Raw genomic sequence first — 47,672 nt, 5'->3', positions numbered from 1 at the left:
CGGCCGTTGCGTATTCGGGTACGGGCGTATGTCGATCACTCTGCCGGGACCGACGCGCGGCGTCGTCGGCGGCGGACAGCTGGGACGGATGATGGGCGAGGCGGTCGCGCGGCTCGGCGTCGAGGTCGTCGTGCTCGACCCGACGCCGGAGTGCCCGGCCGCCCCCGTCGCGAGCGACCAGGTCGTGGGCGACTTCGACGACCCCGACGCGGTCCACGAGCTGGCGAGCCGCGTCGACGCGCTGACCTTCGAGATCGAGCTGGCCGATCCGGAGCTGCTGGCCGAGGTGAGCTCGGAATACGACGTGCCGGTCCAGCCGGACCCCGCCACCCTCGAGACGATCCAGGACAAGCTGGTCCAGAAGGAGGCGCTCGCGGACGCGGGGATCCCCGTCCCGGAGTTCGTCGCGGTCGCGACCGCCGAAGGGCTCGAACGCGTCGTCGAGGAGTTCGGCGGCGTCATGCTGAAGGCCCGCGAGGGCGGCTACGACGGCCGCGGGAACGTCCCCGTGGAAGACCCCGCGGACGCCGCCGACGCGCTTGAGGAAGTCGGCGGGAACGCCATGGCCGAGGAGCTCCTCGACTTCGAGCGCGAGATCGCCGTGATGGGCCTGAAAGGCGCCGACGGCGAGACGCGGACCTACCCGGTCACGGAGACGCTCCACCGGGAGGAGATCCTCCGCGAGAGCGTGGCGCCCGCTCGCGCCGACGACGCGGTCGTCGCGGAGGCGGAGTCGGTCGCTCGCGACGTGCTCGAGTCCCTCGACGGCCGCGGCGTCTACGGGATCGAGCTGTTCGAGACCCGCGACGGGGAGGTGCTCGTCAACGAGATCGCCCCGCGCCCGCACAACTCCGGCCACTGGACGATCGAGGGCGCGCGCACCTCGCAGTTCGAGAACCACGTCCGGGCGGTGCTGGGGTGGCCGCTCGGCCCGACCGACCTCGTCGCGCCCGCGGTCACCGCGAACGCGCTCGGGGACGTGGACGAGACGGGACCGGCGACCTTCCGCGGCGCCGAATCGGTGTTCGCGGCGCCCGACGCCGACCTCCACTGGTACGGGAAGGACGACGTGCGCCCGCTCCGGAAGATGGGACACCTGACGGTGACGCCCGGCGACGAGGCGGACGGCGACCGCGACGCGCTCCTCTCGCGGGCGCGGGAACTCCGCGACGCGACGACGTTCCGAGGCGACTGACCTTCCGAGGCGACTGACCTTCCGAGGCGACTGACGCTTCGGGGGACCCGGCGGCTGCGCCGCATCCGGGGGTTCCTTGTAGCCCTCCCCCGAACCCTCGTCCATGCCAACGGTGCAGGACCTCATCCGGCGGCTCGAAGCGGAAGCGGAGGCCGACGCCGATCCCGAAACGACCCCCGACGTGGGGATCATCATGGGGTCGGACTCGGACCTCCCGACGATGGAAGGGGCGTACGACGCTCTCGACGAGCTCGGCTTCGCGGAGCAGACCGACTTCGACGAGGCGCCGAACGCCCGGTTCACCTACGAGAGCTACGTCGTCTCCGCCCACCGAACCCCCGAGCTGATGTACGTCTACGGGGAGACCGCCGCCGACCGCGGCCTCGACGTGATCGTCGCCGGGGCGGGCGGGAAGTCCGCCGACCTCCCGAACATGACCGCGTCGATCGCGTATCCGATCCCGGTCATCGGGGTGCCGGTACAGGAGAAGTCGGTGGACTCCGTGATCGGGATGCCGACCGGGGCGCCGATCGTCGCGGTCGACGCCGGGAAGTCGTTCAATGCCGGTCTGTCGGCTGCACAGGTGCTTGCCCGCGAGCACGACGCCGTCGAGGAGCGGCTGATCGCGTCCCACGAGGACCTCAAAGGCGGCGTCGCCGACGTCTCGGCCGACCTCCACGACCTCGGTATCGACGGGTTCCGCGCGCGGGACGTGGAGTAGCCTCCAACGGGTCTGCTGGAATAGCCTCTGACGGATCGTCTCGGCCGCGTCCGGACGACCGGGTCGACCGCGGAACCGAGTACGGGCGGATCGGATGTTGAGCGGTCTCGCGGTCGTCTGTGGCCTTCCTGCGGTGGTGTCCTGAAGACTCAACGCTTATGAGGGGGCGGTCCAAACCCCAGCACGTTACGGAGACCTATATGAGCGATTGGATAGCGATTGGCGCCTTGGCGGCCGTCGGCCTGCTCATCCCGATAGGGATGATGACCGTGTCGGCGTTGCTCCGTCCGAGCGTGCCTGAGACCGGTAAAAGCACCACCTACGAGTCCGGCGAGACCCCGACGGGCGGGACGAAGATCCGGTTCAACATCCAGTACTACATGGTCGCGCTGTTGTTCGTCGTGTTCGACATCGAGACCGTGTTACTGTTCCCCTGGGCCGTTATTTACCGCCCGGCGATCCAAGCCGGCGTGCCGATGACCGCTCTGCTGTGGCCGATGTTGGCCTTCGTCGGGATCCTCGCGATCGGACTCGTCTGGGCGTGGCGGTCGGGGGCGATCAGCTGGGCCCGCAGCCCCCGCGCGACCAGCAGAAAAACGGAGCGTGACCTCAACTAATGAGCAGCGACCAACCATTCATCACCGACGAATCGCAAGTCGTGACCGAGACGCGGGACGCCCGGATGACCGGGCAGGGAGACCGGTTCAACTCCCGGCTCCGCGAGGCGTTCGGCTCCTCGCCGTTCATCCTCACCAAGTTCGACAAGTTCCTGAACTGGTGTCGCGGCTCCTCGATGTTCATGCTGCAGTTCGGTATCGCCTGCTGCAGCATCGAGATGATGCACACCTACGCCGTGAAACACGACCTCGATCGGTTCGGGAGCGGGGTCCCCCGCGCGTCGCCGCGTCAGGCCGACGTGATGATCGTCCCGGGGACGATCGTCTCGAAGTTCGCGCCGCGGATGAAGCGCGTGTACGACCAGATGCCCGAGCCGAAGTTCGTCGTCGGCATGGGCTCGTGTACCATCTCCGGCGGCCCGTTCCAGGAGGGGTACAACGTCATCAAGGGCGCCGAGGAGGTCATCCCGATCGACATCCACGTCCCCGGCTGCCCGCCCCGTCCCGAGGCGCTCGTCTACGGCGTCGTGAAGCTGCAGGAGCGCGTCGCCAACGGCGAGGCCGCGCCCGTGACGGTCAAGCCGTACGAACTGGAGGAGTTCGCCGACCTCGAACGCGACGAGCTCGTCGACAAGCTCGCCGACCAGATAGACGACGACGAACTCGTCATGCGGTACAACTTCGCTGATTCACCATGAGCCTCGAACGACCGGACACCACCGACGACGCCGCGATCGAGCGCACCCCGGACGAGCTGGAGGCGCTCCTCGGCGACCTCGTCGTCAAACGCGACGACCACCTGAACGCGCCCGGCTTCGTCATCCGCCCGGACACCGTCCAGGAGACGCTCTCGATCCTGAAAGAGCAGGCGGGGTACGACCACCTCTCAGTGGTCTCCGCCCAGGAGTACGAGAATCGCTACGAGTCGATCTACCACTTAAAGAAGTTCGACGACCCGACTCAGGAGGTCAGCGTCGTCGTCCCCGCCGATAAGGACGACCCCGTCTCGGAGTCGGCCGAGCCCGTCTTCCGCACCGCCGACTGGCACGAGCGGGAGGCGTACGACCTGATCGGCGTCGAGTACGACGACCACCCCGATCTGCGCCGAATCCTCCTGCCGGAGACGTGGCAGGGCCACCCCCTGTCGATGGACTACGACAAGGACCGGCCCCAGATCGCCACGCTGCCGGAGCACGCGAACCCGCTGCAGGAGCACCACAAGGACGACGAGTCCGACACGATGTTCCTCAACATCGGGCCGCACCACCCGGCGACGCACGGGGTCCTCCACCTGAAGACGACGCTCGACGGCGAGCAGGTCGTCGACGTCGAGCCCGACATCGGCTACCTCCACCGCAGCGAGGAGCAGATGGCTCAATCCGGGACGTACCGCCACCAGATCATGCCGTACCCGGACCGCTGGGACTACATTTCGGCGGGGCTGCTCAACGAGTGGGCGTACGCCCGCGCGGCCGAGGACCTCGCCGATATCGAGGTACCGGAGTACGCGCAGGTCATCCGGACGATGGGCGCCGAGATGTGCCGTATCGCCGCGCACATGCTCGCGCTCGCCACGTTCGCGCTCGACGTGAACGGCGACTTCACGGCGACGTTCATGTACGCCATCAACGACCGCGAGCGCGTACAGGACCTGCTGGAGGACCTGACGGGCCAGCGGCTGATGTTCAACTACTTCCGCCTCGGCGGCGTCGTCTGGGACCTCCCGGAGCCGCGCGAGGAGTTCTTCTCGAAGACTCGCGACTTCCTCGACCAGCTGCCGGAGTCCGTCGAGGAGTACCACAACCTCGTCACCTCCAACGAGATCTTCCAGATGCGGACGATCGACACGGGAATTCTCCCGCCGGAGGTCGCGAAGGACTACGGCGCGACCGGTCCAGTCGCCCGCGGTTCGGGAGTCGACTACGACCTCCGCCGCGACGACCCGTACGGCTACTACGACGAACTCGACTGGGACGTCGTCACCGAAGACGGCTGCGACAACTTCAGCCGCCTGCTCGTGCGGATGCGCGAGGTCGAGGAGTCCGCGAAGATCATCGAGCAGTGCGTCGACCTGCTCGAGGACTGGCCCGAAGAGGAGCGGAACATCCAGGCGAACGTGCCCCGCACGCTCCGCCCGGACGACGACGCCGAGATCTACCGCGCGGTCGAGGGCGCGAAGGGCGAACTCGGCATCTACATCCGCTCCGACGGCACCGACAAGCCGGCCCGGTTCAAGATTCGGTCGCCGTGCTTCTCGAACCTCCAGACGCTACCGGAGATGGCCAACGGCGAGTACATTCCCGACGTCATCGCGGCGCTCGGTAGCCTTGACATCGTGCTCGGGGAGGTGGACCGCTGATGGGGACGGCACCCGCACAGCTGTTCCCCGAGTTCCTCGTCGAGACGTTCGGGCTGCCCGGCGTGCTCGGCGAAGTCGTCGCGGCGCTTATCGCGGCGGCCGTCGTCGGGAACATCGTCCTCGCGTTCACCGGCGTCGCCGGACCGTGGGCGAAACGGAAGATCACGGCGGCGTTTACCGACCGGATCGCGGTCAACCGGGTCGGTCCGTTCGGCCTCCTGATCATCCCGGCGTCCGCCGTCCAGCTGCTCGCGAAGGAGCTCATCGTCCCCGAGGGGGTCGACCGCCCCGCGTGGGACATCGCTCCGGTCATCCTCCCCGCGTCGGCGCTGCTCGGCTTCTCGGTGATCCCGATGGGACGGCTCGGGCCGATCAACTTCCACCTCGCCGACCCCGAAGTCGGGTTCGCGTTGGTGTTCGCGTTCGCCTCCATCGCCTCGGTCTCGCTGGTGATGGCCGGCTACGCGTCGAACAACAAGTACTCGCTGCTCGGCGGGCTCCGCGCGGTCGCGCAGAACCTCGCGTACGAGATCCCGCTCATCGTCACGGCGATGTCCGTCGTGCTCTTCGCGGGCACCCTCCAGATGAGCGGCATCGTCAGTGCGCAGACGACGACGCTGGTGACGATCGCCGGATTCGATATCCCGGCCTGGTACGCCTTCGTCAACCCGTTCGCGTTCGTGCTGTTCCTCACGGCGAACATGGCCGAGATCGGTCGGAACCCGTTCGACATCCCGGAGGCGCCGACTGAGATCGTCGCCGGCTACCAGACCGAGTACTCCTCCGCGTACTTCGTGCTCTTTTACCTCGGCGAGTTCGTGCACATCTTCCTCGGCGGCGCGATTCTCGCCGTGACGTTCCTCGGCGGCGCCTCCGGGCCGGGGCCAGAGAGCATCGGCTTCATCTGGTTCGTGGTGAAGATCTGGGGCTTCTTCCTGTTCACGCAGTGGGCCCGCTCCGCGCTGCCGCGCGTCCGTATCGACCAGCTGATCGAGATCGGCTGGAAGGGAATGTTAGTGCTGTCGTTCGCGAACCTGGTGCTCACGGCCGTAATCGTGGGGGTGATCGCGTAACATGATTGGACTCATGAAATCCATGGCGACGACGATGAAACACGCGCTGGACGGGTCGACGTTCACGGTGGAATACCCTGAGGACGCGCCCGAGGTGAGCCCGCGATTCCGCGGGGTCCACAAGTTCAGCCAGGAGCGGTGCATCTGGTGCCGCCAGTGCGAGAACGTCTGTCCGAACGACACGATCCAGATCGTGCAGGACGACCAGCGCAACGGGGAGCAGTACAATCTCCACATCGGGCAGTGCATCTACTGCCGGCTCTGCGAGGAGGTCTGCCCCGTTGACGCCATCCTGCTGACGCAGAACTTCGAGTTCACCGCGGACACGAAAGACGACTTCGTGTTCAACAAAGAACAGCTCAAGAACGTCCCGTGGTACAAGGGAATCGACCCGCTGGAGTCCCGGAACCCCGATCGCGGCGCGTGGATCGGGGAGGGCGACGGCGAGGTCGACTACCAGTAGCGGGCGCGTCTCGAAATCTTCAAAGGGGTTCTCATAGGAGACAAACACAATGGTTTATGCTACTATCGCGTTCGGGCTGTTCGCCGCGGTCACGCTGGCGTTCGGCCTCGGGGTCGTCCTGGCGCGCGACGTGTTCCACGCCGCGCTGCTTCTGGGCGGAGCCCTGACGAGCGTCGCGGTACACTACGTGATGTTACAGGCGGAGTTCATCGCCGCCATGCAGATCCTCGTCTACGTCGGCGGGGTTCTGATCTTAGTCACGTTCGGCGTGATGCTCACGCGATCAGACACGGAAACGGAGGTGAATAGCGCATGAGCGACGGCAACTCGAAGCGAGGCGGACGTCTCGTCCCCGCCGTGGCCGTCGGGCTCCTCTTCGCCACGATGGTGTTGACGGCGCTATCGGCCGATTTCGCGGCGGAGGGAGCCGGCTTCCCGGTCGACGCGTCCGTCGTTCACAACATCGGGTACGCCCTGTTTAACCTCGGCGCGTACGACGTCGCGACGATCCCCTCCGAGGGGTTCCTCGCCGCGTTCCTGATCGCCGCCGTGGCGCTCGACGTCGCCGTCGACGGGGCGGTGTACCTGGCGAAACGGGAGGAGAGCGGCTCGATCATCGCTGCCGTGGGGCAGGCGTTCACCGACGGGGGTGAGCGGCGATGACCGCCGTCGCCTCCTCGATCCCGCCGGAGTGGTACCTGCTGCTCGCGGCCGCCGTCTTCTGTATCGGCCTATTCGGCGTGCTCACGCGGCGTGACGCGCTGTATTTCCTGATGAGCGTCGAGCTCATGATGAACGCGGCGAACATCAACTTCGTCGCCTTCGCGCTGTACTACGGCGACCTCACGGGACAGGTGTTCGCGCTGTTCGTCATCGCGCTCGCCGCCGCGGAGGTCGCGATCGGTATCGGCATCATCCTCGTGCTGTACCGCAACTTCGGGGTCACAGACGTGACCGTTCCAACGGAGATGAGGTGGTAACATGATAGACGTGTTCTCATACGTTCCGGCGATCGTACTCCTGCCGTTCTTCTCGTTCCTGATCGCGCTCGGTGCCGGCAAGCACCTCCCGAAGGGAGGCGCCTTCGGCGGGATCACGGCCACGGCTGGCTCGTTCCTGCTCTCGCTGTGGGTGCTCGCGACGGTCGCGGGCGGCGACGCGGCGAACCGAACTCTCTACACGTGGGCGAGCGCCGGCGGGATCGGCCCGACGGATGTCGAGCTTTCCTTCGGCATTCTCGTCGACCCGCTGTCGGCGCTCATGCTCGTCATCGTGACGCTCGTCGCGCTGCTCGTGCACGTGTTCTCGCTCGGGTACATGAACGACGAGGGCGAGACGGGTCTCCCGCGCTACTACGCCGGACTCGGGCTGTTCACGGCGTCGATGCTCGGGTTCGTCGTCGCCGACAACCTGCTGATGGCGTTCATGTTCTTCGAGCTGGTCGGGCTCTGCTCGTACCTGCTCATCGGCTTCCACTTCCGGGAGCCCGGACCGCCGTCGGCGGCGAAGAAGGCGTTCCTCGTCACCCGCTTCGGTGACTACTTCTTCCTGATCGGCGTCGTCGCCGTCATCGGGACGTTCGGCACGGCGCAGTTCGCCGGGCCGGAGTCGTTCCCGGCACTCGCGGACGCGGCGCTCAACGGCTCCGGGTCGGTCGCGTGGACGCCCGGCGGACTCGACCTGATGACGTGGTTCACCGTCGTCGGCCTGCTCGTGCTTGGCGGGGTCGTCGGGAAGTCGGCGCAGTTCCCGCTGCACACGTGGCTGCCCGACGCGATGGAGGGTCCGACCCCCGTCTCCGCGCTGATCCACGCCGCGACGATGGTCGCAGCCGGTGTCTACCTCGTCGCGCGGATGTACGGCTTCTACGCGCTGACGCCGACGACGCTCGCGGTGATCGCCTTCATCGGCGGCTTCACCGCGCTGTTCGCGGCGACGATGGGGCTCGTCAAAGACGAGCTGAAGCAGGTGCTCGCGTACTCCACCATCTCGCAGTACGGCTACATGATGCTCGCGCTCGGCGCGGGCGGGTACGTGGCCGCGGTCTTCCACCTGACGACGCACGCGTTCTTCAAGGCCCTGCTGTTCTTGGGCGCGGGCGCGGTGATCATCGCGATGCATCACAACGAGGACATGTGGGACATGGGCGGGCTCAAATCGAAGATGCCCGTCACGTACTACACCTTCCTCGCCGGGTCGCTAGCGCTCGCGGGCATCTTCCCGTTCGCCGGCTTCTGGTCGAAAGACGAGATCCTCTACGAGGCGCTCGTTCACGCGCCCGGCGAACCGCTGCTGTTCGGCGGCTACCTGATGGGGCTGCTCGCCGTCCCCGTCACCGCCTTCTACACGTTCCGGATGGTGTTTCTGACGTTCCACGGCGAACCGCGCAGCGACACCGCGCGAGACCCCGAACCCGTTCGCTGGAACGTGAAGGGGCCGCTGACCGTGCTGGGCACGCTCGCGGTCGTCACCGGGTTTATCAACATGGTGCCGGTCCAGAAGGTCCTCGGACTGGAGGGGATCGACCTGCTCCACCTCTGGCTGGATAACCACTGGGGCGGTATCGAGGGGCTCTCCTCCCACCACTACGGCGACATCGGGCCGTACAGCAGCGAGTACATCGTCGGCGGCGAGGTCGCCACCGTGCTCGTCGGCGCGGCCGTCTCGCTCGGCTTAGCGCTGACCGGCCTGCTGGTGGCGTGGCGGCTCTACAACGTTCCGTCGCCGACGGAGCACACGGCGAAACTCGGCGGGATCAAAGACGTGCTGTACAACAACTACTACCTCGACGAACTGCAGGTATGGCTCGCGTATCGCACCGAGGACGTCGCCGGCGGTGCCGACACCTTCGATCAAGGTATCATCGACGGCGTCGTCAACGGCGTCTCCTCGGTGAGTCTCATCGGCGGTGACCGGGTCCGACAGCTTCAGAACGGCGTCGTCTCACAGTACGCCGCGCTGCTCACGCTGGGGCTGGTCGCGCTGATCGTAGTCCTCGGCGTCACCGGGGGGTGGTTCCTGTGATACTCGAAGCGCTCATCGCGGTCGCGTTCGCGAGCGCGCTCGTCGTCATGCTCTCGCCGAACGAGTGGGCGGGACGGCTCGCCTTCGCCCTGAGTCTGCTCCCGTTCGTCGGGTCGCTGTATCTCTGGTCCGGCTTCGACGGCTCCGGGAACGCTCTCACGGGCGGCGATATCGCCTACCAAACGCAGATCGAGTGGCTCGAAGTCGGCGGCCGCTCAGTCTCTTGGTTCGTCGGGTTGGACGGTATCAGCCTCCCGCTCGTCGTGTTGACGACGTTCCTCGTTCCGCTGGCGATCCTCAGCGCGTGGACGCCGATCGACTCGCGCCAGAGCCAGTTCTACGGGCTCATGCTGTTCATGGAGGCGAACCTCCTCGGCGTGTTCACGGCGCTAGACTTCTTCCTCTGGTTCGTCTTCTGGGAGGCCGTCCTCGTCCCGATGTACTTCCTCATCGGCGTCTGGGGCGGTCCCCGTCGGAAGTACGCCGCGATCAAGTTCTTCGTGTACACGAACGCGGCGTCGCTGCTGATGTTCATCGGCTTCATGTCGCTGACGTTCGCGCTCGGCGACTCCGTGAGCTCCTTTGCGCTCCCGGAGATCACGGGCGCGATAGCCGACGGCGGTCTCGGGACGTGGTTCGGCATCTCGCCGGACCGGATCGCGATGGTCGCGTTCCTCGCGATGTTCCTCGGGTTCGCGGTGAAGGTCCCGATCGTTCCGTTCCACACGTGGCTCCCGGACGCCCACGTCGAGGCGCCGACCCCGGTCTCGGTTCTTCTGGCGGGCGTCCTCCTGAAGATGGGGACGTACGCGCTGCTTCGATTCAACTTCACGATGCTCCCCGACCAAGCGTCCGCGCTCGCGATCCCGATCGCCGCGATCGCCGTGATCAGCGTCATTTACGGTGCGATGTTGGCGCTGGCACAGAAGGACCTCAAGCGCATCGTCGCGTACTCCTCCGTCTCGTCGATGGGGTACGTCATCCTCGGGCTCATCGTGTTCACCGAGTACGGCGTCGGTGGCGCGACGTTCCAGATGGTCGCGCACGGCCTCATCTCGGGGCTGATGTTCATGGCGGTCGGCGTCGTCTACAACGCGACGCACACGCGGATGGTCGGCGACATGGCCGGGATGGCCGACCGGATGCCGGTCACGGTCGGCATCCTCGTCGCCGGCGCCTTCGGTTACATGGGGCTGCCCCTAATGGCCGGCTTCGCCGGTGAGTTCTTCATCTTCGTGGGCTCGTTCGCCGCGCCGGCGCTCCCGTACGCGCCGGTGTTCACCGCACTCGCGATGTTCGGTATCGTTATCGTCGCCGGCTACCTGCTGTCGGCGATGCAGAGCACGCTGTTCGGGCCGTTCGAACTCGCGACCGACTACGAGATCGGTCCCGCCCCGTTCCACGATGTTGCCCCGCTCGCGGTGCTTCTAGCGGCGATCATCGTGCTCGGCGTCGCCCCGGACATCTTCTTCGAGATGATCCGTGACGCCGCCCTTCCCGTGGTCGAGGGGGTGAGCGTCAATGGTTAGTACGCTCCCGCAGGTGACGGCGCTGCTGCCGGTGCTGCTGCTCGGATTCACCGGGCTCGCGCTGCTGCTCGTTGACACCCTCGCGCCCGACACCCGATCGAACACCTCGATGGCGGTCGTGAGCGCGCTCGGCGCGCTGAGCGCGCTGGCCGCAACGGTGTGGTTCGTCGCCTCCGGAACCGGCAGCGCCGACACCGGCGGTGCGATCACGCTGCTCGCCGAGGCGGTCAAGGTAGACACCATGGCGCTGTTCTTCACCGCCATCTTCGCGTCCGTGACGTCGCTCGTCGTCGTCGCGGCACACGACTACTTCCACGACCACCCGAATCCGGCGACGTTCTACTCGCTGACGCTGTTCGCGGCGACCGGCATGTCGCTGCTCGCCGTCGCGAACTCGCTCGCGGTCGTGTTCGTCGCCCTAGAGATGGTGTCACTGCCGTCGTACGTGCTCGTGGCGTTCCTCAAACAGAACCGCGGGAGCGTCGAGGCGGGGCTGAAGTACTTCCTCATCGGGGCGCTCTCGTCGGCGATATTCCTGTTCGGCATCTCGCTGGTGTACGCCGCCACGGGATCGCTCATTCTCGGCGATGTCGCCGGCATCCTCGGCGACATCGCTGCGGGCACCGACGGGCTCGACAGCCGCACCGGAATCGCCGGCCTCGGGATCGTGATGATCCTCGGCGGCGTCGCTTTCAAGACCGCCTCCGTCCCGTTCCACTTCTGGGCGCCGGAGGCGTACGAGGGCGCGCCCGCCCCCGTGAGCGCGTTCCTCTCGTCGGCGTCGAAGGCGGCCGGCTTCGTGGTGGCGTTCCGCGTGTTCACCGAGGCGTTCCCGGTCGGCGCGTCGCTGTCGGCCGACATCAACTGGGTGCTCGCCTTCGGAATCTTAGCGGCCGTGACGATGACGCTGGGGAACTTCGCGGCGGCGGTCCAGGAGGAGGTCAAGCGGATGCTCGCGTACTCCTCGATCGGTCACGCCGGCTACGCGCTCATCGGTGTCGCGGCGCTCACGGCGGACGGGAGCGGTAACGGCGCGGTGATGGGCGCGGCGATGGCGCACCTGCTCGTCTACGGGTTCATGAACACCGGCGCGTTCCTCTTCGTCGCGATGGCGGAGCGGTGGGGCGTCGGCCGGACGTTCGAGGATTACGCCGGGCTCGCCAAGCGCGCGCCCGTCGCCTCGACGGCGATGGCCGTGTTCATGTTCTCGCTGGCCGGGCTCCCGCCGTTCGCCGGGTTCTTCTCGAAGTACTTCCTGTTCATGGGAGCCATCGATAACGGCTTCCTGTGGCTGGCGGCCATCGGCGCCGTCAACAGCGTGATCTCGCTGTACTACTACAGCCGGGTCGTGAAGGCGCTGTTCTTCGACGACCCCGCGTCGCAGACCGCCTTGGACGCGATCGACGTGCGGCCCACGGCGCTGTACGCTGCGGTCGTCTTCGCGGCGGTCGCGACGGTGCTGCTCCTGCCCGGTTTCGGACCGGTCATCGAGACCGCCGAGGCGGCCGCGTCGGCGCTGTTCTAGCGGCTTCGCGGTCCGTTCCCGTTTCTCGGCTCCTTCGGCGCAACCGTTCGTCCGGTACCCGCAGGTATTCCCGCGTCCGGCCCTTCCGTTCGGTATGAGCAGGAATCGGACGTACCGCTGTCTGAACTGTCTGGAACACACCGTGAGCCGCGAGTTCGACACGTCGCATCTCTCCGTGACCTGTCCGAACTGCGGCTCGTTCGAACGGTTCGTCAACGACGCGGTGTTTCAGCAGTTCCGCGCGTTCGAGGAGTCGCCGCCCGTGGAGATCGACTGGGAGCGGCTGGACCGCACGGAGAAACTGATCGTCTCCGAGCGGCTCGTCCGCTCGACAAAGACGCTGGCGGACTTCGAAGTCGTGGAGGGACAGGCGTCGGCCGGGAAAGCGGAAGCGCCCGCTGAGGAGGGGGAGGCGTCGGCCGGGGGCTGAGTCAGCGCGCGTACAATTTCCCGCCGACGAGCGACGTGAGTCCGTCGCCGTCGCTCGGCGTGACAGCCACGTACGGTCTGTCGACGGGGCCGAACACGTCGACGACGCGGCCGACCGTCGCAAGCGACTCGTCGACGACGGACGAGCCGATCCGTGGCGGGTCCTCGCCGGGCTCGCCGCGGGCGACCGCCAGCCCGCCGGCGGTGCGGACGACGGTGCCGACTCGTCGCATCGTCACTCGCGGATGACCCCGAGGTAGGCGGCGACGGCCTGTACGAGGTCGTTTTTCGCGGTGTCTTCGGTTCCCCGTACGACTACCGCGCCCCGCGGCTCGAATTCGCGAGAATACGTCTTGTCGCGCTCGATCACCGCGTCATAGCCGACCTGTTGGACTGCCTTCGCGATCTCGTCGACGGCGGGTTCGGAGACCGCGAGGTCCATCGGAACGCGACGACCCTCCGAGCGCGACCGATCGGCGTCGAAGTAGGCGGGATAGACGACGTTCTCGACCATACCGGAGAGGCGAGCGCGCGGCCTAAGGTCGTTTCGGACCCGCGCGGGCGGCGCCGCTGGGCGATCCGCGTCGCGGCCGCGGTCCCGCAGCGGCGCCGGGGCTCCCGCTTACGGCGTTCTGAACTCGAATCTAGCGCCGCCGGACTCGCCGGTCAGCGCGCTCGCCTCCCACCCGTGAGCCTCGGCGATACGCTCGCTGATCGCGAGCCCGAGGCCGGTCCCGTCCTCGTCCGTCGTAAAGCCGGTGTCGAACAGGCGTTCCGTTTCCTCGGGGAGTCCGCAGCCGTCGTCCTCGACGAAGAACCCGGTCACGCCGTCGCCGTCCGATCGGGGCGAGGCCTCGCCCACGCGGACGGTGAGACCCTCTGCAGCGCACCCGCCGTCGACGGGATTCGGTCGGCCGTCGGCTGACCCGTGTTCGACGCTATCGCCGAACTCCGTCCGGCTGCCAGTCGAGCCGTGCTCGACGCTGTTCCGAAACACGTTCTCGAAGAGCTCTCGCGTTCGCGCGGGATCCGCGTCGACGGTCACGTCACCCTCCACGACCAGCTCGGCCCCGCCGGTGTCGACGCTCGCCCAGGCGTCTCTCGCGAGCGCCGCGACCGAGGCGGGCTCCGTCTCGCCGACCGCTCGGCCCTCTCTGGCCAATGAGAGCAGGTCGTCGACGAGTTCGCCCATCCGCTCCAGCGCCCCGCTCGCCTTCGGGAGGTGAGCCGTGTCGCCGGTGTCGCTCGCGAGTTCGACGTACCCCTGCGCGATGCCGAGCGGGTTCCGGAGGTCGTGCGAGACGATGCTCGCGAACTCGTCGAGCCGCTCGTTCTGCTCCCGGAGGGTTGCCTCGCGCTCGCGCCGGTCCGTGACGTCCGTGTAAATCGCGTACCCGGAGGCGTTCTCCGCGTTGAGATGGATCGGGATGACGTGGAGGATGAAGTGGCGGAGGCCGTCCGCCGTCTTCCGCGTCACCTCTCGCCGGACGTTATCGCCGCGTTGGAGCCGCTCGTTAAGCTCAGCTGCCTCCTCGGCCGCGGCTTCCTCCACCGGGACGATGTAGTCGTCGAGTGACTCGCCGTCGACGACCTCCGCGTCGTAGCCGAACGTCTCCTCGAAGGCGTCGTTGACCCGGTGGACGGCCGGTTCGCCGTCGACGTAATCGTACGCGACTGCGGGGTCCGGGACGTTCGAGAACAACGCGAGCAGGCGATCGCGCTCGCTCCGGAGCGCCTCGTCGGTCCGGATACGATCGAGGGTCTCCTCGACGTGAGAAGCGAGCAGTCCGGCGAGGCGTCGGTCACTCTCGTTGAAGCCGTCCGGGTCGTCCGTCACCAGTTGCAAGACCGTGTCGTCGCCGACGGGGAGGGTGAGAACCGTGTCGTACGGACTCTCGGCGTTCGGGTTCGACTCCACGACCGGTTCACCGGTTACCGCGACGGTCCCGGCGGCCCCGCTCCCGACTCGGACGCCGTTGCAGTCCTCGATCGGAACCTCGGCCGACGCCGCGATCGGTTCGACCCACTTCCCGTCGCGCACGCCGACGAGGCAGTGGTGCGGCGGGAACACCTCGTCCGCGACGGCGATCGCAGCCCGGTGCGTTTCCTCCACGGACCGGACCGACGCCAGTCGCATCGTCCCGGCGTTGAGTCGTTCGACCCGTGAGGGCGGTCGGGACGGGTCGTCCCGGATGGACCCGTCGCGCGCGAGGACCCATCGGACGGTCGCCGCCGCGTCGGCGGTCGTCGTCGCGACGGCGTCGACGATCGCGGCCGTCGCCACGTCACCGGCCGGGTCGTCCACGAGGGCGATGACCGGGACGGACCCGCCGCCGTCGCGGACGCCGGCGAGTCCGACGGCGTCACGGACGATCGCGAGATCGACGTCGGCGAGCGCTCCCTCGTCGACCTCGTTCGGCTCCGCGGATCGCGCCGTCACGCCGTCGGGGAGATCGGGCGAGATACGAGTATCGGCAGCGAGGACCAGTACGACCGGCCCCTCGCTTGACCCGGTGTTCACTGTGTTCCGAGTAACGGGTAGACGCGATGATAAGTATTCCCCTCGATGAGGTGGTTCGGACCGCTGCGACTCGCGGACCGCCGCGCCGTCCTCGCTGTTCGTCATCCGTCGCCGGCCGATCGGCGCCGACGGGCACGAAGCGCCCTGTCCCGTCGTCCCGGCGCGACCCACCCCGGAACCCTTTTGCACGAACACGGGTCACGTTCCTGTAATGAGCGATCTCGAAGCGGAGTACCGTCTCGACTACTTCGAGGAGGAAGGGTTCGTCCGGAAGGAGTGTCCCTCTTGTGGCGCGCACTTCTGGACCCGGGACGGCGACCGCGAACTCTGTGGAGAGCCGCCGTGTGCGGACTACAGCTTCATCGACGATCCGGGCTTTCCGGAGTCGCACTCGCTGTCGGAGATGCGGGAGGCGTTCCTCTCCTTCTTCGAGGAGCACGACCACGAGCGGATCGACCCGTACCCGGTCGCGGCGAACCGCTGGCGCGACGACGTACTCCTGACGCAGGCGTCGATCTACGACTTCCAACCGCTCGTCACCTCGGGGCAGACGCCTCCGCCCGCGAACCCCCTCACTATCTCACAGCCCTGTATCCGGATGCAGGACATCGACAACGTCGGCAAGACGGGCCGACACACGATGGCGTTCGAGATGATGGCCCACCACGCGTTCAACACGCGCGAGGAGGTCGACGAGGACGAGTACGCCTACCACGGCGAGGTGTACTGGAAAGACGAGACGGTGGAGTACTGCGACGAGCTGTTCGAGAGCCTCGGCGCCGATCTGAAGGAGATCACCTACATCGAAGATCCGTGGGTCGGCGGCGGCAACGCCGGGCCGGCGATCGAAGTCATCTACAAGGGAGCGGAGCTGGCGACGCTCGTCTTCATGTGCATGGAGCGGGACCCCGACGGCGACTACGAGATGAAAGACGGGCACACGTACTCGTTCATGGACACGTACATCGTCGACACCGGGTACGGGTTAGAGCGGTGGACGTGGATGAGCCAGGGGACGGCGACCGTGTACGAGGCCGTCTACCCCGACGCGATCGACTTCTTAAAGGAGAACGCCGGGATCGAGCACACGGAGGCGGAGCAGGAGCTCGTCCACCGCGCCGCGAAGCTCTCCGGCCGGCTCGACATCGACGACGTCGACGACGTTGAGGACGCGCGCGGCGAGATCGCCGACCGGCTCGATGTCGACGTCGAGCGACTGCGAGAGCTCGTCGAACCCCTCGAATCCATCTACGCGATCGCCGACCACTCGCGGACGCTCGCGTACATGTTCGGTGACGGGATCGTCCCCTCGAACGTCGGCACGGGCTACCTCGCTCGGATGGTGCTGCGCCGGACGAAGCGGCTCGTCGACGAGGTCGACGTGGACGCACCGCTCGACGAGCTCGTCGACATGCAGGCGGAGCGACTCGGCTACGAGAACCGCGACACGATCCGCGAAATCGTCCGCACCGAGGAGCGGAAGTACCGGGAGACGCTCGAGCGCGGCTCCCGTAAGGTGGAGTCGCTCGCCGACGAGTACGCCGGCACCGGCGAGCCGATCCCGACCGAGACGCTGTTGGAGCTGTACGACTCCCACGGGATCCAGCCGGACATGGTCGCCGACATCGCGGCCGAGCGCGGCGCGACGGTCGACGTCCCGGACGACTTCTACGCGCTCGTCGCCGACCGCCACGAGGAGGCCGACGCCGACGAGGACGGGGACGACGCCGACGAGCGGCTCGGCGAGCTCCCGGAGACGGAGAAGCTGTTCTACGACGACCAGGGCCGCACCGAGTTCGAGGCCGTCGTCCTCGACGTCTTCGAGCGCGAGGAGGAGTACGACGTCGTCTTGGACCAGACGATGTTCTACCCGGAAGGCGGCGGTCAGCCCGCCGACCGCGGACAGCTCACCGTCGGCGAGACGACGGTCGACGTGGTCGACGTGCAGGAGGAGGGGGGCGTCGTGCTCCACCGGACGGACGCCGACCCGGGTAAAGGCGAGTTCGTCAAGGGACAGGTCGACGGCGACCGCCGCGACCGGCTCCGCGCGCACCACACGGCGACGCATCTGATCGGCCACGCCGCCCGCGAGGTCCTCGGCGAGCACGTTCGGCAGGCGGGCGCGCAGAAGGGGATCGACTCCTCGCGGCTCGACGTCCGCCACTACGAGCGGATCACGCGCGATCAGGTCAAACGCATCGAGCGCGTCGCCAACGAGCTCGTCCGCGACGACGTGCCCGTGCGTCAGGAGTGGCCCGATCGCAACGAGGCCGAGGCCGAACACGGCTTCGACCTGTACCAGGGCGGCGTCCCGCCGGGAACGAACGTCCGGCTGATCCACGTCGGCGACGCCGACGTGCAGGCGTGCGCGGGCACCCACGTCGATCGGACCGGCGCGATCGGCGCGGTGAAGGTGCTGAAGACGGAGCCCGTTCAGGACGGCGTCGAGCGGATCGTGTTCGCCGCGGGCGGCGCGGCGATCGAGGCGACTCAGCGCACGGAGGACGCGCTGTACGACGCCGCCGAGGCGCTCGACGTCGACCCGCTCGACGTCCCCGAGACGGCGGAGCGGTTCTTCGAGGAGTGGAAGGCGCGCGGCAAGGAGATCGAATCGCTGAAAGAGGAGCTCGCCACTGCGCGGGCCTCGGGCGGTGCCGACGCCGAGGAGGTCGAGGTCGGCGGGGTCACCGCGGTGATCCAGCGGCTCGACGGCGACGCCGACGAGCTGCGCGCGACCGCGAACGCCCACGTGGACGACGGGACGGTCGCGGTCGTCGGCAGCGGGGCGGACGGCTCCGCGAGTTTCGTCGTCGGCGTCCCCGACGGCGTCGGCGTCAACGCCGGGGAGGTCGTCTCCGCGCTCGCCGGTCGCGTCGGCGGCGGCGGGGGCGGTCCGCCGGACTTCGCGCAGGGCGGCGGTCCCGACGTCGACGCCCTCGACGACGCGCTCGCGGCGGCACCGGACGTCCTTCGTCGCTTACAGGAGGCCTGAGACGGCCCCCGTCCCTATGCCACACGCGAACAACGCCGGCGTCGAAATCCGGTACGAGGTGGACGCCCCCGATGTCGGCGACCCCGACGAGGCGGTCGTGTTCTGCGGCGACGTCGGCCTCGGCGCGTGGCAGTTCGGCTGGCAACACGCCGCCCTCGCGGGGCCGCACACGGTGATAACCCCCGAGACCCGCGGGGTCGGCCGATCGGACGCACCACCGGGGCCGTACGCGGTCGAGGAGCTGGCGAGCGACGTGGACGCGGTGTGTACCGCTGAGGGGGTCCGGAACGCCCATCTCGTCGGGTACGGCCTCGGCGGGATGGTCGCGCTCGCGTACGCACTCGCCTCCTCGCGCCCGGCGAGTCTCTCGGTCGTGGGAACGCCTGCCTCGGGCGACGCCTACAATCCCGACGGCGTGTGGGCCGCCCCCTCGGACCCGGCGGCGGTGGAGGGGTCGCTCCACGGGCTGCTCTCGGCCGACTTCCGGGAGGTGCACCCCGACGCGCTCCCGCGGATCGCCGAGTGGCGGCTCGCCGAGGACGCCGGCCGCGAGACGTTCGAGGCCCACCGCGCGGCCGTCGAGTCGTTCGACGTCACCGACCGCCTCTACGAGGTCACGACGCCGACGCTCGTCGTCCACGGAACCGACGACACCGTGTGTCCGGCGCCGGCGGCGGAGACGCTCGCGGAGGGGCTCCCTCGCGGCGAGCTACACTCGGTCGAGGGCGCGCGCCACCTCGTCGGCGTCGAGGCGTCGGCCGCGGTCAACGACGCGCTGGCCGGGTGGCTCGCCGAACACGCGACCGACACGATGATGTGACCGTCTGCGGCCGGGCCGGGAAAGTGGAGCGGCAGCCAGTGAAAGCTGATGGTACGGTGGAGCGACCGTTTCGACGATTCCTACACGGTGCCGGCGGAGATGCGCTCGGCCCGCGAGTCAATCCGATCTCGCGACGTTCGTGCGTTTCGCGACGTTCGTGGCTCTCGTGGTTGGGATGATCGACCGGACCGTCACGGCTGTCGTCGCCGCGTCCCGCTGTGAGACGGCGGCTGTCTTCGTTTCCACCGGATGAGAATAGTAAGTGGCATTATTGTTAATTACATAAATATCCAGTCATGGTAACCTTATCTGACGGCGTCGTCGTCGTCACCGGTGCGGCATCGGGGATGGGTCGATCGATGGCGCACGAATTCGCCGATGCGGGCGCGGCGGTGGCCGTCGTCGACATCGACGCCGACGGCGCAGCGGCGGTCGCCGATGCGATCGGATCGGCCGGCGGGGAGGCGATTGCCGTCGACGGTGACGTGACGGACACCGAAAGCGTCGAGCGCATCGTCGACCTGACCGTCGACGAGTACGGCACGATCGACGTGCTGTGTAACAACGCCGGCGTCCTCGACGACTTCGCGCCCGTCGGAGAGACCACTGACGACCTCTGGAACGGGATCTTGGACGTGAATCTGACGGGGCCGTTCTACCTTACCCGCGCCGCGCTCCCCGCTCTCCGAGACGGGAGCGCCGAGGGGGTCGTGATCAACACGGCGTCCGTCGCCGGCAAAGTCGCCGGGGGAGGCGGGGCCGCGTACACGACTTCCAAACACGGCCTGATCGGCTTCACGAAACAGCTCGCACACGATTACGGCCCCGAAATCAGGGCGAACGCCGTCTGCCCGGGTGCCGTCGAGACGGGGATGACCGAAGAAATGATCGAGGACTTGGAAGCGATGACGGCCGACACGCCCGCCGGCCGGTACGCCGACCCCGAGGAGATCGCGACCGTCGTCGCGTTCCTCGCGAGCGACGACGCCTCGTTCGTCCACGGCGCCGCGGTCGACGTCGACGGCGGTTGGCTCGTCGACTGATCCGACAACGGGACGGCGTGGCGACTCCGCCCCTGTCGGGGACCGACCGGCGACGAACCGATTCGACGAGGTGACGTCACGGACTGAATCGACGGCGGGAGGCGGGGAAGCGGCACGCGACGACTGCCTTCCTCGACGCCGGTAGCGCTTCCCGCCGTCGCAACCGTTTTTGCCCCGTCGCGCATCGGTGCGGCTAATGACACGGCTTCGGTTCGCCCTGCTGAACGCGGCCCACGACGGCGCGAACACCCGGCGGAACTTCCGCCGGGAGCTCGACGCCGACCTCGTCGAGTTCGACGCGACTGAGGGTCACCTCCCCGACCACACCGACTTCGACGGAGTGGCCGTCACCGGCTCGCGGTCGTCCGTCTACTGGGACGAGGCGTGGATCCCCGCGCTCGTCGACTACGTCGCCGAGGCCGCCGGCGCCGGCCTCCCGGTGCTCGGCGTCTGTTACGGCCATCAGGTGCTCGCGGAGGCGCTCGGCGGGCGCGTGGCGGGAATGGACGGCTTCGAGATCGGGTACAACGCCGTGCGCCGTCGCGGCGACGACGAGCTGTTCGACGGGATCGGTGAGGAGTTCACGGCGTTCACCACCCACGGCGACGCGGTGGCCGAACTGCCGCCGAGCGCGACGCTCCTCGCCGAGAACGACCACGGCGTCCACGCGTTCCGCGACGGTCACTGCTGGGGCGTGCAGTTCCACCCGGAGTACGATATCGCCACTGCCCGCGAGGTCACGGACGGGAAGCGCGAGCGGCTCGGCGACGCGCGGGTCGACGCCGTCCTCGACGGGATCACTCCCGAGGCACACGACGCCGCCTGCGAGGCGAAACGGCTGTTCGATAACTTCACCGAGTACGCCCGGCGGCTGCGAGAAGAACGGCACTCACCGACGGCCGCCGACGACTGATCGGTCGCGTCGCGGACGGTCGCCGCCGACCACCCGCGCGGCGGCGGTCGCGAAATCTGTCCGACCGTCGAACGGGACGGCGACCGGGTCGAACACGCTTATACCGCTCCCGCCCGGAACCACGGTATGAACGTAGTACCGGACACCAGTGCGGTCGTCGACGGCCGCGTGTCCGAACGCGTCGCGGACGGGACCTACGAGGGGGCGACCGTGCTCGTCCCCGAGGCCGTCGTCGGCGAGCTGGAGTCGCAGGCGAACGACGGGCTGGAGTCGGGTTGGGACGGCCTGAGCGAGCTCAAGCGGCTCGCTGACCTCGGTGACGAGGAGTCGATCGAGCTGCGGTACGTCGGCGAGCGCGCCGACGGCGACGCCCGCTCACACGCCCACGAGGGCGACGTCGACGCCCTGATCCGCGACATCGCCGCCGACCACGACGCGGCGCTCCTCTCCAGCGATATCGTGCAGGCGGAGGTCGCCCGCGCGAAGGGGATCGATGTCGAGTACGTCGAGCCGGTCGCTCGCGGCGTCGTCGACGAGCTCCCGATTCAGGTGTTTTTCACCGACGAGACGATGTCCGTCCACCTCAAGACGGGGACGAAGCCGAAGGCGAAGCGCGGGAGCCTCGGAGAGATGCGATACGTCGCCGTCGACGAGGAACCGACGAGCGAGGCGCAGATGGACGAGTGGGCGACCGCCATCGTCGACTTGGCGCGCCAGTCCACCGATGGGTTCATCGAACTCTCCGACGACGGCATGGACATCGTGCAGTTCCGGAACTACCGGATCTCGGTCGCGCGACCGCCCTTCGCGGACGGGATCGAGATCACGGCGGTCCGCCCCATCGCGAAGACGACCCTCGACGATTACGAGTTCGCCGACGAGCTCCGGGAGCGGTTTAAAGAGCGGAAGCGCGGCGTGCTCATCTCCGGATCGCCCGGCGCCGGGAAGTCGACGTTCGCGCAGGCGGTCGCGGAGTTCCTCTCGGACAGCGACTACGCGGTGAAGACGATGGAGAAGCCGCGCGACCTGCAGGTCGGCCCGGAGATCACTCAGTACGGCGCGCTCGGCGGCGAGATGGCGAAGACGGCTGACTCGCTCCTGCTGGTCCGGCCCGACTACACCATCTACGACGAGGTGCGGAAGACGAACGACTTCGAGGTGTTCTCGGACATGCGGATGGCCGGCGTCGGGATGGTCGGCGTCGTCCACGCGTCGCGCGCTATCGACGCGCTCCAGCGGCTCGTCGGCCGGGTCGAGCTCGGGATGATCCCCCAGATCGTCGACACCGTGGTGTACATCGAGGCCGGCGAGGTCCACACCGTCTACGACGTGACGACCGAGGTGAAAGTGCCCGCCGGGCTCACCGCCGAGGACCTCGCGCGCCCGGTCATCCAGGTGTCGAACTTCGAGACCGGCCGTCCGGAGTACGAGATCTACACGTTCAACCGGCAGGTCGTCACGGTGCCCCTGAACGACGAGGACGGCGAGGGCGACAGCGAGACGGGCGTCGGTCGCATCGCCAAACAGGAGATCGAACGGGAGATCCGATCGGTCGCGCACGGCCACGTCGACGTCGAACTCAAGGGGAACGACGAGGCGATCGTGTACGTCTCCGAGGGCGACATCGGCACCGTCATCGGAAAGGGCGGCGGCCGCATCAGCGACATCGAGAACCGGCTCGGCATCGAGATCGATGTCCGCACTCACGACGAGAAGCCGACCGATTCCCGCGGCGCGGGCGGTGACGGTCGCGGCGCAAACGGACAGGGAGCGGGTGGGGGAGGACAGGTCGGCGAGGAGCGCGGCACCGTCGTCCAGCCGGAGATCACCTCCCGCCACGTCGTCATCGACGTCGACGACGAGGTCGGCGAGACGGTGGAGGTGCGCGCGGACGGCGAGTACCTGTTCACCGCCACCGTCGGTCGCGGCGGCGAGGTGCAGGTGTCCCGTGGCTCCGCTATCGCCGAAGAGTTGGAGGACGCCATCGACCGTAAGCGGACCGTGACGGTCGTTCCGGCGCGCTGACGCGGTCGCGCCTATCACTCTGTCACCGTCGTTCGACTCCGGTGATTTCGTCGATCGTCGTACGCTATCCCTCCTGAAAGATAACGCTTTTTTGGTGGTGGTCGGAACGTCACACTATGTCAGACGAGTTAAAACGCGGGCTCGAAGGCGTCCTCGTCGCGGAGTCAGAGCTGAGCCACGTCGACGGCGAGGTCGGGAAGCTCGTGTACCGTGGGTACGACATCGAGGACCTCGCCCGGGGCGCGAGCTACGAGGAGGTGCTGTACCTCCTCTGGCACGGGTCGCTGCCGACGCGCGAGGAGCTCGACGCGTTCGCCGCGGACCTCGCCGCGGAGCGGCCCGTCGACGACGACGTGCTCGACGTGGTCCGGACCCTCGCTGACGCCGGCGAGCGACCGATGGCCGCCCTCCGGACGGCGACCTCTATGCTGTCGGCGTACGACCCCGATACGGAGGAGGAAACCGAAGACGTCACGGAGACGCCCCGCCGACAGGGCCGCCGGATCACCGCGAAGATCCCGACCGTCCTCGCGGCGTTCGAGCGCGCTCGGCAGGGCGAGGCGCCCGTCGCCCCGGACTCCGACCTTTCGTACGCCGGGAACTTCCTCTACATGCTCACCGGCACCGAGCCGGACGCCGTCAGCGAGGAGACGTTCGACATGGCCCTGACTCTCCACGCCGACCACGGGCTCAACGCCTCGACGTTCACGGCGATCGTGATCGGCTCGACGCTGGCCGACGTTTACTCCGGCGTCACCGGCGGGATCGGCGCACTCTCCGGCTCGCTCCACGGCGGCGCGAACCAGGACGTGATGGAGGTGCTCCACGAGATCGACGACTCGTCGAAGGATCCGGTCGCGTGGGTGAAGGACGCCCGCGAGGACGGTCGGCGGATCCCCGGCTTCGGCCACCGCGTGTACAAGGTGAAAGACCCCCGCGCGAAGATACTTCAAGAGAAGCTACGGGACCTCTCCGAGTCGTCCGGCGACACCAAGTGGCTCGACTACACCACCGCGATCGAGGAGTACCTAACCGACGAGGGATTGCTCGACAAGGGGATCGCCCCGAACGTCGACTTCTACTCCGGCTCCGTCTACGATAGCCTCGGGATCCCGGTCGACATGTACACGCCCATCTTCGCGATGAGCCGCGCCGGCGGCTGGATCGCTCACATGGTCGAGTATCAAGCCGAGAACCGGCTCATCCGCCCGCGCGCCCGGTACACCGGTCCCGAGAGCGCCGAGCTCGTCCCGATCGACGAGCGGTAGACCGGAGCCAGCGGCTCTCGACGCGCAGACGAGTTTTCAACTACCCACTCTACGATCCCAGCCGCTCGCGAGCGAACTCCGCCAGCAGCGGGAGGTCGTCGAGGTGGAGCAGCTTCGCCATCGCGGCCTTATCGCCTTGGTTCGCCTTCTCTAACGTGCCGTCGTCGGTCCGCTGGAGGTCGTGCATCAACCGGTCGTAGCGCTCGTTCGGCGCGAGGTACAGCAGCCGGGTGAGCATCAGTCGGGAGCGCATCCTCGGGGCCACGTCGCGGTGCCACAGCCGCTCGTAGACGGCGAGGCTCTCTGCGTCCACGCGCCGCTCCGAGTCGGTGAGACACCGGTCGATGGTGGCGGCCGCGGCGCGGGCGGACTTCATTCCCTTGTGGATCCCCTCGCCCCACAGCGGGTCGATGCTGGGGACCGTGTCGCCGATCGCGAGGAACCGGTCGGTGTGCATCTCGCCGGGCATCTGGATGTGTGCGGAGCCGCGATGGGTCTTCCCGTCGATCTGTTCGGCGTCGGCGAAGCGCGGATCGCGGTCGACCCAGTCCTCGAGGTAGCCGTCGACGGTCTTCCCTTCTTCCGCGAACTCGCGGTGGCGGTCGTTCTGGATGTAACAGATGCCGACCTTCGCGGTGTCCTCGCCGGTCGCGAAGATCCACGAGTAGCCCCCGGGCGCGATGTCGTGGTCGAGCCGGAGCATCATCGCCCGGCGCAGGTCGGCGTACTCGGGGTGGTTCATCTCGACGCCCTCCATCTCGTACTCGATGCCGATCGCTTGGTTCTCCCGCTCCAAGTCGATCACGTCGAGCGCGCTCGCGATCGGCGCGGCCGGGCCGGTGGCGTCGACGACGACCTCGGCGTACACCTCCTCGTCGCCGTCGTACCGAACGCCCTCGATGACGCCGTCGTCGTCGAGGATCGGGCGGGAGACGCGCGAGTCGAACCGGTACTCCGCGCCGTTCTCGCGTCCGTCCTCGACGAGGAAGCGCTTGAAGTCGGCGAACTCCAGGACGGCGCCGGGCTGGTAGCTCTCGTAGTAGCTGTTCGGCGACTCCAACACCACGTCGTCGGTGTACGACATCACGACGTCGTCGGGGATCCCGAAGGCGGACATCATCGAGGGGAACGTCCCCGCTGTCGACTTGTTGCTCTGGCGGGGGAACTCGGCCTCCGGCTCCGTTTCGAGAACGACGACGTCGTAGCCGCGCGTCGCCAGATCGCGGGCGCACTGCGCGCCCGCCGGCCCGGCGCCCGCGACGACGACGTCGTAGCGATCAACCATGTACCAGTTAAAACGGACCCACGTAATTAGGCTTGCTGAAACCGGTCGCGATCAGGGCCTGACCCGGCTCGGCCGCCGGAATTTGGCTGTTCGGTGAGGTCGGAATGTCGGTGGCCGCCGCGGCCGTCGCCGGCGGAAAATCGGCTCGGAAAGCGGACGGCGCCGTCAGTAGAACTCGCGGACGAGATCCGTCGCGCCCTCAGGCGCGCCGTCCGGAATGACGGACATGTCCTCGTCGACGCCGTGCTGCTCGTGGTACGGCACGGAGTCCTCGTCCTGGTAGATGACGCCCTGGTACTCCTGATCCGAGTTCAGGATGACATCTTTTGCGTCCTCGCGGTCGCTCGGGTCGTGGTCGGTCTCTTTTAAATCGACCAGCGAGTCGCGGAAGTAGTCGTAGGTGTCCACGTCGTTGAAGGTGACGCAGGGCGAGTAGACGTTCACGAAGCCGAAGCCGTCGTGCTCGACCGCCTTCTGAATGATCTCCTGATGGCGGAGCGCGTCCGAGGAGAACGACTGCGCGATGAACGTCGCGCCCGACGCCAGCGCCAGCGCGTGCGGGTTGACCGGGGGCTGTTTCGGCCCGTCGGGACTCGTCGACGTCTCGAAGTCCTCGCGCGAGGTGGGCGACGCCTGCCCCTTCGTCAGCCCGTAGATCCGGTTGTCCATCACGACGTACGTCATGTCGACGTTGCGCCGGACGGCGTGGACGAAGTGGCCCGCGCCGATGGAGTAGCCGTCGCCGTCGCCGCCGGCGACCATCACTTCGATGTCTGGCCGGGCCATCTTGACGCCGGTGCCGACGGGGAGCGCGCGTCCGTGAACGCCGTGGAGCGCGTAGCTGTGCATGTACGTGCCGATCTTTCCTGAACAGCCGATACCGGCGACGACGAAGGTGTTGTCGGGGTCGTTGCCCGTCTCCGCGAGGGCCTTCATCATCCCGTTCATGGTGCCGAAGTCGCCGCATCCCGGACACCACGTCGGCTGTTTGTCGGACTTGAAGTCGGTGAATCGAATGTCTGAGCTCATTGGTTACGCCTCCGCCCCCTCCGCGAGGGCCGCCTTGATGTCGTCTGCGAGTTCGTCGGCCTTGAAACGCACGCCGTTGTACTTGTTAATCCGGTCGACGCGCGCGAGCACGTCGTGTTCGACCAAGTCGGCGAACTGTCCCTGTTCGTTGCACTCGACGACGATGACATCGTCGGCGCTCTGCACGTCGTCGGTGAGGTCCGGCCGCGGGAAGATGTACGGGACCGAAAGCACCCGCACGTCGATCCCCTCGTCGTCGAGGAGGTCGACCGCCTCGCCGAGCGCGCCCTCGTTCGATCCCCACGTGATAACGAGGGTTTCGGCGTCGGAATCGCCGAGCTCGCGCGGGCTCCAGTCCTCGCGATCGCGGGCCGTCTCGACCTTCCGGTTGCGCTTGTCGACCTGTTCGACGCGCATCTCCGTGTCCTCGGTCCGCCGGCCCTGCTCGTCGTGTTCGAGGCCGGTAGACATGTGCGCGCCGTCGGCGGTGCCGGGGAACGCCCGCGGCGAGATCCCGTCGTCGGTGATCTCGTGGGGTTGGAAGCCGCCGGAGTCGCTCATGTGGTCGTCGATGTCGGCCTCGTCGACGACGAAGCCGCGGTCGACCTCGACCTCGTCCATGTCGAAGGTCTCCGGGGAGAACGTCTGTTCGGTGACCGCCATCGAGAGGTCGGCGGTGAGGTAGACGGGGAGCTGGTACTTCTCGGCGAGGTTGAACGCCTCGACGGTCTTCCAGAAGCACTCGTCGATCGTCGTCGGCGCGAGCACGAACCGGGGGATCTCGCCGTGGCCGCCGTACAACATCCCGTTCAGGTCGCCCTGCTCCTGTTTCGTCGGCATCCCGGTCGAGGGACCGGACCGCATCACGTTACAGATGACGAGCGGCGTCTCCGAGGTGGCGATGAGCCCGAACGTTTCCGTCATCAGGTCGATCCCGGGCCCGGAAGTCGCGGTCATCGACCGCGCGCCTCCGCGGGCCGCGCCGAGCGCCATGTTGATCGCGGAGAGCTCGTCTTCCGCCTGCACGACGTGGCCGCCGTAGCGCTCGATTCGACCCGTGAGGTACGTCATCACGTCGGTCGCGGGCGTGATCGGGTAGCCGGCGTAAAAGCGGCAACCGGCCGCGATGGCGCCCATCCCGATGGCCTCGTCGCCGTTGAGGAGGACGTAGTCCGCGTCGGTGGTCTCCAAGTCGTAGTCGAACTCGTGGTCGAACTCCTCGGCGACGTACGACCGCCCCGCGCGGGCGGCCTCCTTGTTGTTGTCGACGAGCTTCTGCCCCTTGTCTTTGAACCGCTTCTCGAGGGCGGAGTCGAGGTTCTCGATGGGGAACGCAGCGACCTCGCAGGCCGCGCCGAGCGCGACGACGTTCCGCATGATCGCCCCGCCGGCCTCTTCAGCGAGTCGCTTGAGCGGGACGTCGATCCCGGTCATCTCCCCGGGGATCTCGACGTCCTGCATCGTGGTCCGTTCGCCGTCGTAGATGATCACCGACCCCTCGTGGAGCTCGTCGAGGTTCTCCTCGATGGTCCGCGGGGTCAACGCGATGAGCACGTCGAGCCGGTCAACGACGCTCTGTACCTTGTCGACGGAGGTCCGCACCTTGTAGGCGGTGTAGCCGCCCCGGATCCGCGAGGCGAAGTCCTTCGACGTGAACACGTGTCGACCCGCCCGAGAGAGCGCTTGCGCGAAGATCTTCCCGGTCGAGTCGATGCCGTCGCCGGCCTCCCCGCCGACGGCCCAGTTGAAGTCCGCAGCCATGCTATGACGGGGCTTTCGCCGGATTCATCAAAAGGCTTCTGGAAGGAGCCACCAACTCATTATCAGACGTTCGATCACTGCTTCGCGAATATTGTCACTTATACGGCGATAAATTCGAATAGCGCGGAGTTTAATTGGACGAATGTTTCCCACATTCCTCATGATCGACCCACTTCGTCGCATCATCTTTCGACGTTCGTCGAACGGTCCGTGGCGGGGCTCGACGTTTCGGCACGGGCAGCACCGGCGCCGACGGGAACACGTTTGTGTCCGCCGGCCGGATCGAACGTATGGACACGACAGCGACGGTCAGCGCGGTCGAGTCGGTCGGCCGCGACACGTACGCCCTCCGGTTCGACGCGCCCGACGGATTCGCCGCGGAACCCGGTCAGTTCGTGAAGCTCGGCACGGAGATCGACGGCGAGTCGGTCGCCCGCTTTTACACCCTCTCGTCGCCGACCGTCGGCGACACCTTCGAGGTCACGGTCGGGATCGACCCCGAGGAGGGCGGTGACTTCTCCGCGTTCCTCGCCGACGCCGAGGCCGGCACCGAGATGACGCTCTCCGGGCCGTTCGGCGACCAGTACTACGACGGCGAGCCGCGCGCGGTCGTGATCGCCGGCGGGCCGGGCGTCGGGCCGGCGGTCGCCATCGCGGAGCGCGCGCTCGACGACGGCGCCGAGGCCGCGGTCGTCTACCGCGACGACGACGTGTCGCACCCGAACCGGTTAGAGCGGCTGGACGAGCGCGGGGGCGCGGTCCATCTGCTCGACGCGGCGGAGGAACTGGACGACGCGGTCGCCGAGGCGCTGACGGGAATCGAGGGCGAGACCGTCTTCGTGTACGGCTTCGCCGATCTGGTCGCCGACGCCGAGGCCGCGGTCGAGGCCGCCGGCGGCGACGCCGACGCCGCGAAGGTCGAGAACTTCGGCTAGAGGTGGCTCGTGGCGTCCGAACTGCTGATTTATAAGTAGCGAACGATGTACTGCCGGTGAATACCTCCAACGCCCCAGCCGCTCGGCTCTACTTCGTTGAAATCGCTGTGACGGAGCACACCGCCAAAGCCCCAGTCGCGAGGAGGCGATGGGCTCGCTGCGGTCCTCGTCGCTCACTCCGTTCGCTCCTGCGGTCCTCACGTCGCCCGTCTTCGTCCTCGCGACTGCCCCTTTGAGCCCCACCCGACCGCACAACACCGCCGGAAGACGGTCGCCTCGCTTCGTCGCCGGGCTTCGCCCGACTGCCTGCGAGACCGACGGTCTCGCAACGCTCGGCGCTGCGACTTCCGTGCTCCCGCTCGCTCCCTCCGGTCGCTCGCGGGACCGCGGCCTCACGCCTCCCCAGCCTCGCGGCTCCCTCCGGTCGCCGCGTCCCTCGCGCGCGCACCTCGCGCCCTTATCAGGGCGCTCGGAGGCGCGCGCCGACCGCAAATTCGTCACTCCCCCTGATCGAGGTCCCACGGCGCGTCGTCCGGGAGGTCGCTGGTCTTGTACACGCCTCTGCCGACGGCGACTTTCCCGTCGCCGCTCCCGTCGCCCTCGGGTTGGACGACCTCCACGTCGACGACGGCGGTCTCGCCGCCCTCGCGGACCGCCTCGGCGGTCGCGACGAGGTCGTCGGTCGCGGGCGCGAGGTAGTCGATCCGGAAGTCGATCGTCGGCGTCGGAAACCCGACCAGCGAGGTCGCGGCCGCGCCGGCGACGCTGTCGGCCAGCGAGAAGGCGACGCCGCCCTGCGCGATCGCCGCTCGGCGGTTCGAGGAGTGCTTCTCGCCGAACCGCAGTCGTCCGGCGGCCCGCCCCTCCGCGGCCTCGGTCACCTCGATGTCGAGCAGGTCGCGGTACGGGCTCCGGTTGAAGTAGTCGAGGATATCGCCGTCGCTGCCGCCGTCCTCGTCGCTGTCGCCGTCCTCGTCGCTGTCGCTGTCCCCGTCGCTCATCGTGAGTCGGTCGGTGCTTCCGTCGCTTCCGGCGCGCCGTCGGCGAAGTAGTCGGCGAGGCGCTCCGCGGCCTCGACGGTGCGCGGGGTGACGAGAGCGAACCGGATCCACTCGTCGCGCGCGTCCCCGAACGCCTCGCCCGGCATCCCCGCGACGCCGGCCTCGTCGACCAGCCGCTTCACGTTCGCCATCGTCCCGGGGAACCCCTCGAAGCGCGCGAGCACGTAGAAGGCGCCCTCGGGGCGGCTGTACTCGGCGCCGGCCGCGTCGAGTGCGTCGGTGAACGCGTCCGCGCGCTTCGCGAGCAGCTCGCGGGCCTCCGCGTAGTACTCGGGCGGCGTCTCCGCGAGCGCGTGGTGGACCGCGTACTGCGAGGGGCGGGCGCCGGCGACGTTCACGAGCATGTGCCGCGTCTTCGCGTCGCCGACGTGCTCGTCGGGGAACACCCCGTACCCCACCCGGAACCCCGTTATCGCCATCGACTTCGAGAAGCCGCTGGTGACTATCACGCGGTCCGACTCCAGCGTCAGCGCGGACTCGAACTCGCCGGTCAGGTCGAAGTGGTCGTACACCTCGTCGACCGCGACGAGGGCGTCGACATCGTCCGCGACCGCGACGACATCGCGGACCGCGTCGAGGTCGTAAACGGCGCCGGTGGGGTTGTTCGGCGTGTTCAAGACGATCAGCGCGGTGTCCGCGCTCGCGGCCTCGCGGATCGCCGCGACATCGAGGCCCCCGTCGCGCTCGGTCGGGACGAACGTCGATTCGCCGCCGAGCATGTCCACCTTCCCGGGGTAGTAGGGGTAGACGGGATCGGTGAGGACGGCTTCGTCGCCGGCGTCGCGCTCGAACGCGCGCGCCATCGCGAGGTAGTTCGCCTCGCCGGTCCCGTTCGTGACGACGACGCGGTCGACGTCGACGCTCCGGCGCTCGGCGATCGCCTCCCGGAGCTCCAGTAACCCCTCGCTGGGCGGGTACTGGAAATCGTCGGGCGGGAGGTCGGCGTACCCGCGGAGCGCCTCCCGCAGCGCGGCCGGCGGCTCCCAGTCGGGGTTGCCGCTCACCATGTCGATGACGTCGCCGTCGGCCGCGGCCGCGTACTGCATCACGTGGAAGAACTTCGGCTCCTCGTACTCCATACCGACCGCTGGGCGGCGTCCGCCGTGGCTCTTTCGACTGACCGCTCGCGTGCGTCACGACGCTCCCGCTCCTCGTTCGCCCGGATCCGGTGGTTTCACTTACGCCCCCAGCCACCCGGAGACATGAACAAACGCGGCCACGTCCTCAACGCCCTCCTGCTCGCGCTCGGGCTCGGCTTCGTCATCGAGCCCGGACTCGACTTGGCCACGGCGCGGACCACCGCTCAGATCATCGTGCCGATCGTCTTGGGGGCGCTGTTCCCCGACGTCGACACCGCCTTCGGGCGCCACCGGAAGACGCTCCACAGCCTCCCGGTGCTCGCCGTCTTCGTCGCGTACCCGATCGTCTTCGGGAACCTCCAGTACGTCTGGATCGGCGTGTTGACCCACTACCTCCTCGACCTCGTCGGGAGCCGACGCGGCATCGCGCTGTTCCACCCCTTGTCGGATACGGAGTACGGCCTCCCCTCCGGCGTGACGACGAGCAGTAAGTACGCCGACCTCGTCACCGTGGTCATCACGGCGCTGGAGCTGGCGGGATTCTGGGCGCTCCACACCTACGTCGTGACGCTCGATCTCGACTTCACGACCGCGACCCGAGCCGCGAGCGAGGCGGCCGCGGGGCTCGGGATCTGAGCGGTCTCGACCCGGTGTAGTCGCGAAACGGCGGCCGCGCCCTCACTTCGGTCGGTAGTCCGACAGCGCGCCGGAGTAAACGCTCACGTCGTTGAAGCGGCCCTCGTAGGCGACGTTCGTCGGGAGGGTCGGCTCGTCGCCGGAGAGGAACAGCCGGTCGAGCTTCTCCCAGGTGTTCTCGTAGCCGAGGTGGGCGAACTCGAGGAGGCCGCGGAGCTGGTGGCCGACCCCGCCGCGGTGGACCACCGTTCGGGGCCGCTCTTGGCGGAAGGCGTCGACGATCGCGTCGGCGCCGTCGAGGTCGCCAGAGAACTCGGTCCACGCCTCGCCGGTGGTGCCGGGCAGATGCGCGTACGAGGAGCCGAAGCCGGGCTGGTCGGTCACCTCGGCGATCCGCCGGGTCCGTGTGTTCTGGTGGGGGAGAAGCTTGGTGTTGTACGTCTCCACTGCGGCGAGCCGCTCGGCGTGGGCCGCGATCTCCGGCCGGGTGAGCGAGATGGTGGCGAAGCCGGGATGCGGAACGAGCACGACGGCGTCCTGCCGCTCGAACTCGGCCATCGCCGCCTCGAAGGTGATGTAGTCGGGGACGGGCTCGTCTAAGCCGAGCACGAGGAGGTGTCGGCGGTTCCCCCAGTCGCCGGTGAACACCTCACGGGCGGGGACGACCGTCAGCTCGTCGTCGCCGTACCGGGCCGCGCGCTTCTGGACCGTCCGGAGCCGGGTGAAGTGCGGCGCGTACACGAGCGCGTCGATCCCCCGCTCCTTCGCGAGGGCCACGACGTCGTCGTCGAGCACCTTCACGTGGGCGTCGACGCGCGTTCTCGATCGGGTCACGTTAGCGGACGGTGTGCGTCCCCGAGCAAAGGCGTATCGTTTGACGGCGAGCGGATCCGCTTCCGGCGTCGGCGAGCGGGGCCGCACCCGTCGACCACGACTGCGCCCGGCGACCGCGACGGCGCCCGCGGAACGGCGGTCGCGACCCGCCGGCGTCGGGGGAAACGGTTAATCCTCCGCGGGAGCCACGAAGGGATATGCCCCGCTGGACGTGCGGAATCGACGGCTGCGACGCCGCCTTCGACGACGTTGAGCCGGCCATCGTCCACCAGACCGACGGCCACCAGCGCCACGAGTGTAAGGTGTGCGGCACGATCGTCCCGGACGGCTACTTCGCGATTCGGCACGCGTTCGACGAGCACACCCGCGCCGAGTTCGCCCGCGCGTACGAGGCCGACTCCGCGGCCGTCCGGCGCCGCGAGGAGATCAAACGGGAGATCGAGCAGGAGGCCGACCTCCAGCGCGTCATCGACGAGCTGGATCGCGGCGTCTGAGCCGCGCGCTCTCGCTGTTCTCGCTGACCGATCCGCTCACAGGACCCGCTTCCCGAACGCGCTCGCCGCCAGCTCCGTCGCGAGCTCCGCGGTCTCGTTGTGCTGATCCAGTGTCGGATTCACCTCGACGAGCTCCATCGACCGAAGGCTGTCGGCCTCGTCGACGATCTCCATCGCGCTGTGGGCCTCCCGGTAGGTGACCCCCCCACGGACCGGGGTCCCGACCCCGGGCGCCTCGTTGGGGTCGAGCCAGTCGAGGTCGAGGCTGACGTGGACGCCGTCGACGCCGGCGCCAGCGGTCGCCATCGCCTCCTCCGTGACCGTGGTGATCCCGCGCTCGTCGATGTCGGACATCGTGTACGCCGCGAAGCCGTGGTCGCGGATGGCCTCCACTTCCGCCCCGTCCACGGAGCGGAGTCCGACGAGCGCGACGTTCTCCGGAGAGAGCCCGGGCGCGTTCGCCCAGTCCGACCCCGCGAACTCGTCGAAGCCGAGCGCGGCCGCGAGCGGCATTCCGTGGACGTTGCCCGAAGGGGTCGTCGAGGGCGTGTTGAGGTCGGCGTGGGCGTCGAACCACACGGCGCCGATGTCCGCGTCGCTCGCGGATCCCGCGAGCGAGCCGATGGCGATCGAGTGGTCGCCGCCGAGCGCGAGCGGCACCGCCCCGTCGACGAGCGTCTCGCTCACCTCGGTCGCGAGACGCCGGCAGACGTCGGCCGTCTCCCGGAGGAACTTCGCTTTCCCCCCGCTCGGCGCGTCCGCGTCCGGGTCGCGCTCCTCCGCGCGAGGGACCGCGAGGTCGCCCGCGTCGACGACCTCGACGCCCGCGCTCGCGAGTTGGTCGGCGAGCCCGCCGTACCGGATGGCCGACGGTCCCATGTCCACGCCGCGTCGGTTCGCCCCGTAGTCGGTCGGTGCGCCGATGATCCTGACGGTGGTCATGTCAGAGGGCGCGGCGCCCCGACGCTTGAATGGTGGGATCCCCGGGCGGTGACCGACCGACCGCGATCGCACACGGTTTTGTCGCCCCGTCCCGATCTGTCGGTATGAGCGGTTCCGACGACGATTCCGACGCCATCGATGGGGACCCGCCCCCCGAGTTCGATCCCGCCGACGTCGCCGGCAGCGACATCGAACCGGTCGGCGCCATGATCGCCGTGGCCTTCACCGGTGCCGTGATCGGTCTCGTCGGCGCCGGAATCGCCCTGTTCGAGGGCGACCTCGGGTTGGCCCTAATCGGCGTCGGCGTCGTCGTCGCGCTCTCCAGCCCGTTCGCGTACTTCCGGGTCCGCCGCCGGTACGGATCGTAGCCGCCGCCGGTACGGATCGTAGCCGCCGCCGGTATCGCTCATCGGATCTTGCACGATCGTTTATAACGGGCTTCCATCGCATTTAAGCGGTACGGCCATCTATTCGCGTCCATGTCATCGATCGAGCTCACGTCAAGTCAGAAAAGCATCCTCACGGCCCTCATCAACCTGTACGGGGAACAGGAAGACGCCGTCAAAGGCGAGGCGATCGCCGAGGAAGTCGACCGCAACCCCGGAACGATCCGCAATCAGATGCAGAGCCTGAAGGCCCTCCAGCTGGTCGAGGGCGTCCCCGGCCCGAAGGGCGGCTACAAGCCGACCTCGAACGCGTACGAGGCGCTCGACATTCAGCGCATGGACGAGCCCGCCGACGTCCCCATCTTCCACGAGGGCGATGAGGTCACGGGGGTCAACGTCGACGGAATCGACCTTTCCAGCGTCCACCACCCCGAACTCTGCCGCGCCGAGATCCACGTACAGGGTTCCGTCCGTGACTTCCACGAGGGCGACTCCGTCACCGTCGGCCCCACGCCGCTCTCGAAGCTCGTCATCGACGGGACCGTCGACGGGAAAGACGACACCGCGAACATCCTCATCCTTCAGATCGACGACATGCGTGCGCCCGACGAGCCCGCCGAGCACTGATCGGCTCGCCCGCGGCTTCGCTCTCTTTTTTCTCTTCGCGAACCCGTCGATAGCCGGAGCGCCGATGCTCGGGCCCGGGAGCTGACTCCCTCGCCGTCGACCCGAATCCGTCGCTCTCGGACTCGAACACGACAGACCAACAAACGCCGCGGCGGTGAGCGTCGCTCTCGCCGACGTTACATGTCGCCGAACGCGCTCACGCCGCGTCCGGTCGAGGAGACCTTCGCGATCCACCGCACCGCGATGGACTTCTTCAGGAGCTTCGCCGGGGTGCCGCCGAACGTCTTGATCGGCATCCCGATCACGTCGTGGGCGATCGCCTCCTCGCCGACCGAGATGACGGTCCCCTTGTCCTTGTGCTCCCACGACTGAAGTGGGGCGCCGCGGGCGGCCCGCGCGAGGTTCTCGCCGGCGACCTCGGCCGCCTGCCAGGCGGCCTGTGCGGTCGGCGGCGCCACGTTGTCGTCGCCCTGCTCCACGAGGGCGGTGTCGCCGATGGCGAAGACGCGGTCGTCGCTGGTGATGAAGTCGGAGGCGGCGTGAACGCGGTTGGAGCGCTCGTCCTTCTCGATCTCCACGTTCCCCAGTTCGGGCTGGCCGGTGATGCCGCCGGTCCAGACTAACACGTCGTGCGCGAGCTCCTCGGGCTCCTCGTCCTCGCCGCCGCCGAGGTAGACCGCGTCTTCGTCGGCCTTCGAGATGAAGTCGCCGGTGAGGATCTCCACGTCGGCGTCCTCCAGTCGCTGTCGGAGCGCGCCCTGAAGCTGCGGGTCGTTCCCGGGGAAGACTTCGTCGAGGCCCTCGACGAGCGTAATGTTGACCGGGGCGCGGTGCTTGTCGCGGTACTCCGCGATCTCGCCGGCCGTCTGGATGCCGGAGAGGCCGGCGCCGCCGACGATGACCTCGACCGGGTCGGAGCGGGTCGCCTCGGCCGCGGCCGACCGCACGTCCTCGTGGATCGCCTTCGCGTCGGCGAGGCTCTTGAGCTGGTGGGCGTGCTCTTTCAGCCCGTCGATCCCGAAGAAGGCGGTCGTGGAGCCGACGCCGAGCAGGAGGTAGTCGTAGTCGACGGTGGTCCCGTCGTCCGTCTCGACGACGCGCTCATCGGTGTCGACGTCGACGACGCGGCCCTGCACGAAGTCGGAGTCTCGCGATTTGATCTCGTCGACGGGGATGGTGATCTTGTCCGCGACGGCGGGGTTGCGGATGGCGCGGTGGACCTCGTGGAGGACGAGGTGGTAGTCGTGCTCCGAGATCCACGTGAGTTCCGCCTCGCCCTCGCCGACCTCGTCTTCGAACGCCTTCACCGCCCCTGCCCCGGCGTAGCCGGAGCCGACGACGACGACCTGTGTAGTCATGTACATTGTTCCGCGATGCGCGGATAAAGACGCTTTGAAACATCGCTGACGCCGTCGAGGACCGGTCGATTGATCGGCGGACGGCGAGGGCCTCTACAGCGAGAGTCCGGCGTGCCAGCGGTCGGCGTCCGCCTCCCGCTTGACCTCGTCCATGCGGGCGAGGAGCTTCACCGCGAGGCTCGCCGTCTCGGCCGCCCGCGACTCGCCCTCGGTCCGGAACTCGCCCGTGATCCGGTTCGCGTACACCGAGCAGACCGCGCCGGCGCGGAGGCCGTACACGCTCGCGATCGTGAGGATCGCCGACGCCTCCATCTCGATGTTCTTCACCTTCGCGTCGCGCAGCTCCGCGACCAGCTCGTCGGAGCCGGCCGCCTCGAACCCCTCGAAGCCGGGACGGCCCTGCCCGGCGTAGAAGGAGTCGGCGCTCATCGTCACGCCCGTGTGATAGTCGTGGCCCAGTCGCTCCGCGGCGGCGACGAGCGCCGAGACGACTTCCCCGTCGGCGGCGGCCGGGTAGTCCTCGCGGACGTACTCGTCGCTCGTCCCCTCCTGCCGGACCGCGCCGGTGGTGATCACGAGGTCGCCGACCTCCATCCCCGGCTGAATGGCGCCGCAGGAGCCGACCCGAATGAACGTGTCGACGCCGGCTCTGGCGAGCTCCTCGACTGCGATGGCGGCCGAGGGGGAGCCGATCCCCGTCGACGTCACCGAGATGGGTGCGCCGTCGTAGGTCCCGGTCGCGGTGCGGTACTCGCGGTGGGACGCGACCTCGTCGTAGCCGTCCCACAGCGCCGTGACCTTGTCGACGCGCTCGGGGTTGCCGGGGAGGAGCACGGCGTCGGCGACGTCGTCCGGCCCCACCTCGACGTGGTAGCCGGCCTCGTCGTTGGGGTCCTCGCTGTCGCTCGCGGCGCCGTCGCGATCGTCCGCGTCGCGGCCGTCGTCGGAGGCATCGGTTTCGTCGGTCATGTCCCCGCTCTTCGGCGAGCCGTTTAAAAGTAGTTCCGTCTCGCGGTCCGTCGGTCGGAGTCTCTCGGGCCCCTCGACGGCCCGACTCAGACCCCTCTCGCGTCGTCGAGCGTCCCCTCCGAGATGGTGTTCGGGAGCAGCTCGCCGAGCGCGTACTCGCTGGTCTCACCGTCGCCCTCGTCGCAGACCACGACGAGGTCGTCGGCCGCGAACTCCGCGAGCGTCTGCCGGCACATCCCGCAGGGGGTGACGCCGTCGCGGACGCCGGAGGCGACGGCGATCCGGTCGAACTCGCGGTGGCCGTTCTTCACCGCCTCCGCGAGCGCGACCTCCTCCGCGTGGAGGCTGTTGGAGTAGTTCGCGTTCTCGATGTTACAGCCGGTGTAGACGGTGCCGTCGGCGGTCCGGAGCGCGGCGCCGACGCGGTACTCGGAGTACGGGACGTGGGCGTCCGACAGGACGCCGCGCGCCGCTTCGATCAGGTCCATACCGGGCCGTCGGCCGGCGGGCGGATAGGTTATCGGGTCGCGGTCCGGGAGCGGGCCCGTCCGGGCGGCACCTACCGCCCGGTGTCGTACTTGTACGTGGCCGACTCGGGGTCGATCCCGAAGTCCTCCGGCGACTCCGTCGCGTCGTCGGCGGCGGCGTCCGCCGGCTCGGCCTCCTTGAACGCCTCGCGGAAGCGGTCCGGCATCTCGAACTCGTCGACCGGGAGCCGCAGGCCGACGACGCCCCCGCCGAGGAACTCGCGCTTCTCGTCGAGTCGGTCGGAAAGCGCCGGCGGGAGCTCGTCGGTGTCGACCTCCTCGAAACCGAACTGCGTCAGGTACTCGGGCTGATCGGTGAGCACGTACACCGTCTCGAACCCGTCCGCGGCCGCGGTGTCGACGAGGCGCTCGACTACGTGCGCGCCGACGCCCCGGCCGCGCCACTCGGGCAGCACGCCGATACCGGTGAGCTCGATCCGGTTCTCCCCGTCTTCGTCGCCGCGGTGCAGGCGCAGCCGGCCGAACCCGGCTCGGTCGCCCGACTCCTGGTCGACCGCGATCACGTAGTCCCGTGACCGGAAGGCGACGTCGTCGAGCCCGAGCCGCTCGATCGCGTCCAGTAACCACGCCTCGTCACGGTTCTTGGCGTCGCGGACGTACATGTCTGCACGTACGCGGGGCGACGTAAAAACGGTTCCCCGCGGGGCGGCGACGACCTCCGACGCCGCGACCGCCGCCGACCGCCATTTATATACCCTGTCCCATCAGGTGGCTGCGCAGTACGTCCGGCGTCTTCAGCCCGGCGTCGCTGTTGATCAGGACGACCGTCTCGTCGCCGTCGAAGAACCCCTCCTCTTTGAGCGCCCACGCGCCGGCGGGCGCGGCGCCGCCCGTGGCGCCCATCTCCAGCACCTCGTTCTGCGCGACGGCGACCGCGCTCGCGAGCACGTCCTCGTCCTCGACGCCGACCGCCGTCCCGCCGCTCTCCGTAACCGCCTCGACCGCGGCCGCGCCGCCGGCGGGGTCGGCGATCTCCAACTCGCCGCAGATCGTGTCGGGGGTCTCCCACGGCTCCGGCTCGTCGAGCCCGCGCTCGACCGCCGCCGCGATCGGCGCGCAGCCCGCGGCCTGCGCCGCGACCACCTTCGGGACGGCGCCGATCGCGCCGACCCGCTTCAGCTCGGTGAAACCCTTATAAACGGCGGCGACCACCTCGCCGGATCCGGTCGGGACGACGACGACGTCGGGCGCCGCGTCGAGGTCGGCGACCAGCTCGAACGCGAGCGTCTTCACGCCGTCGTGGCGGTACGGCGTCGCGAACTCAGCGAGGTCCGTGTACTCGGTCTCCAGCTGCTCGTCGACCGCCGCGGCCGCGTCCGGGAACCGTCCGCCGACCACGCGCATGTCGCCGCCGTGGACGTTGGTCATCGCCTTGTTCGAGAACGCGCAGCGCGAGGGGACGAACGCGTACGAGCGCAGGTCGGCCCGGCCCGCGTACGCCGCCATCGACTGTCCGGCGTTGCCGGGGCTCGCACACGCGAGGGGCTCCACGTCCTGCCCCTCGGCGGCCCGCGCCGCCACCGCGGTGAGCGCGACCGAGAGGCCGCGGTCGAACACCGTGCCCGTCGGGTTCCGGCCCTCGTCTTTCACGTACACCGCGTCGACGTCGAGCTCGTCCGCGAGCCGCTCCGTCGGGACCAGCGGCGTGGCGCCCTCGCCGGCCGAGATGGCCTCTCCCGCCGGGAACGGGAGCAGCGCGTCGAAGCGCCAGTGGCCGCGACCCGTCCCGGCCGGCCCGTCCTGCGGGCCCCCCAGCAGCGTCTCCGGGTCGACCGCGTCGTAGTCGTAGGCGGGGTCGAGTCCCCGCGCCTGCTCTTCCGCCGACACCACCGTCGGGTCGGCCGTCTCGTGGACGCGACCCGACGCGCGACTCTCCAGCCCGCGGAACGCCGTCGTCGTCTCCGTCGACTCCATACGTCCCCTTGCGGCGGCGGCGACTAATCGCTTCCCTCTCGGGCGTCGGCTACTCCGGGACGAACCGGACCGTCGCCGTGCGGTCGGCCCGCTCTCGTCGGCTCCGGACCGCCGCCGCCAGCGAGGCCACGCCGTCGGGATCCGTTTCGAGCGCGTCGGCCGCCGTGTCGCGGTCCATGTCGAACCAGCCGTACAGCACGACGATCCGCGCTTCGCGGGGCGTGAAAAGCGTCTCCTCGACGAGGTCGGCGGCGAGCACTCCGACGTCGAGGCGGTCGAACCCGTTCCCGAACCGCCGGTACAGGTCCCGGTCCAGCGCCGAAAGCGAGATCCGACCGCGTTCCTCGTCGACCGACACGTCGGATCGGCCGAGGAACGCGGTCGGGAACGTGCCGAATCGGGGATGCTCCGCGTCGTCGACGTAGCCGAACGTCCGCTCGGCGCGGTCGATCGGGGTCGCGACCGCGCCGTAGTACAGCCACCGGTCGTCGGGGGCGCTCATGGGCCACCGGCCGAGCCGCCCGTCCCGGATCCGCCGGGTCTCGTCGTGCGCCGCGGTACGCGGGCCATGGCAGCCGAGTGGGTGGAGGCGGGATATCAAACCCAGCCTCTGAAAACCAATTTTGAGAATTAGATCGCGCGGAGCGGGACACCGTCGACGGAGAGGGGACAGGGCCGCGGTCGGCGGTGGGCACGCGGGAGCGATCCGTGGTCGCTTATAACCGACGCGGCCGAACTGGCTCCCATGTACGGAGACGCCACCGTCGTCGGCGGCGGGCTCGCCGGGCTCGTCGCGGCGACTCGGCTCGCCGAGGCGGGCGCGGACGTGACGCTGTACGAGCGACGGCCCGAAGTCGGCGGGCGCGTGCGGACCGAGACCGTCGACGGGTTCACGCTCGACCGCGGCTTCCAGGTGCTGTTCACGAGCTACCCGGCGGTCGACGCCGAACTCGACGTCGACGCCCTCGACGTCCGGCGCTTCGCCCCCGGGGCGACCATCTGTCGGCCGGGGTCGCGCTCGACCCTCTCGGACCCCCTCCGCGACCCCCGCGGGGCGATCCCCTCGCTCCTGAACGACGAGGTCTCCTTCTCCGACAAGCTCCGGACGCTCGCGCTCCGGTACGACCTCTCGAACCGCGACGAAGACGACTTCTTCGCCGGCCGCGACGCGTCGATCCGCGAGTACCTCCGCGACTGGGGGTTCGCCGACGACTACGCGGAGAACTTCGTCGAGCCGTTCTACGGCGGGATCACGCTCGACCGGCGCCTCTCGACCTCGAAGCAGGTGTTCGAATACACGTTCCGCGCGATGGGTCGCGGCGCCATCGGCGTCCCCGCGGAGGGGATGGCGGCGATCCCCGAGGCGCTCGCCGCTCGCGCCCGCGAGGCCGGCGTGGCGATCGAGACGGGCGAAGACGTCGAGTCGGTCCGGACCGCCGGCCAGGGCCGGATCCCCTTCCGGACCGGCGCGGCCGACGCCGAGGGCGCGACCGTCGCGCTCGCGGACGGGTCGACCCGCGAGACGGACGCGGTCGTCGTCGCGACCACCCCGCCGGAGGCCCGGAAGCTCACGGGCGTCGACTCGATCCCCACGGAGGGCGTCCCGAACGTCACCGGCTGGTACGCGCTCCCCGCGGGCGAATCGCTTGAGACGGGCAAGCGGATCCTGCTCAACGCCGCGGAAGCGTCCCCCAACGCCGTGATTCCGATGTCGGAGGTCGCGCCCGAGTACGCCCCCGACGACCGCGCGCTGCTCGCGGCGACGTTCCTCGGCGAGGAGTCCTTGGACCGCCCCGTGAACTCCCTCCGCGACGACGTCCGCGACGCGCTGGCGGCGTGGTATCCCGACCGCGACTTCGACGGGCTGGAGACGCTTGACCTCCATCGGATCCGGTTCGCGCAGTTCGCGCAGCCGCCGGGCGTCCACGCCGACCTCCCGGACCCGGACGACCCGGCGGGACCCGTCGTCCTCGCCGGCGACTACACGGAGTGGTCGTCGATTCAAGGGGCCTTAGAGAGCGGACGGGCGGCGGCCGCCGCGGCCGGCGAGTATTTATAAACAGCGCCGCGATCCGGCCGATTTTCCCCGCGATCCGCCGTCCCTACTCCTCCTGCCGGAACGACGCCTCGCCGTGCTCGTCGACCGCCGCGAGCAGCTCCTCGCGCTGGCGCCGGATCTCGGGCGGGAGCTCGTCGTACGCGTGGTCGAACATGTCGCTCGGGTCGGCCTCGACCGACTCCGCGAAGTCGATCGCGTCGGCGACGACGTCGTCGGCCTCCTCGCGGATCGCCGCGACGCCCTCGTCGTCGATCCGCCCGGTCTCCCGCAGGAACGTCTCCATCCGGTCGAGAGGGTCGAGCGCGCGCCACGGCTCCACGTCGTCGGGGTCGCGGTAGGCGGTCGGGTCGTCGGCGGTGGTGTGCGCGCCGAACCGGTACTCGACGAACTCGATCAGGGTCGGGCGGGGGGCGGCGTCGCCGCCCTCCGAGCCGTCGCCGCCCTCCGAGCCGTCGCCGCCCTCCGAGCCGTCTCCGGCCTCCGAGCCGGCTCCGCCGCCCCGCGCCCGCTCGGCCGCCTCCCGCGTGACCGCGTAGCTCGCGAGCGGGTCCATTCCGTCGACGCGGACGCCCTCGAAGCCGTAGGCAGTCGCCTTCTGGGCGAACGTGTCGCTCGCGGTCTGGCGCGACTCGGGGATCGAGATCGCCCAGCCGTTGTTGTGACAGCAGAAGAGGGTCGGCGTGTCGAAGACGCCCGCGAAGTTCATCGCCTCGTGGAAGTCGCCCTCGCTGGTCGCGCCGCCGCCGAAGTGCGCGGCGACGACGCGGTCCTCGTCCCGGTAGTCGAACGCCCACGCGGCGCCGACCGCGTGCGGCAGGTGCGCCGCGATCCCGATGTTCAGCGGGAACACGTTGCCGTCGGCGATCGCCTCGGTCCCGGACTCGTGGCCCATCCAGTAGGGGAGGTACGCCGTGAGGAGGTCGCGGACGACGACCGCGCCGTGCTCGCGGTACTGGTAGCTGATGAGGTCGCGGTCAGCGAGCGCGTGGGTCGACCCGACCGCGGACCCTTCCTGACCCGCGCAGGGGGCGTACGTCCCGATTCGCCCCTGTCGCTGGAGGCTCACCGCGCGCTCGTCGAAGCGGCGGGTGACGACCAGATCGCGGTAGATCGCGCGGAACCGCTCGTCCGACAGGTCAGGGACCGTCGCGTCGGGCAGGGGGCTCCCGTCCGGCCCGAGCACGCGGTACACGTCCGCGTCGGCGAGCGGGTCGGTCGCGGCGTCGTCGGACTCGGGTGAGTCGGCGGCGTCGGCGCCGTTCTCGTCCATGGGCGATCGGTGTGCGCTCCGGTCACAAGGAGTTAGCGGTCGCGGCTGCCTCCGGCCGGTTTCGGCTCCAGCGACGGACGAACGTGAGCGGGAGGCCGACGAGGACGCCCGCGACGGAGACCGCGCCGAGCACGAATCCGACGAGCAGCGGGACGGGACCGGCCGTCAGCATCTCCGGCCCCCAGACGAGCGCGAACCGGACGGTCCAGAGGGCACCGGTGAGGAGCGCGGTGACCAGTCCGAACGCGGCTCCGCGCGCGTAGGTGACGGTCCCCGGTCGCTCGACGAGCGCCCACCAGACGCCCGCGCCGCCGACGAGCGCCGGCGTCGCGAGCAGCGGCATCGATAACGCGGCCGGCAGACCGATCACCTCGGCGAACAGCCCCAGCAGGTCGGAGAGCAGGAACGCCGTGAGAGTCGCACAGCCGAACGCGTAGGCGCCGGCGAGCAGCGCCCACCGCCGCGGAGACGTGAGTCCCGACTCGGGCCGGAGAGAGTCGCTCATACTCGGGGGAACGTGAACGCGAAAGAAAGGGTTTCTCGTGGGTAAAACGCCGGTTTGACCCTTCCGATCGGGTGCCGAGCGCTCCGGTTCAGGGCGTGATCACGGCGCGGCCGTCGATCTCGCCGTGTTCGAGCTTCTCCGCGACCGTGTTGACGTCGCCGAGGTCGTACCGACTGGTGTGGAGATCGACGTCGCCCTGTTCGACGAGCGCGACCAGCTCTTGGAGCTCCGCGTACCGGCCGACGATGTTGCCGACGAAGGAGAACTCGCCGTTCACCAGCGCCTGCGCGGGCTCGTGGATGTGCCCCCCGTAGCCGATGATGTGATGGTCGCCGCCGGCGGCGGTGATGTCCGGCGCGTACGCGGTGGTGACGTCCTCGCCGACGAAGTCGAGCACCTGCGCGGCGCCTTTTCCGTCGGTGATCCCGCCGAGCTCCTCGCGGACGTCGGCCTCGCCCGGGTTGATCACGTGGTCCGCGCCGTACCCCTCCGCGAGGTCCAAGGCGGACTCCTTCAGGTCGATCGCGGTGATCCGGGCCGCGCTCATCGCGTCGATGCACTGCAGGCCGATGTGGCCCAGCCCGCCGACCCCGATGACGACCGCGTGGTCGCCGGGGTTGAGGTCGGCGACCGCCTTCTTGGCGGCGTGGTACGCCGTGATCCCGGCGTCGGCGTGCGGGGCGATATCGATCGGCTCGACGCCGGACGGCAGCGGGATAACCGAGCGCTCGCTGGTGTGGAGGTACTCGGCGAAGCCGCCGTCGACGGTGAGGCCGTTGAACGCGTCGTTCTCGCAGTACATCGTCTCGCCGAGCCGGCAGGGGCGACAGGTGCCGCAGGTCTGTACCGGGTGGCAGATCACCGGGTCGCCCTCCGAGACGATCTCGACGTCCTCGCCCGTCTCGACGACCGTGCCGGCGTTCTCGTGGCCCAGCGTCATGGGCAGTTCCTGCGGGACGTACTCCGTCCACATCCCCTCGATGATGTGGTTGTCCGTCTGGCACCACCCCGCGCCCTCGACCTCGACGATCACGTCGCTCGCGCCAGTCGCGTGTGGCCGGTCTACCTCGTCGATCGCGAGCCCCTCGCTCATGTCGTCGGTGTACTCGTGGAGTCTGGCTGCTTGCATGTGACATATTATCTCGCACCCTCCATCATAAACGTTCGTTATGGTAAACGGTCACCGCGTCGCTGCCCACGCGAACGCGGGTCCGGGGCAGGTATCTACCCGGGACGGATAAACGAAAAACCGAGCCGTAATTTACCTGAACGATCCTTATAGTTATGTGTTATCGAGTCACATACTCACACGCATGTACGAGATCGACGGGGAGGAGATATTTGTCATCGACGGCCACGTTCACATGTGGGACGCTCGGGAGGAGAACATCATCCACGAGGGGGGCGAGCAGTTCCTCCAGTGTTTCTACGACTACCACACCGGGTTCACCCCGGAAGAGGAGCAGTGGGACATCGACACGTATCGGCACTACGGCGCCGACAAGATGACCGAGGACCTGTTCGGGAACGCGGCCGCCGACATGGCGGTCTTCCAGCCCACGTACCTCGACGACTTCTACGACGAGGGGTTCAACACGACCGAGCAGAACGCCGAGCTCGCGGAAGAGTACCCGGAGCGGTTCATTCTCAACGGGAGCTTCGACCCGCGTGACGGCGAGGAGGGACTCCGCTACCTCGAACACCTCAAGGAGGAGTACGACATCCCCGGCGTGAAGCTGTACACCGCCGAGTGGCGCGGCGACTCGAAGGGGTGGCGGCTCGACAGCGACGACGCCTTCGAATTCTTAGAGAAGTGCGCGGAGCTCGGCATCGAGAACATCAACGCGCATAAGGGGCCGACGATCCGCCCGCTCAACCGCGACGCGTTCGACGTGAAGGACGTCGACGACGCCGCCTCGTCGTTCCCGGAGCTCAACTTTATCGTCAACCACGTCGGGCTCCCGCGGCTCGACGACTTCTGTTGGATCGCCGCCCAGGAGCCGAACGTGTACGGCGGGCTCGCGGTCGCCTCCGCGATGTCGACCCACCGCGAGCGGAAGTTCGGGGAGATCATGGGCGAGCTCCTCTTCTGGCTCGGCGAGGACCGGATCCTGTTCGGCTCCGACTACGCGCTATGGAACCCGGACTGGCTCGTCGATCAGGTGATGAACGCGGAGCTCACCGACGAGCAGCGAGACGAGTACGGCGTCGAGCTCGATGTCGACACCATGAAGAAGATCATGGGCGAGAACGCCGCGGAGCTGTACGACATCGACATCGAGGCGAAGAAGCGGCAGTTCCGCGACGACGACATCACCGAGCGGTTCGACCTCGAAGCCCACTACGGCGGCGACGCGGGGGCCGCGGCGGACTGATGTCGGGGAGCAGCGCGGGTCCGGCCGGCGACGCCGGCGGCGATCCCCGGGGCGATTCGACGGAGGGGTCCGCGGACGGCCCGCCGGGCGACTCCCGCGGGAAGGCGTCGGTCAGGGACCGATTGGACCGCGTCGAGGACCCCGAGCTCGCCCGGTCCATCGTCGAGCTCGACTACATCGACGCGATCGAGATCGACGGGGGCCGCGTCGAGGTCCGGTTCACGCTTCCGACGGCGTGGTGCTCGCCCGCCTTCGCGTGGATGATGGCGACCGACGCCCGCGACGAGGTCGAGGGGCTCGACTGGATCCGCGAGGCGCGGATCGAGCTGTGCGACCACATGCACGGCGAGGGGATCACGACCGGCGTCAACGCCCGCGACACCTTCGGGGAGACGTTCCCGGACGCCGACGGCGACGTCGCGGCGGTCCGCGCCGCCATCGCCGACAAGGCCCGCGTCTCCAGACAGCGCGAGGCGGTCCGGACGCTGCTCGACGCGGGGGCCGACCCCGAACAGGTCGTCTCGCTCGTTCGCTCCGACCTGACGATCGACGGGGACGAGGCGCACGTCGACCTCGGCGGATTATCGCTCGTCGTCGACGCCGCGCCGATCGCCGACTACCTCGACCGCGTCACGACGAGCGGGCACGTGACGGCGGGCGACGACACGCTGTTCCTGACGCCGGAGGGCGATCCGATCCCGGCGGACGAGCTGGACGTGGTTCAGAAGCGCTCCCGGCTCGCGGCCGTGAACATGGGCGGGCAGGGCGCCGTGTGCGACGCGCTTCACCGCGCCCGACACGGGCCGGACGGCCCGGACGGGTCCGGACCGAAGTACGCCGACGGGCCGGCGTCCGAAGGGGCGGCGTACGACGGCGACGTCGAGGAGTTCACCTCGACGTGGACGCTCGGCACCGACGACTGAGCCGCCGCCGGACCGAGCCCTCGGTCATTCCATCGCCCTATCCTCGCGCCTTCTCGGCCTCAGCGGATCGGCCCGAGCCCCCCGAGCCCGCCGCCCCCGGACCCCCCGGACGGAAAGGGCAGTAGCGTAGTAACAGATGACAGGGGCGAGCAGGAGACAAGGGGT

At 68.8% G+C, this 47,672-nt stretch carries 47 protein-coding genes; 28 read left to right on the top strand and 19 right to left on the bottom strand.

The annotated features are described in order from the left end of the window. Positions 1-28 precede the first annotated feature (28 nt). The 14 genes from purK to OQF71_RS02720 all read left to right on the top strand — a co-directional run bounded on the left by purK (position 29) and on the right by OQF71_RS02720 (position 12,936). Positions 29-1,195, top strand: a complete 1,167-nt coding sequence (purK, locus tag OQF71_RS02785; protein WP_280585663.1) for a 5-(carboxyamino)imidazole ribonucleotide synthase — start codon at positions 29-31, stop codon at positions 1,193-1,195. A 103-nt stretch (positions 1,196-1,298) separates the two neighbouring features. Next, a complete protein-coding gene (gene purE, locus OQF71_RS02780; RefSeq protein ID WP_280585662.1) occupies positions 1,299-1,916 on the top strand; it encodes a 5-(carboxyamino)imidazole ribonucleotide mutase in 618 nt (205 codons plus the stop codon). 200 nt (positions 1,917-2,116) lie between these two features. After that, on the top strand, positions 2,117-2,533 hold the full coding sequence (locus tag OQF71_RS02775) for an NADH-quinone oxidoreductase subunit A (protein WP_092562085.1): 417 nt from the start codon (positions 2,117-2,119) through the stop codon (positions 2,531-2,533). Then, positions 2,533-3,231 (top strand): NADH-quinone oxidoreductase subunit B, encoded by a 699-nt coding sequence (locus tag OQF71_RS02770; RefSeq protein ID WP_280585661.1) that lies wholly within the window; start codon positions 2,533-2,535, stop codon positions 3,229-3,231. The genes OQF71_RS02775 and OQF71_RS02770 overlap by 1 nt, the downstream gene beginning before the upstream one ends. After that, on the top strand, positions 3,228-4,892 hold the full coding sequence (locus OQF71_RS02765; protein WP_280585660.1) for an NADH-quinone oxidoreductase subunit D: 1,665 nt from the start codon (positions 3,228-3,230) through the stop codon (positions 4,890-4,892). Before OQF71_RS02770 ends, OQF71_RS02765 begins: the two co-directional genes overlap by 4 nt. Then, complete coding sequence (locus OQF71_RS02760) at positions 4,892-5,965, top strand: NADH-quinone oxidoreductase subunit H (protein WP_280585659.1); 1,074 nt, start codon at positions 4,892-4,894, stop codon at positions 5,963-5,965. Before OQF71_RS02765 ends, OQF71_RS02760 begins: the two co-directional genes overlap by 1 nt. A 1-nt stretch (position 5,966) precedes the next feature. Then, complete coding sequence (locus OQF71_RS02755) at positions 5,967-6,428, top strand: NADH-quinone oxidoreductase subunit I (protein WP_004596401.1); 462 nt, start codon at positions 5,967-5,969, stop codon at positions 6,426-6,428. A gap of 49 nt (positions 6,429-6,477) precedes the next feature. Beyond that, positions 6,478-6,744 (top strand): NADH-quinone oxidoreductase subunit J, encoded by a 267-nt coding sequence (locus OQF71_RS02750; RefSeq protein ID WP_123114309.1) that lies wholly within the window; start codon positions 6,478-6,480, stop codon positions 6,742-6,744. Further along, complete coding sequence (locus OQF71_RS02745) at positions 6,741-7,091, top strand: hypothetical protein (protein ID WP_280585654.1); 351 nt, start codon at positions 6,741-6,743, stop codon at positions 7,089-7,091. Before OQF71_RS02750 ends, OQF71_RS02745 begins: the two co-directional genes overlap by 4 nt. After that, a complete protein-coding gene (gene nuoK, locus OQF71_RS02740; protein WP_008004452.1) occupies positions 7,088-7,408 on the top strand; it encodes an NADH-quinone oxidoreductase subunit NuoK in 321 nt (106 codons plus the stop codon). The genes OQF71_RS02745 and nuoK overlap by 4 nt, the downstream gene beginning before the upstream one ends. Position 7,409: 1 nt before the next feature. Further along, positions 7,410-9,452 (top strand): NADH-quinone oxidoreductase subunit L, encoded by a 2,043-nt coding sequence (gene nuoL, locus OQF71_RS02735; protein WP_280585652.1) that lies wholly within the window; start codon positions 7,410-7,412, stop codon positions 9,450-9,452. Further along, positions 9,449-10,981, top strand: a complete 1,533-nt coding sequence (locus tag OQF71_RS02730) for a NuoM family protein (protein WP_280585651.1) — start codon at positions 9,449-9,451, stop codon at positions 10,979-10,981. The genes nuoL and OQF71_RS02730 overlap by 4 nt, the downstream gene beginning before the upstream one ends. Further along, positions 10,974-12,506: an NADH-quinone oxidoreductase subunit N gene (locus tag OQF71_RS02725; protein WP_280585649.1), complete on the top strand. Its 1,533-nt coding sequence runs from the start codon at positions 10,974-10,976 to the stop codon at positions 12,504-12,506. The genes OQF71_RS02730 and OQF71_RS02725 overlap by 8 nt, the downstream gene beginning before the upstream one ends. A 94-nt stretch (positions 12,507-12,600) precedes the next feature. Beyond that, positions 12,601-12,936: a hypothetical protein gene (locus OQF71_RS02720; RefSeq protein WP_280585647.1), complete on the top strand. Its 336-nt coding sequence runs from the start codon at positions 12,601-12,603 to the stop codon at positions 12,934-12,936. Position 12,937: 1 nt separating this feature from the next. Here OQF71_RS02720 and OQF71_RS02715 read toward each other — a convergent pair whose 3' ends face one another. The 3 genes from OQF71_RS02715 to OQF71_RS02705 form a co-directional block, all read right to left on the bottom strand. Continuing rightward, on the bottom strand, positions 12,938-13,168 hold the full coding sequence (locus tag OQF71_RS02715; protein WP_280585645.1) for a Gar1/Naf1 family protein: 231 nt from the start codon (positions 13,166-13,168) through the stop codon (positions 12,938-12,940). Between the two features lie 2 nt (positions 13,169-13,170). Next, a complete protein-coding gene (gene srp19, locus OQF71_RS02710) occupies positions 13,171-13,449 on the bottom strand; it encodes a signal recognition particle subunit SRP19 (protein ID WP_280585643.1) in 279 nt (92 codons plus the stop codon). 108 nt (positions 13,450-13,557) lie between these two features. Then, entirely contained in the window at positions 13,558-15,456 is a 1,899-nt protein-coding gene (locus OQF71_RS02705; protein ID WP_280585641.1) for an ATP-binding protein, read from the bottom strand. A gap of 211 nt (positions 15,457-15,667) precedes the next feature. Between OQF71_RS02705 and alaS the strand changes: the two genes are divergently transcribed. From alaS to citZ, 6 genes are all read left to right on the top strand, one after another. After that, positions 15,668-18,448 carry an alanine--tRNA ligase gene (alaS, locus tag OQF71_RS02700; protein WP_280585640.1) on the top strand — a complete coding sequence of 927 codons (2,781 nt, stop codon included), beginning with the start codon at positions 15,668-15,670 and terminating at the stop codon, positions 18,446-18,448. A 16-nt stretch (positions 18,449-18,464) separates the two neighbouring features. Then, the gene (locus OQF71_RS02695; protein ID WP_280585639.1) at positions 18,465-19,268 is read left to right on the top strand and encodes an alpha/beta hydrolase; all 804 of its coding nucleotides are present in this window, start codon (positions 18,465-18,467) and stop codon (positions 19,266-19,268) included. Positions 19,269-19,564: 296 nt separating this feature from the next. Continuing rightward, complete coding sequence (locus OQF71_RS02690; protein ID WP_280585638.1) at positions 19,565-20,311, top strand: glucose 1-dehydrogenase; 747 nt, start codon at positions 19,565-19,567, stop codon at positions 20,309-20,311. Between the two features lie 196 nt (positions 20,312-20,507). Further along, positions 20,508-21,224 carry a type 1 glutamine amidotransferase gene (locus OQF71_RS02685; RefSeq protein WP_280585637.1) on the top strand — a complete coding sequence of 239 codons (717 nt, stop codon included), beginning with the start codon at positions 20,508-20,510 and terminating at the stop codon, positions 21,222-21,224. Between the two features lie 126 nt (positions 21,225-21,350). Beyond that, positions 21,351-23,249 carry a PINc/VapC family ATPase gene (locus OQF71_RS02680; protein ID WP_280585636.1) on the top strand — a complete coding sequence of 633 codons (1,899 nt, stop codon included), beginning with the start codon at positions 21,351-21,353 and terminating at the stop codon, positions 23,247-23,249. Between the two features lie 116 nt (positions 23,250-23,365). After that, positions 23,366-24,517 (top strand): citrate synthase, encoded by a 1,152-nt coding sequence (gene citZ, locus OQF71_RS02675; RefSeq protein ID WP_280585635.1) that lies wholly within the window; start codon positions 23,366-23,368, stop codon positions 24,515-24,517. Positions 24,518-24,566: 49 nt separating this feature from the next. Here the strand turns inward: citZ and OQF71_RS02670 are convergent, their stop codons facing one another. The 3 genes from OQF71_RS02670 to OQF71_RS02660 form a co-directional block, all read right to left on the bottom strand. Continuing rightward, positions 24,567-25,802 carry a digeranylgeranylglycerophospholipid reductase gene (locus OQF71_RS02670; RefSeq protein WP_280585633.1) on the bottom strand — a complete coding sequence of 412 codons (1,236 nt, stop codon included), beginning with the start codon at positions 25,800-25,802 and terminating at the stop codon, positions 24,567-24,569. A 165-nt stretch (positions 25,803-25,967) separates the two neighbouring features. Continuing rightward, the gene (locus tag OQF71_RS02665; RefSeq protein ID WP_280585632.1) at positions 25,968-26,831 is read right to left on the bottom strand and encodes a 2-oxoacid:ferredoxin oxidoreductase subunit beta; all 864 of its coding nucleotides are present in this window, start codon (positions 26,829-26,831) and stop codon (positions 25,968-25,970) included. 3 nt (positions 26,832-26,834) lie between these two features. Then, the gene (locus tag OQF71_RS02660) at positions 26,835-28,592 is read right to left on the bottom strand and encodes a 2-oxoacid:acceptor oxidoreductase subunit alpha (protein WP_280585631.1); all 1,758 of its coding nucleotides are present in this window, start codon (positions 28,590-28,592) and stop codon (positions 26,835-26,837) included. 290 nt (positions 28,593-28,882) lie between these two features. On the opposite strand from OQF71_RS02660, the gene OQF71_RS02655 reads away from it, so the two are divergent. After that, entirely contained in the window at positions 28,883-29,527 is a 645-nt protein-coding gene (locus OQF71_RS02655; RefSeq protein WP_280585630.1) for an FAD-dependent oxidoreductase, read from the top strand. 497 nt (positions 29,528-30,024) lie between these two features. On the opposite strand, the gene OQF71_RS02650 is transcribed toward OQF71_RS02655, so the two are convergent. Both OQF71_RS02650 and OQF71_RS02645 read right to left on the bottom strand, forming a co-directional pair. Beyond that, on the bottom strand, positions 30,025-30,528 hold the full coding sequence (locus OQF71_RS02650) for a PaaI family thioesterase (protein ID WP_280585629.1): 504 nt from the start codon (positions 30,526-30,528) through the stop codon (positions 30,025-30,027). Beyond that, entirely contained in the window at positions 30,525-31,667 is a 1,143-nt protein-coding gene (locus OQF71_RS02645; protein WP_280585628.1) for a pyridoxal phosphate-dependent aminotransferase, read from the bottom strand. Before OQF71_RS02645 ends, OQF71_RS02650 begins: the two co-directional genes overlap by 4 nt. A 123-nt stretch (positions 31,668-31,790) precedes the next feature. Here OQF71_RS02645 and OQF71_RS02640 point away from each other — a divergent pair, with 123 nt between their 5' ends. Continuing rightward, positions 31,791-32,303 (top strand): metal-dependent hydrolase, encoded by a 513-nt coding sequence (locus OQF71_RS02640; protein ID WP_280585627.1) that lies wholly within the window; start codon positions 31,791-31,793, stop codon positions 32,301-32,303. A 42-nt stretch (positions 32,304-32,345) separates the two neighbouring features. Here OQF71_RS02640 and OQF71_RS02635 read toward each other — a convergent pair whose 3' ends face one another. Continuing rightward, positions 32,346-33,137, bottom strand: a complete 792-nt coding sequence (locus tag OQF71_RS02635) for a PHP-associated domain-containing protein (RefSeq protein ID WP_280585626.1) — start codon at positions 33,135-33,137, stop codon at positions 32,346-32,348. 197 nt (positions 33,138-33,334) lie between these two features. Between OQF71_RS02635 and OQF71_RS02630 the strand changes: the two genes are divergently transcribed. Continuing rightward, positions 33,335-33,631 carry a hypothetical protein gene (locus OQF71_RS02630; RefSeq protein WP_280585624.1) on the top strand — a complete coding sequence of 99 codons (297 nt, stop codon included), beginning with the start codon at positions 33,335-33,337 and terminating at the stop codon, positions 33,629-33,631. 36 nt (positions 33,632-33,667) lie between these two features. Here the strand turns inward: OQF71_RS02630 and rocF are convergent, their stop codons facing one another. Next, positions 33,668-34,573, bottom strand: a complete 906-nt coding sequence (rocF, locus tag OQF71_RS02625) for an arginase (protein WP_280585623.1) — start codon at positions 34,571-34,573, stop codon at positions 33,668-33,670. A 104-nt stretch (positions 34,574-34,677) separates the two neighbouring features. Between rocF and OQF71_RS02620 the strand changes: the two genes are divergently transcribed. Both OQF71_RS02620 and OQF71_RS02615 read left to right on the top strand, forming a co-directional pair. After that, the gene (locus OQF71_RS02620) at positions 34,678-34,941 is read left to right on the top strand and encodes a hypothetical protein (protein WP_280585621.1); all 264 of its coding nucleotides are present in this window, start codon (positions 34,678-34,680) and stop codon (positions 34,939-34,941) included. 111 nt (positions 34,942-35,052) lie between these two features. Then, a complete protein-coding gene (locus tag OQF71_RS02615) occupies positions 35,053-35,586 on the top strand; it encodes an Rrf2 family transcriptional regulator (RefSeq protein WP_280585619.1) in 534 nt (177 codons plus the stop codon). A gap of 176 nt (positions 35,587-35,762) precedes the next feature. Here OQF71_RS02615 and OQF71_RS02610 read toward each other — a convergent pair whose 3' ends face one another. From OQF71_RS02610 to OQF71_RS02585, 6 genes are all read right to left on the bottom strand, one after another. Continuing rightward, positions 35,763-36,944, bottom strand: coding sequence for an NAD(P)/FAD-dependent oxidoreductase (locus tag OQF71_RS02610; protein WP_280585618.1), 1,182 nt, complete (start codon positions 36,942-36,944; stop codon positions 35,763-35,765). Between the two features lie 93 nt (positions 36,945-37,037). Further along, the gene (locus OQF71_RS02605) at positions 37,038-37,913 is read right to left on the bottom strand and encodes a nucleoside phosphorylase (protein WP_280585616.1); all 876 of its coding nucleotides are present in this window, start codon (positions 37,911-37,913) and stop codon (positions 37,038-37,040) included. Between the two features lie 86 nt (positions 37,914-37,999). Then, positions 38,000-38,401: a cytidine deaminase gene (gene cdd / locus OQF71_RS02600; protein ID WP_280585614.1), complete on the bottom strand. Its 402-nt coding sequence runs from the start codon at positions 38,399-38,401 to the stop codon at positions 38,000-38,002. A 71-nt stretch (positions 38,402-38,472) separates the two neighbouring features. Next, a complete protein-coding gene (locus OQF71_RS02595) occupies positions 38,473-39,063 on the bottom strand; it encodes a GNAT family N-acetyltransferase (RefSeq protein WP_280585613.1) in 591 nt (196 codons plus the stop codon). A gap of 85 nt (positions 39,064-39,148) precedes the next feature. Continuing rightward, positions 39,149-40,375: a pyridoxal-phosphate dependent enzyme gene (locus tag OQF71_RS02590; protein WP_280585612.1), complete on the bottom strand. Its 1,227-nt coding sequence runs from the start codon at positions 40,373-40,375 to the stop codon at positions 39,149-39,151. Between the two features lie 49 nt (positions 40,376-40,424). Next, positions 40,425-40,877, bottom strand: coding sequence for a hypothetical protein (locus OQF71_RS02585; RefSeq protein WP_280585611.1), 453 nt, complete (start codon positions 40,875-40,877; stop codon positions 40,425-40,427). Between the two features lie 243 nt (positions 40,878-41,120). On the opposite strand from OQF71_RS02585, the gene OQF71_RS02580 reads away from it, so the two are divergent. Beyond that, complete coding sequence (locus OQF71_RS02580) at positions 41,121-42,434, top strand: NAD(P)/FAD-dependent oxidoreductase (protein ID WP_280585610.1); 1,314 nt, start codon at positions 41,121-41,123, stop codon at positions 42,432-42,434. A gap of 43 nt (positions 42,435-42,477) precedes the next feature. Here OQF71_RS02580 and OQF71_RS02575 read toward each other — a convergent pair whose 3' ends face one another. From OQF71_RS02575 to OQF71_RS02565, 3 genes are all read right to left on the bottom strand, one after another. Continuing rightward, positions 42,478-43,704 (bottom strand): thiamine pyrophosphate-dependent dehydrogenase E1 component subunit alpha, encoded by a 1,227-nt coding sequence (locus tag OQF71_RS02575; RefSeq protein WP_280585609.1) that lies wholly within the window; start codon positions 43,702-43,704, stop codon positions 42,478-42,480. A 22-nt stretch (positions 43,705-43,726) separates the two neighbouring features. Then, a complete protein-coding gene (locus OQF71_RS02570; RefSeq protein WP_280585608.1) occupies positions 43,727-44,209 on the bottom strand; it encodes a hypothetical protein in 483 nt (160 codons plus the stop codon). An 88-nt stretch (positions 44,210-44,297) separates the two neighbouring features. After that, positions 44,298-45,338 (bottom strand): NAD(P)-dependent alcohol dehydrogenase, encoded by a 1,041-nt coding sequence (locus tag OQF71_RS02565; protein ID WP_280585607.1) that lies wholly within the window; start codon positions 45,336-45,338, stop codon positions 44,298-44,300. A 184-nt stretch (positions 45,339-45,522) separates the two neighbouring features. On the opposite strand from OQF71_RS02565, the gene OQF71_RS02560 reads away from it, so the two are divergent. Next, positions 45,523-46,584, top strand: a complete 1,062-nt coding sequence (locus OQF71_RS02560; RefSeq protein WP_280585606.1) for an amidohydrolase family protein — start codon at positions 45,523-45,525, stop codon at positions 46,582-46,584. Next, the gene (locus OQF71_RS02555; RefSeq protein ID WP_280585605.1) at positions 46,584-47,507 is read left to right on the top strand and encodes an iron-sulfur cluster assembly protein; all 924 of its coding nucleotides are present in this window, start codon (positions 46,584-46,586) and stop codon (positions 47,505-47,507) included. Before OQF71_RS02560 ends, OQF71_RS02555 begins: the two co-directional genes overlap by 1 nt. Positions 47,508-47,672: the final 165 nt, after the last annotated feature.

It is taken from the genome of Halorubrum sp. Boch-26 (genome assembly GCF_029889805.1).
In the GTDB taxonomy this organism is placed as follows: domain Archaea; phylum Halobacteriota; class Halobacteria; order Halobacteriales; family Haloferacaceae; genus Halorubrum.
This window is presented reverse-complemented; position numbering and strand designations above follow the sequence as displayed.

What these genes read in the sequence shown, in the direction of transcription:
- OQF71_RS02650 (WP_280585629.1), bottom strand. Translation starts at nt 30,528, where the DNA reads ATGAGCGACGGGGACAGCGACAGCGACGAGGACGGCGACAGCGACGAG.
- OQF71_RS02715 (WP_280585645.1), bottom strand. Translation starts at nt 13,168, where the DNA reads ATGCGACGAGTCGGCACCGTCGTCCGCACCGCCGGCGGGCTGGCGGTC.
- OQF71_RS02585 (WP_280585611.1), bottom strand. Translation starts at nt 40,877, where the DNA reads ATGAGCGCCCCCGACGACCGGTGGCTGTACTACGGCGCGGTCGCGACC.
- purE (WP_280585662.1), top strand. Translation starts at nt 1,299, where the DNA reads ATGCCAACGGTGCAGGACCTCATCCGGCGGCTCGAAGCGGAAGCGGAG.
- OQF71_RS02565 (WP_280585607.1), bottom strand. Translation starts at nt 45,338, where the DNA reads ATGCAAGCAGCCAGACTCCACGAGTACACCGACGACATGAGCGAGGGG.
- OQF71_RS02595 (WP_280585613.1), bottom strand. Translation starts at nt 39,063, where the DNA reads ATGTACGTCCGCGACGCCAAGAACCGTGACGAGGCGTGGTTACTGGAC.
- OQF71_RS02750 (WP_123114309.1), top strand. Translation starts at nt 6,478, where the DNA reads ATGGTTTATGCTACTATCGCGTTCGGGCTGTTCGCCGCGGTCACGCTG.
- OQF71_RS02660 (WP_280585631.1), bottom strand. Translation starts at nt 28,592, where the DNA reads ATGGCTGCGGACTTCAACTGGGCCGTCGGCGGGGAGGCCGGCGACGGC.
- OQF71_RS02690 (WP_280585638.1), top strand. Translation starts at nt 19,565, where the DNA reads ATGGTAACCTTATCTGACGGCGTCGTCGTCGTCACCGGTGCGGCATCG.
- OQF71_RS02670 (WP_280585633.1), bottom strand. Translation starts at nt 25,802, where the DNA reads ATGGTTGATCGCTACGACGTCGTCGTCGCGGGCGCCGGGCCGGCGGGC.
- OQF71_RS02610 (WP_280585618.1), bottom strand. Translation starts at nt 36,944, where the DNA reads ATGACTACACAGGTCGTCGTCGTCGGCTCCGGCTACGCCGGGGCAGGG.
- OQF71_RS02645 (WP_280585628.1), bottom strand. Translation starts at nt 31,667, where the DNA reads ATGGAGTACGAGGAGCCGAAGTTCTTCCACGTGATGCAGTACGCGGCC.
- OQF71_RS02655 (WP_280585630.1), top strand. Translation starts at nt 28,883, where the DNA reads ATGGACACGACAGCGACGGTCAGCGCGGTCGAGTCGGTCGGCCGCGAC.
- OQF71_RS02570 (WP_280585608.1), bottom strand. Translation starts at nt 44,209, where the DNA reads ATGAGCGACTCTCTCCGGCCCGAGTCGGGACTCACGTCTCCGCGGCGG.
- OQF71_RS02630 (WP_280585624.1), top strand. Translation starts at nt 33,335, where the DNA reads ATGCCCCGCTGGACGTGCGGAATCGACGGCTGCGACGCCGCCTTCGAC.
- OQF71_RS02560 (WP_280585606.1), top strand. Translation starts at nt 45,523, where the DNA reads ATGTACGAGATCGACGGGGAGGAGATATTTGTCATCGACGGCCACGTT.
- OQF71_RS02695 (WP_280585639.1), top strand. Translation starts at nt 18,465, where the DNA reads ATGCCACACGCGAACAACGCCGGCGTCGAAATCCGGTACGAGGTGGAC.
- OQF71_RS02685 (WP_280585637.1), top strand. Translation starts at nt 20,508, where the DNA reads ATGACACGGCTTCGGTTCGCCCTGCTGAACGCGGCCCACGACGGCGCG.
- OQF71_RS02765 (WP_280585660.1), top strand. Translation starts at nt 3,228, where the DNA reads ATGAGCCTCGAACGACCGGACACCACCGACGACGCCGCGATCGAGCGC.
- OQF71_RS02760 (WP_280585659.1), top strand. Translation starts at nt 4,892, where the DNA reads ATGGGGACGGCACCCGCACAGCTGTTCCCCGAGTTCCTCGTCGAGACG.
- OQF71_RS02640 (WP_280585627.1), top strand. Translation starts at nt 31,791, where the DNA reads ATGAACAAACGCGGCCACGTCCTCAACGCCCTCCTGCTCGCGCTCGGG.
- OQF71_RS02605 (WP_280585616.1), bottom strand. Translation starts at nt 37,913, where the DNA reads ATGACCGACGAAACCGATGCCTCCGACGACGGCCGCGACGCGGACGAT.
- srp19 (WP_280585643.1), bottom strand. Translation starts at nt 13,449, where the DNA reads ATGGTCGAGAACGTCGTCTATCCCGCCTACTTCGACGCCGATCGGTCG.
- OQF71_RS02580 (WP_280585610.1), top strand. Translation starts at nt 41,121, where the DNA reads ATGTACGGAGACGCCACCGTCGTCGGCGGCGGGCTCGCCGGGCTCGTC.
- OQF71_RS02620 (WP_280585621.1), top strand. Translation starts at nt 34,678, where the DNA reads ATGAGCGGTTCCGACGACGATTCCGACGCCATCGATGGGGACCCGCCC.
- OQF71_RS02755 (WP_004596401.1), top strand. Translation starts at nt 5,967, where the DNA reads ATGATTGGACTCATGAAATCCATGGCGACGACGATGAAACACGCGCTG.
- OQF71_RS02680 (WP_280585636.1), top strand. Translation starts at nt 21,351, where the DNA reads ATGAACGTAGTACCGGACACCAGTGCGGTCGTCGACGGCCGCGTGTCC.
- purK (WP_280585663.1), top strand. Translation starts at nt 29, where the DNA reads ATGTCGATCACTCTGCCGGGACCGACGCGCGGCGTCGTCGGCGGCGGA.
- citZ (WP_280585635.1), top strand. Translation starts at nt 23,366, where the DNA reads ATGTCAGACGAGTTAAAACGCGGGCTCGAAGGCGTCCTCGTCGCGGAG.
- OQF71_RS02770 (WP_280585661.1), top strand. Translation starts at nt 2,533, where the DNA reads ATGAGCAGCGACCAACCATTCATCACCGACGAATCGCAAGTCGTGACC.
- OQF71_RS02725 (WP_280585649.1), top strand. Translation starts at nt 10,974, where the DNA reads ATGGTTAGTACGCTCCCGCAGGTGACGGCGCTGCTGCCGGTGCTGCTG.
- OQF71_RS02590 (WP_280585612.1), bottom strand. Translation starts at nt 40,375, where the DNA reads ATGGAGTCGACGGAGACGACGACGGCGTTCCGCGGGCTGGAGAGTCGC.
- rocF (WP_280585623.1), bottom strand. Translation starts at nt 34,573, where the DNA reads ATGACCACCGTCAGGATCATCGGCGCACCGACCGACTACGGGGCGAAC.
- nuoL (WP_280585652.1), top strand. Translation starts at nt 7,410, where the DNA reads ATGATAGACGTGTTCTCATACGTTCCGGCGATCGTACTCCTGCCGTTC.
- nuoK (WP_008004452.1), top strand. Translation starts at nt 7,088, where the DNA reads ATGACCGCCGTCGCCTCCTCGATCCCGCCGGAGTGGTACCTGCTGCTC.
- OQF71_RS02575 (WP_280585609.1), bottom strand. Translation starts at nt 43,704, where the DNA reads ATGGACGAGAACGGCGCCGACGCCGCCGACTCACCCGAGTCCGACGAC.
- OQF71_RS02775 (WP_092562085.1), top strand. Translation starts at nt 2,117, where the DNA reads ATGAGCGATTGGATAGCGATTGGCGCCTTGGCGGCCGTCGGCCTGCTC.
- OQF71_RS02555 (WP_280585605.1), top strand. Translation starts at nt 46,584, where the DNA reads ATGTCGGGGAGCAGCGCGGGTCCGGCCGGCGACGCCGGCGGCGATCCC.
- OQF71_RS02720 (WP_280585647.1), top strand. Translation starts at nt 12,601, where the DNA reads ATGAGCAGGAATCGGACGTACCGCTGTCTGAACTGTCTGGAACACACC.
- OQF71_RS02745 (WP_280585654.1), top strand. Translation starts at nt 6,741, where the DNA reads ATGAGCGACGGCAACTCGAAGCGAGGCGGACGTCTCGTCCCCGCCGTG.
- cdd (WP_280585614.1), bottom strand. Translation starts at nt 38,401, where the DNA reads ATGGACCTGATCGAAGCGGCGCGCGGCGTCCTGTCGGACGCCCACGTC.
- alaS (WP_280585640.1), top strand. Translation starts at nt 15,668, where the DNA reads ATGAGCGATCTCGAAGCGGAGTACCGTCTCGACTACTTCGAGGAGGAA.
- OQF71_RS02665 (WP_280585632.1), bottom strand. Translation starts at nt 26,831, where the DNA reads ATGAGCTCAGACATTCGATTCACCGACTTCAAGTCCGACAAACAGCCG.
- OQF71_RS02615 (WP_280585619.1), top strand. Translation starts at nt 35,053, where the DNA reads ATGTCATCGATCGAGCTCACGTCAAGTCAGAAAAGCATCCTCACGGCC.